Below are 57671 nucleotides of genomic sequence, written 5' to 3' on the forward strand. Positions count from 1 at the left end.
ATAGGATTTCTCCTCCCCGCAATAGTATTTTCTAATAACTGAAGAAACAATTGTGATTTATTTTTCAAGCGCTGATGTATTTTCGAGAAAAGACTCCACTCAAAATAATTACTGATTTACTGACTTGAAAGCTGTCTGAGAGAAGGTAGGCACAATTTGATCTAATACGTCCTCTAATGGTTGACCATAGGTTAGTAAAAGCTCTTGGAGGAAGTGATGCCCTTCATTAGATGAAGTAAGAATGGTCTGTACCATTTTGGGATTAAAGATAGTATCTGGGGAGATCGCCAATGAATTTACTGACCAATACAGTCCATATAGTTCGAAATTGCGCTCGGTTGTTGCATATTTAAGATATAAATCCATATATTTTTGGCCAAAAGAAATTCCTTTCAATTGTTGTGAACTTACATATTCGACACCTTTCCACTGCAAATCAGTAGCACAATTGAGCCACCAAGCTGGCTCGATTACATCTTGTATTTTTTTGAGAACTCTTTGTTCAAAATGGGGAGTAGGATTCTTTTGTTGTTCTTGCAAGCAGGATTCGAGTACTTCTACTTCAATTGCAGCAACGGTCATTCCCTGACCAAAAATTGGGTCGTAAATACAGAATGCGTCTCCCAAAACTAATAATCCAGCTGGCCATCGGTGCATTTGTTCAAAGTGATGACGAAACAATTCTGGAACGCGATAACTTCGAGGAGAGGATATTGGTTCAAACCCTTGCAAGATTTCGCCGATTATCGGACTTGGGAGCTGAGTAATAGCCTGTTCAAAGTCTTCGGCATTTTTAGGAGGATAATGTCCACCTGGACGATAAAGTAATACCTCAGCTACATTATTTTCAATAAAGGAAAATACTCCTGTAAAAGTTTCGTTAGTGGGCTGCCCTGCAATGTTAATTGTATCCCATTTTTTTATGAGATGTGATAGATGGGAAGGAACCTTATAACGGCGGGTACTATATCCAAGAGAGACTTTCAAACGTTCTGAATCTGGTACATCATAGCCGTAATCTTGAAGCCAATTTACTAACCTAGAGGAACGACCACTGATATCAAATATCAAATCAGCATTCAGTATTCGTACTTGCTCGGATTTTCCACGTTCCCGGACTTGAATTCCTGTAACAGTTGTCTGATCTATCGTCATTAACAAGCCAATTACATTATGATTTGTCAGAAAACTAACATTAGGAATTTTTTGTACACGTTTACGAAGGGCCCACTCAAGCAATGCCCTACTAAACTTGATATCATTTCGTGGGTATTGCATTTCTATAGTGCCATATTGATTCATGTTATGGACTATTTTATTCAGTACTGAAGGCGCCCCTTGTGCTACTAAATCATTTTCATAGCCTGGAAAGAGTCGTTCTGTAATTAACTTACCACGCTGGGTAAAACGATGTGGATGAAAAGCTTGTGGAGTGCCAGATCGGTTGTCTGGTTTTTCTGGAAAATCATCTTTATCAACTATAAGCACCTCTTTATAATAAGCAGAAAGTACTTTTGCAGTTAGTAATCCTCCAATACCGCCTCCAATGATAATAGCTCGCTCTGTTTTCCCCTCTGTAAGTGCATACTTGGTATTAGTCATAATCGTAATCCTCCATTCATAAAGTGAAATTTTAATCAGTATTTTTTCATTCTACACTGATTATTAGTTGATCAAATTCGGCTTTTACTGCCCGTTCATACGGGATAAATGGTTTAACTAATGAGTAAATGAATCATTCATTACTAAGTTATGTTAATTTTTTGAAGTGTGAACTGGAAAATCAAAAATAATTGTGAAGTGACTCTTTATATCTGCATGAAAAATAAAATATTCTGCACCAATATAAGTGGAGAAAGCTAAGTTTGGAAGTTGAAAGGCAGTTGAAGTTTTTAAAAGAAAAAATTATACAAAAAGGCGCTATCCTTTCCTAATATGTCTACAGAAAGAACAACGCATTTTTGAATTTAATATATTTGTTTTGTAAGTTTGAAAATGGTGAGACTGTGTGAATCATAAAATGTATTTTGTGATGTATCTAATTTAATTGCTTGAAGGTGTATGATTGTTGTAACTACTTGTTAACATCACTTCTAATTCTTCATGTCGATAAGGTAGTTCAATCTCACGTAAGGTGGTACCTGATCCCTTGCTGTTTTTAAAAGTATTTTTACATATACGATCCTACTAATTTTTCTAATGAAATTGTTTCGAATGTTTTTCCTTCATTGATCATATGTAGAGGTACGTCAATATGTGTACCGCTATGAACATCTAACTCTATTCGGAGCGTTTGTTACTTTCGAAAATTTTGGTTGTTTTTCAAGCTTATTTTTGTAAAAAGTTATTCCTTCAAAAACAGGTGCTGTTATATCATATATTTTCATCATCGTTCTCTTCTTTAAAACGAGTTGTTATAGTTGGCCACCAATGAAAATCATCTTTTTCTAATAAAGCATCAGATTCTTTAGGACCCATTGATCCAGACTCATAGTTAGGGAAGTTTTCAGCTTTTTTGTTTGTCCAAACATTTGAGATAACATCAACAAATTTCCAGGAAAGGGCCACTTCCTCCCAATGCGCAAAATTGGTTGAGTCACCACGCATGCAATCATATAGGAGAACCTCATATGCCTCTGGTGTGTTCATTTTATCTGCACAGTTATTACAATAACTTAATCTAATTGGTGTTGATGTAACGCTGCTATTTGTTTTTTGGGCATTTAAATGCAGTGTAATTCCTTCATCGGGTTGGATATGAATAATTAGTAAGTTAGGGTGAGTCTTTTTTTCTTTATTAAAATATAGATTCATTGGTAAGTCCTTAAATTGTATGACAATTTCAGTCGACTTCTCTTGCATACGTTTACCTGTTCGAATATAAATAGGAATCCCTGACCATCTAAAGTTTTCAATCATGAGCTTACCGGAGACAAATGTTTCTGTATTTGATGCTGGATCTACCGCATTTTCTTCTTTGTAGCTAATCACATTTTCTTCGTTTACGATGCCGGGTCCGTACTGTCCGCGAACAAAATATTGTTCGACTTGTTCTTCAGTAAGTGATCTTAAAGCACGAAAAATTTTTATTTTCTCGCTTCGAATCTCATCTGCTGTTAATTTAATGGGCGGTTCCATTGCAAGGAGAGCAACCATTTGTAACATATGATTTTGAACCATATCACGGAGAGCACCTGAGGACTCGTAATAACGTCCACGATCCTCAACTCCTAATGTTTCACTTGAAGTAATTTGAACGTTAGCAATATATTGATTGTTCCAAAGTGGTTCGAAAATAGCGTTAGCAAAGCGAATTACTTTAATATTTTGAACCATTTCTTTTCCTAAGTAATGGTCAATTCGATAAATTTGCTCTTCTGTAAACGCCTGGCGAAGCTGGTTGTTTAGCTCTTCGGCTGATTCGTAGTCATGGCCAAACGGCTTTTCAATAACTAAACGAATCCATCCTTCCGTAGAAGTTAATCCTTCTGACTTTAAATTTGTGGCAATTGTACCAAAAAAATCAGGTGCCATCGCTAAATAAAAAATGCGGTTTCCATTCGTATTATAATTGTCATCAAGAGTGCTTAACAAACTTTTAAGCTCTTGATAAGAAGATACGTTTGTTACATCAAAAGGATGGTAATAGAAATGGGAAGCAAATGTCTCCTGATTTCCATCATCATCTGGAAAGTGGTTAACAGATTGTTTGACATTTTCACGAAATGTTTCATTAGACCAAGGTCTTCTTGCAACACCAACAACAGCGAAATCTTCAGAAATTTCTCCATTACGATACAATCTATAAATAGAAGGAAACAATTTACGCTTTGCTAAATCACCTGTTGCGCCAAAAATAACAATAATAGCTTTAGGAGTTTTTATCATATAATGGTCCTCACTTTATTCAAACTAAATTTACACTTAGTATGCGGTTTGTTTGGAAATATATGTAAAATTATTGTTAAATAATTTGTTTTAGCTGATAGGGTACATATAGTACATTTGAAAAAAGAAGGAGAATTTTAAACAGTAGAGAAATGTAGGACTAAATTAAAGGTGGAGGAATAAGATGAAAGTGCAATTGGGAGCAGTGACGAGAGAGAATTGGCAAGAGGCTCTAAAATTAAAAGTAAAAGATGTTCAAAATCATTTTGTACCTACTGTAGCAGTATCACTGGCTAAGGTGTATATTAAACCAGATGGTGATAATGTGAATTATCTGCCCTTTACAATTTATGAAGAAGAGCGGGGAATGATTGGTTTTGTGATGCATGCTTATGTAGAGAATACTAATGATATGTATTGGATCAATAGCTTTATCATTGATGAGAAACATCAAGGTAAAGGATACGGTCGAGCGGCGCTATGTGAGATGGTGAATTGGATTATAAAGCAATATAAACAGTGCAAAGAAATTCGCTTAACAGTTCATAAAGAAAACCATGCTGCTCGTCAATTATATAAAAGTTTTGGTTTTGTTGAAGCAGGGGAATTTGATCAAGAAGAAGATGTATTCCGCCTCATAATTAGCAGGGAAGAATAGATGATATATGGATTTAGTATAAAAGGTATATTAGTTGGAGCTAATATACCTTTTATATTTTTACATTTGGTTGTTATCTAATTTTTTTACGAATCTATCGTATTGTAAACGAAAAAGATGAATGAGCAAAGGAAGGTCATCTTCACTTTTCATGTGATAACTAATCCAACCAGAATTAGGTAAAATATGATGTGGTTGAGCTAAACCTTGTTTTAATATCTCATCTCTTATTGATTTTGGAAATGGCAAATCAGCTAATGTGTCTCCATGAACATGACCTAATTCTTTATTTTTATAATTAAATTCAACCCCGCCGTATCGATGTGGCTTTTCAGTCACACCTTCCCAGCTAAGAATCTCTTTTTTTAATATATTGCTAAGTGACATAATAGATCACTCCTTATAAGTTGTTTCCTTTTTTTTGCGTTGCGATATAATCAGTGTTAGATAAATGAAAGGCTTGTTATATTAATGAAATTAGATTAATCATTCAGTGTTCCGGTTGTATTATCATCTTGTTTTGATTGTGAAATATCGTAGAAAATTGATTGATGGTATCATATCTAACTATACGGAAGATGTGCTTGTTCGATTGGGTGAAAATTACAATATTTCCTTAGTCGAATGGAATCACGATTTTGACCATGTACATATTTTGTTTGAGATACATACGAATACTGAAATTTCAAAGTTTATTAATGTTTATAAAAGAGAACTTTGGAAAGAGTATTTTTGGTCAAGAGATATTTGCTTACTTATAACGGGTGGTTCGCCCATTGAAGTGATAAAGAAGTATATAGAAAATCAAGGTATGAAATGAGGTGATTCGATATGGCAAACAAAGCGTACAAGTTCCGTCTGTATCCAACACAAGAACAAGAGCAACTTTTCGCAAAAACCTTTGGTTGTGTTCGTTTCGTCTACAACAAAATGTTGGTTGAACGAAACGAAACATATGAGCAATTCAAAGACGACAAAGAAACCTTAAAGAAGCAAAAATTCCCTACTCCTGCCAAGTACAAAAAGGAGTTTGCATGGCTCAAAGAAGTAGATAGCCTTGCATTGGCAAACGCAGGGCTTAATTTGCAAAAAGCATATAAAAACTTCTTTTCTGGTCGTGCTGAATTTCCGAAGTTCAAAACTCGTAAAGCGAGACAATCCTATACAACCAATGTGGTCAATGGAAACATTATACTTTTGGATGGCTATATCAAATTACCAAAATTGAAACTAGTGAAAATGAAACAACATCGAAACATCCCCTCCCATCATATCATCAAGTCTTGTACGATTTCTCGAACAAAAACAGGGAAATATTACATTTCTATTCTCACTGAATATGAACATCAACCTATACAAAAAGAAATACAAGCTGTTGTTGGCTTAGATTTTTCTATGAACGGCTTATTTGTCGATAGTGAAGAAGGTAAGACAGCCAATTACCCTCGATTTTATCGACAAGCCTTGAAAAAGTTAGCAAAGGAACAGCGTGTTTTATCACGCAGAAAGAAAGGTTCTAATCGTTGGCACAAACAGCGTGTGAAAGTAGCGAAGATACATGAGAAAATTGCAAATCAACGAAAAGACTTTCTACATAAGGAATCGCAAAAATTAGCGAAATTGTATGATTGCGTGGTTATCGAAGATCTCAACATGAAAGGAATGTCACAAGCCCTTCATTTTGGCAAAAGCGTTGCTGATAACGCATGGGGCATGTTCACGATATTTCTTCAATACAAGTTAGAGGAGCAAGGGAAAAAGCTTATCAAAATAGATAAGTGGTTTCCGTCATCCAAAACTTGTTCATGTTGTGGTCAAGTAAAGGAGTCTCTTCCTCTTTCTGAACGCACATTCCACTGTGATTGTGGTTTTGTGGCAGACAGGGATTGGAATGCTGCTATCAATATCAAACGTGAAGGATTACGATTGTTAGTATAATCATATACAGAGCATGGAACAGGCTCGGTAGCTAAGTAAATTTCGTATCATTAGGTATGATTACCTTAGAAGCTCCTACTCTAAGCAAAGCGTAGGTGGAGGGTAGTTCACTAGTATAATATGTTTTTTCTTTGCTGTTTATATCGTTCAAAAGTATGAATGTATGTACGAAAATGGTTTCAGATATGCAGTTTAGAGAATCGATTTAAGTTTGGATTCTGACAGTATCTTTGAACATTCTTGGAATAGACATGGTATAATTTGGGAGGTAGAACCGGTATGAAAAAGTTAGGAGGGAGAACATGGGAAGAGAAGTACACTTTGATGATGAAGGTGTAGTTTTGAAGTTGAATGGAGTAACTGGTTTTTTTGCGTTGAAACTATCCTTAAAAATGCCATTTCATACTATTAAAAGTGTATATGTTGATTATTTTGATGCTCCGCAATGGATGCTTCGGATGCCTGGAACATCTGTTTCTTCTCTTAATATCTTTGAAGGAAGTTTTAAATATGCAGATGAATGGTATTTTCTTTCCTATGAAAATAGAGTACCTCTCGTAATGATCGAATTAGAGGGTCATGAAAAATACAAGTATGTTGCTTTTGAAATTGATGATCCTACTAAGGTGGCAGCAGATGTTAGGAAACGTATGAGAGATTAATGTCGGATACTTGTTTCTATATGAGTGACGAGTAAAGGGTGATCTAATTACTGAAATTGGATCACCTTTTGTCTATCTTGTATTTAATATAATAATAGTTCGCCTTCATACAGGAAAAAGCCTTTCTAATGGCATATAATTGTAAGTAGACCTACATTTCATTTTCAGTATCATCCATGTGCAGCAAATATAAGGGGGATTATGTATGAGAATAGAAGTAGAAAAGTTACTGCAAAACCTTGAAGTATTCGGATTAGAACATGATTGTACAAAAGAAACGAGGGAAGAAAAGCTGCGCAACGTGTCTAAAGAGATGGGGCAGTTTTTATCTATTTTGGTGAAAATGTGTGAAGCGAAATATATTCTAGAAATTGGAACGTCGAATGGATTTTCTACGTTATGGCTTGCCAATGCCGCAGAGGAAACAAGAGGAACTGTCACAACAGTTGAACTCTCATCGAAACGAGTTGCACAAGCAATTGAAAACTTCCAAAAAGCAAACCTCACAAACTATATTCATATCCATAATCAAGAAGCTGGGGCATTTTTATCAGAACAGATAGACAAGTCGTATGATTTTATTTTTTTAGATGCAGAACGAACACAATATATGTGGTGGTGGGAAGATTTAAAACGTATTTTAATGCCTAAAGGAATCATCGTCATCGATAATGCGACTTCGCATGCGGAAGAATTACAGAAGTTTTTTGAGTTAGTCGAAGAAGCGGAGAACTTTGAAACAGTGTTATTGCCTTTTAAGATGGGTGCCTATGTAATGCGGAAAAATAGCTGAAAAGAATATACAAGAGGAAGTGTTAGCCTCTAAACTAAAGAATCCGACTTAAGAATGGATGTTTCTCAGCCTTAGGTCTGAGGACAATCAAAAATACAAAAGGTATACTTATAATATAAAACAGGGAATGAATGTAATATAAATTGTTTAGAGATATGGTACCCTAACCATAATTATAAGTGTATGCATATAAAGGAGCGATTTTGTTGACGGAATTGCAAAAGAAAGAAACCTTATCAGTAGATTCACAAAATAATATGGAGGTAATCGTAGATACAGTAATTAAAGAGGATGAATTAGTTGCACTAAATAAAGAGGCAGATTTGTATGTACAAAAGTTAAATAGTGAGCATAATGCAGATCTTTCAAAAGTATTGTCACAACTGGCTGATTTAGGAGATAAAGAACAACGCGATGCAGGACAAACATTAACGGCATTAAAACGTCCAGTAACAGCAATGATGAATGGGAAAAATGAGGATATTCCTAACACGTTGCTTGATTTACGTAAAGTTGTATCGGAATTAGATCCGAATTCATTACAAGCAACTGGTATGAAACGAATTATGTTTAAAGTATTTAAGAAAAATCCAATGGAAACGTATGTTCACAAATATCAATCCATTGATAAACAAATCGAAGAAATTATAAAGTCACTATTAGTTGGTCGTGATAATTTAAAAGAAGATAGTGTTGGTTTAGAAATGTTAAAAGAACAGTCTCAAGCAAAGATTTATGCGCTTGATAAACAAGTATATTTAGGTAAGAAACTTGCGGATATGTTGGAAGTGGAGAAACAAAATCCAGAGAGATATAAAGATGTTCCGTTAATTAATGATGCGCTAGAAAAAATTCTTGTACGTACGCGTAACATGCAGCAAGCAAAGAGTGTCTTACTGCAATCTATTGCCTCTGTTGATATTATTAAGAAGAACAATGAAAAATTAACAGAAGCGATTCGAAATGCAATCACAATGACACAAAACGTTGTAACCGTATCTGCCGCTATTCAATTGGCATTAACGAACCAAAGGAAAACAATTGACGCAGTGAATGCAACAAACGAAGCAATTGAATCTATGGTATTAAGTAACTCACAAGCGTTGAAACAAAATACAGAAGAAACGACAAAATTATTAGAAAATCCAGCAATCAGCATGGAGAAACTTCGTGAATCATTCCAAAACGTCTTTGCAGCGATTGAAGCGTCTGAAAAATCATCAGAGCGAATTATCGAATCAAGTAAAATGTTTGTAAAAGAACTAGATTCGTTCAATGATGAAATGAAAAAGAAGCTCATTCAACGTCCAACTAAATAAGCTGCAATAGAGGAGGTGAAATCATGGATTTCTTTCAATTTATTTTGACACTGATAGGTATTGTTCTTTTGTTAGGACTTACTGCAGTAATTTTACTTGTTTACTTTGGAAGAAAGTTTTATTTATCATGGACAAAGCCGTATAAACGAGCGACAGACTCAATAGCACGCTTATCACACAGCACAGTACCATTCTTACGAGAATTTACACAGAATCCGTTGTTTTACCGCTGGATTCGTACAGAAGGAAGCAGTAGCCAAAAAGCATTTACAATTCTTTTTTGCACAGCTAATCAACGCACAAAGCAGCAGGTTTTTTCAATGTTGCCGAGGGAAAAGCAGAAAAAACTACATTACAATGTAAAAACAACAAAGCAAATTACAAGTGAAGATATGGAAATGACAACGATGAAAGTAAAAGAATTTTTGAAACAGGAATCACAACAATTATCGAAACCGAAAGATTTCTCGTTTTACAAGTTATACTTTTATGATCGTTATCCAGACGCATTAAAACATATTGAAATGTACAAACGTTCAGTGAATCCATCATTGCAAAGAAGTATTGATGATGTGACAATCTCTGTTTTACATGCTATTCCGTTTTATCAAGAAAATCGTATGTTTGAACAGCAACATAAACTTGAGACTTTCTTAATGAAAGACTTAGTAGATATGTTGTCACTCATTGCACAAATTCCATCAGCGCAGCGTTCTGAGAAAGAAGAAGAGCTTACTGTTTATCTAAAAGGATTCCAAAAAGAAATGGAAGCAGTAGAACGTAATATTCGTAACGCTGTCGATTATGATTTACAAGTGAAGATGCGTGCAGCGAAAGAGAAATTTAAGAATTAAACAAGCGAGCATTGGTATATCAATGCTCGCTTGTTTAATTTGGGATGGAGATAATAGTTAGTAATTTCACGTACCATAATAATAATTATAATTACAATTAAAAGAAAAAAGAAAGTAAACAAACCTAAATGTGGGAAGGGGTTACAGTTTGCTCGCTACCGATAATAGTATGTTAACTTCATATGAATAAAGTATACAAAGATGAAAATCAAGATGAAGGAAAAACATACCAAGGATATTTTGTTACTACAAACGAATTATTCATACATATGTTACACAATAAAAGAAATGTAGGGAGTGTCTTTATGCCATTAGTAAAAATCTATTTAAAAAAAAGAAATGGAATAGATAAAAAATTGATTGCTTTTACTGTAAGAGAGATACTTAAAGATGTTTTTAAAGTGCCTGCTAATGATGGACCTGTAAAGTTTTTTGAAATAGATGAAAGTGATTGGTTTATGCCCGATGGATGGGAAGAAGAAAAGGTCTTTATTGAGCTTCTAATCTTGCCGGGACGCAAGAAAGAAACAAAAGCTAAATTGCTAAAAGAAATAACAGAACAAGTGTCAAATATATTGAAAATCGACAAGAGTGCCATAATTATAACGCTACACGAACCATCTCTTGATAATTGGGGATTTAAAGGAGGACAGCAAGCTTCTCAAATAGGTGTTACCTTTAAGCTGGATGTTTAATTTCGATACTAAGGCAACTTATTTATTAATTAAGCAGTGATAACTTAAAGAAATCTTGATTACAATGGAAAGTAACCTTTCTACGGAAAAGTAGGATTTTTTTATAATCTTGAGGTGGGAGTTTTACTGCCCGCGAACAGTGAGATAAATTTGCAATGCTTTACCCCTTTAGATTTGATTTTCTAAAGGGGTGTTTTTATACCCCAAAAACTCAGCTATTAAAAGTTAATAAAATATAAATTTGTTTAATTAATAGTAGTTTCAAATTATTTGGGATAATTCCGAATAGACGGTAAATTCGAATGGGATTTGGTATAATTATCTTATAAGCATAATTTGTAAGAGGTGAAATTCGATTATGAGAAATGAAACTTTACATACTATGGATGATATTGTTACTATGTTAGATTCTCTATTAAGATCCCCTAAACCATTTTGGAATAATTTCTATTCCGATCGCGATAAAGAAGTACCTTTCTTTGTTAATGTGCCGGATGAAAATTTAGTTTGCTATTTTGATAGAAATATGATTCATAAAGGAAAAGTGTTGGAATTAGGCTGCGGTCCTGGTCGAAATGCTTTGTATTTAGCAAAAACGGGCTGTGAAGTAGATGCAGTTGATTTATCAGAAGAAGGGATTAAATGGGGAGAAGAAAGAGCGGCTGAGCAAGGGGCATCAGTGCGTTTTATCTGTAAGTCTATCTTTGATTTACAGGTCGAGAACCAATATGATTTCGTATATGATTCTGGCTGTTTACATCATATCCCACCTCACCGGAGAATCCATTATGTCGAGTTAGTGAAGCGAGCATTAAAGCCAAACGGATTTTTCGGTTTAACATGCTTTGCCACGGGAGAATTAGATGAAAAAAATGGTTCGGAAATATCAGATTGGGATGTATATCGAGGGTGGAGTTTGCAGGGAGGAATTGCATATTCAGAAGAAAAACTACGCGATATTTTTCAAGATTTTGAGATCATTGAACTGCGCAAAATGAAAGAAATTAGGCAACCTAATGAAGTATTTGGAGAATCATTTCTTTGGACAGCTCTTTTTAGGAAGAAAGGGTAATTACGATGGAGAGAACAATTTTACTTTTCTTGAGTAATAATGATTTAGAAGAAATTGAAGCGATAAGAAGGAAACATGACCCTTTATTTGGTTTGATTTCACCTCATATTACGCTAGTATTTCCTTTTGTGAGTGAAGTTCCAAATGAGTGTTTAAAAAAACATATAGAAACAATTGTAGGCAACATGAATTCTTTTCATATTACGTTAAATCCAGTTGTAACTTATTCAGAAGAGTATTTATTTTTACTTATAGAGGAAGGAAAAGAAGATATAATTGAGTTGCATAATAAGTTGTATACAGACTTTCTGCAACCGTTTCTTCACAAAGAAATTCCTTTTCTTCCTCATGTTACTGTAGGAAGAAAAGGTGATAAAGAACAAGCTTTTGACGTTATAAAAAATCTTCATCCACTTCGAGATACCATGCGATTCACTATTGATAAAATTACAGTAGAAAGCATAGGTGAAAACGAGGAATCTATTATAGAGTTTGAAGTACAACTTACAATAAAATAAGGAAATTGTTTTTCGAAATGAGAACCTTCATGGAAGCAGATTTGCTTTATAGGTGATATTATGTATCTTTACTTGATTTTGTACATATAGTATAATAATTCCATAATTTAGATTTCAATGAGAATAAAAAATAAATTAGACGAGGTGCTTTTTGTGAGTGGAGTAGTATCCAAATAGGAAAAATTTAATTAAATAAATCTAATGATGAAGGGTATTTTTTATATCAATTTATACCCTGTATTTGGTCATGGATTTATTTAAGTTACCTATGAAGATACCTACAACACTTTATAAAGCATGTAGCGGTATTTATTATTAAAGACCTAGACCTTTATTTGAAATAGGTCTGTTTAATGATAGATACTTGTTTTTACACTTGTCTTGTAAATGTATGTAAAGCTACGGTATCCCCGTAGCTTTTTTTATTTTCACTTTATAGAAACTCATTGAAATTTTATTATTAGGTATCTTCATACATGATTCAATTATTAAATCATAGTGAGGAGAACAGAAATGAATACAATGACATTTGAAAAATTACAGTATAACGAATTAAAGGAAATTGTAAAATCATATTGTGTAAGTGGATTAGGAAAACAATTATTAGATAAGCTACAACCAAGCTCTAATGTGAAAGTAGTTAAAAATCGATTAAATGAAACGACTGAAGCAAAAGCAATATTAAATACAGAAAGTCACGTTCCATTAGTAGGGATTTCTAATATAGAGAACATAATTGGAAAGCTTGAAAAAGGAATGATTTTGGAACCGGCAGAATTAGTTAACATATCAGATTTTTTAAGAGGATGTAGAAAAATTAAGGGGTTTATGTTAAGTAAAGCATTTTTTGCGCCTGTTTTAAGTTCTTACGCATATTCTATGGCAGAGTTCACAAATATTGAGGAGGAGATTCATTTTTCGATTAAAGGGAATAGCGTTGATTCTGCTGCAAGCAAAGAATTAAAACGAATTCGAAATCAAATTGAAACAACAGAAGGAAAGATTGGAGAGCGATTAAATAAATTTTTAAAAAGTAGTGCAAATAAGGAGTATATTCAAGAATTCTTTATTAGTAAAAAAGATGATCGATACACTGTTCCTATTAAGGCTTCTTATAAAAATCAAGTTGCAGGAACAATTGTAGAGGTTTCTTCTAAAGGTTCAACAGTATTTATGGAACCTGCTATTATTTCAAAATTAAGCGGGGAGTTAGCGAGTTTAAAAGCGGAAGAGGCGATAGAAGAGTATCAAATATTAGCGACTTTATCAGGAATGATTTTTGAGAATGTTAGTGATATAAAAATTAATATTGAGCTTATAAGTCAATATGATATGATTTTCGCGAAAGCTAAATTTAGTAAGAGTATTGATGGTATAGCACCGAAATTAAATAGTCATGGATATATAAAACTAGTTGAATGTAAACATCCTCTTTTACAAGGTGAGATTGTTCCATTAAATTTTGATATTGGAAAAGAATACCGCAGTTTAGTCATTACGGGACCAAATGCTGGAGGGAAAACAATTGTCTTGAAAACAATTGGATTATTAACTTTAGCAACAATGTCAGGGTTTCATATTCATGGTGATAAAGAGACTGAAATTGCCCTTTTTGATTCTATTTTTGTAGATATAGGTGATAATCAAAGTATTGAAAATGCTTTAAGTACTTTTTCTTCACATATGAAAAATATTTCAGAAATTATGAGAATATCTAACAATAATACATTGTTATTATTTGATGAAATTGGTAGTGGTACAGAACCGAATGAAGGTGCCGCACTTGCAATTGCCATTTTAGAAGAATTTTATCATATGGGATGTATGACAGTTGCTACGACTCATTATGGTGAAATTAAACGATTCTCAGAAATTCATGGTGACTTCATGAATGCGGCTATGCAATTTAATAATGAAACATTAGAGCCGATGTATAAGTTAATTATTGGAGAATCTGGAGATAGTAACGCACTTTGGATTTCTAGAAAGATGAATTTAGGGGAACATGTTTTGGAGCGAGCACAGTGTTATATGGAAAATAAAGATTATAGCTTAGAGCTAGTAAAAGAAAATAAAATAAAGAAGCCTGAAGTGAATGTGGTGAAAACGAAAGAAACTTATGAGTATAAGGTTGGAGACAAAATAAAGTTATTAGATCACAATGATTTTGGTATTGTATACAAGAAAAAAGATAGTTTCAATAATATTGTAGTACTATACAAAGAAGAGTTTATTGAGGTGAATTGTAAACGCGTTATTCTGGAATTGAAAGCAGCAGAGTTGTATCCAGAAGGCTATGATTTAAATACGTTGTTTGTAAGTTATAAAGAGAGAAAGCTACAACATGATATAGATCGAGGCTCTAAAAAAGCATTAAGAAACATACAAAAAGAAATGAGAAAAAAGTAAACGAAAATATAATCCAATTGCCAGCAATCCCTCATTTAAACGTTAACACGTTTTGAAGAGAGGGATTGTTTTACATACTAAAAATAGAGTAAATGTAATCTTATCTTGAATAAATACAATAACAGTGCGTTTTTGTTTTTCATATTTAGCTAAATAAATGGTACAATCAATATTTGATATGAAAAATAGTGAAAAGAAGTGATCGATTTGAAAGGTTTTTTAGAATTAGGAATTAGCACAACGTTAAATGATACATTAAGAGAAAACGGAATTGCAGAATCGACTCCGATTCAAGAAAAAGCAATCCCAGTAGTTCTAGCAGGAAAAGATATTATTGGACAAGCAAAAACAGGAACGGGAAAAACATTAGCATTTATTTTGCCGATAATAGAAAAAATAAATCCACAGTCCAGTCATGTACAAGCGTTAATTGTGGCTCCGACACGAGAATTAGCGCTGCAAATCACAAATGAAATTCAAAAAATGATTGTGCATGTAAAGGATATTCATGTGCTTGCTGTTTATGGTGGACAAGATGTTTCACAGCAAATGAAGAAATTAAAAGGAAATACACATATTGTTGTAGCGACACCTGGACGATTATTAGACCATTTACGCCGCGGGACAATGGAGTTATCGCATGTATCTATGCTTGTTTTAGATGAAGCGGATCAAATGTTGCATTTTGGTTTTTTACCAGAGGTAGAAGAAATTATTGAACAAACACCTGTAGAGAGACAAACAATGTTGTTTTCTGCAACGATGGCTAAGCAAATTCAATCTCTTGCAAAGCGCTATATGCGAAAGCCTGAAATTATAAAAATTCAAAGTGCAGAAGTTACAGTAAATAATATTAAACAGCGCGTTGTTGAAACAACAGACAGAGCAAAACAAGATACGCTGCGTCAATTAATGGAACGGGATCAACCATTTTTAGCAGTTATTTTCTGTCGTACGAAACGCAGAGTTACAAAACTGTACGAAGCGTTAAAGGGATACGGTTATAACTGTGATGAACTTCATGGTGATTTATCACAAGCAAAACGTGAACGTGTCATGAAACGTTTTCGAGATGCTGAAAGTCAATATTTAATCGCAACAGATGTAGCAGCAAGAGGACTTGATGTAGAAGGTGTTACTCATGTATTTAACTACGATATCCCAGAAGATGTAGAAAGTTACATTCACCGTATCGGTCGAACAGGTCGTGCTGGCGGAAGTGGACTTGCGATTACATTAGTTGCGCCGAAAGATAAGGTGTATTTACAACAAATTGAAAAAGGAATTAACGCATCATTACAACGACAAGTATTAGAGCAGCCTAACGAGCAAGAATCTGTGAAAAAAGAAATAAAATCACAAAAACCAAAAGAAAAGAAACAGTTTAAAGAGAAGAAACAATTTGGACAATCAGGACGTCGTGATAGAAAAGAAGGAACGAAAACAGAAAAATCGCGTTACGGTCAACCAAGCAAGAAGAAACGCAGTGCAAAGCCGGGACAGAAAAATCGCGGAAGATAAGTTGAAGCTATATAAATCATGAAACATGAGTATCCTTACTCTGTAAAACGATAATCTAGCCTTTAATTTTAATGACCCAAATGGAATGTTCCACATTGTATAAGTATTGGTACATCACTCACTATTAGTGGTGTATCTTTTTTTATTTATCGAAAAATGGGCAAGAAAACCCCACCTTCAAAACGTGCAGGGCATAGTCCAGTTTAAGATGGGGATGAATTGCCATTGTATTCGTAAAAAATTTTTTGACACTAATACGAATGTATGTTCTTTTTTGCTGTTTTGTAGTATCATGAAGGTAAGAAGAGAGGGAGGTGAAAATCATGACAAAAGAAAAAGAATATGCAACCTATCAAATTTGGATTAAGAAAGGTCACAAATTGTACGCCTACTTCATGGAAATGTGTCAAAACGAAAAAAATCTCTACAATACAACAAACTTCTATATTCGCTAAGTGTATACGGCCTTATGTACTAGTGAACCATTACAGCCACTTCAACAAGAAGTCCTCCATACATTACAAATGTACATTGAAACCATGAATGAAAATCAACTTCATGCGTATCAAAAACGCGTGCAAAAACAAAAAGAAGAACCTTTAGAAAAACGGAAAGAAATCAAATGTAGTTTGTTTACATTCCCTACAAAAGAGAAATCCTTCCTATCCTATAATTTTCTAGATTGTTTGTTTAAAACAATGAAGCAACAAGACTATATAAACCTACCATCACAAGTGAATCAAGCGGTTATGAAGAAGCTATATCAAAACTGGAAATCATTCTTTGCATCCATCAAGGCATACAAGAAATATCCTTCCACTTTTACGGTCAGACCTCGCATTCCCAAATATATCAAATCATCTACGAAAGAAATTGTATTCACGAATCAAGTATGTAAACTCCAAGAGAAGTACATTCGTTTTCCAAAAACAAGCATAAAATTAAATATCGGCAAATTGTTTGGGCATATCGAAAATCTGAAAGAGGTACGCGTTTCTTCTGCTTACGGAAAGTTTAAAGTAGAAATTGTGACAGAAAAATCTGAGTCAGCACATGATCATGTAGAGAACCATCGCTACATGAGTATTGATTTAGGGATTAATAACATTGCAACTATCACAACGAATACAGGGGCCACTCCTGTGTTAGTAAAGGGCAATGTCATCAAAAGCATCAGTCAATACTACAACAAACAAAAGGCTCATTTACTGTGGATTCTTTGTCATGGAAAAGAACCAAAAGAAGGACCACACACATCAAAGCGTTTAGAGAGGCTTCATGAAAAAAGATTGCTCAAAATAAAGGATCTCTTTCACAAAATGAGTTATCACATTGTCAATTTCGCAGTTCAACAAGAGATTTCTATAATTGTGATTGGGAAAAATACATCATGGAAAAAAAACAGTGAGATGGGAAAACGACAGAATCAATCCTTTTGCCATATCCCACACAATCTATTCATTGAAATGATTACCTATAAAGCAAAACGAAAAGGTATTCCTGTACAAGTCGTGGAAGAATCGTATACAAGCAAGGCATCCTTTCTAGACAATGATGTAATCTCCACTTACGGTGAGGAAGACATTCCTGCATTCAGTGGAAAACGTATCACGCGTGGCTTGTATCGTACGAAAAAAAATCTTCTACTAAACGCAGATGTGAATGGTTCNNACTCGTGTTAAGCATCTTTTTGAAGGTGATACACGAGAAACCCCCACTTCAAGATCCGAAGGAGATAAGTGGCGGGAGTTTTCATAAGACCTCTAAATGACCTCATCTTTTACCACAACAAGTAAAAAAAGTTATATTCTTTTCTCTGTATCATTTCTAAGCTTCTTCAACTAACGGGGCAGGTTAGTGCAAGAAGGATTTTACAAAAGATTGTAGAGTTTTTCCACGATATTTAATTGAACCACTGAATTTAGGAGGGCATTTATGGAGGTTTGGGATATCTACGATAAAAATAGAAATAAAACAAATAAAACACATGTACGTGGTACTCCGTTAGCGGTTGGTGATTATCATATAGTTGTCCATGTCTGGATAAGGAATAAAAAAGATGACATTCTTCTAACGAAAAGACATCCTGATAAACCTCATCCTAATCTATGGGAATGTTCAGGTGGCTCTATATTAGCAGGCGAAAATAGTCTCGATGGTGCTGTACGAGAGGTGAAAGAAGAAATCGGAATTAACTTGTCTCGTTCTAATGGAAAACTGATAAAGAGCGAACGTAGGGATGTTTACAATGACTTTTATGATGTATGGCTTTTTAACCAAAGCTTTGAAATTACAGAAACCATACTTCAAAAAGATGAAGTGAGCGATATTAAATGGGTAACAAAATCAGAGCTTGAAAGCATGTATAATTCAAATTGTATAGTACCAACTCTTAGTTATTTTAAATTAATCTTTTAGCAAGTCTTTCTTTAACAAATGGGTGCTTTTGTTAAAGATGACCTACTGTTGATCTGAAATAAAGTGTGAGAAAAAACACCTTATAAACCCATACATTACGATAAATAAAAAGAATCCATTAAAAAAAGATTGATTAAAATGGATTCTTTTCTAGCAGATTTAAGTTTCGTTTTTATAAAAAAGTTTGATTGTTTTCTATCTTTAATCTTCCACAATAGCGCCCGATTGTGGAAAATCACCAAGCTTCTATTAGCTGGTTAGTTGAAGAAGAATTTGTTCCACAACTCTTAAGTTATGATACTTAAAAGTTAAATTCACCTCCTACAATCCCTTCAAAGCCGTCAATCTCCATCTTTTGAATTCCCTGACCATTGCTGATCCTAAGCCAAACAACTATACCACCTTTAGCAAAATAATTAACATATCATATTCAGGAAAGGTTAGTTAGCTAATAGCATATGTTTTATTGAAAGGGTGTGATTGAATTATGGATCGGCAGAAATGGGGCGTTGGAGGATTAGTATTCGTAGGCTGCATGTTTCTTGGTGGAGGAGTGGGATCTTTGTTAGGAAGTTCCCAAATTGGATGGCTGATAGGAATGGGTGTTGGATTTCTTGGGATGGCTTTAACGAGACTGATTAGAAAATAGTAGAACGAGGGTTCTTCTTCCAGTAAATAAGGCAATATGCATTTAAGTAATTACTTACATACTAGCCCTGTAACATGTAGTAATCGTACTCATACAAAGTCACTCTCTAACAGAAAGTGGCTTTTTTTGTTTTCGGCTCTGTTAAATTTCATTGTTGATTTTTAGTCAAATAAAAAGCCGATGTTTTACATAACGGGTTCTCTTTTGGAGTACAAAATTAGAAATCACACAACTTTTGACAACACAAATCACAACATAATAGACCATCAATTGACACAAAGATTCGCTTGAAAGCGGGATTTTTTGCTTACTCAATTTGTAGCTTTGAAATAAAATTTGATCAAAAATACCTCGCAATCCCAAATTTTACGATAAATAAAAAGAATCCATTTTGAAAAAAGATTGATCAAAATAGATTATTCTCTAGCAGATTTAGGTTTGGTTTTTATAAAAAAGTTTAATCCTTTCTACCTATGTTGTTTCACAATCGCGCCCGATACTTGAATAAGCATTTTACTTATTTTAGCTGGAACATGCTTATTTTCTAATTTATACTTTATCTTTACTATTAATATAAGAATGTCTAAAAAACAAAAATAAAGGTAGAGCTAAAGATAACCCAACTGTAAACAGAGATAAAAGACAAATCCATTTTTCTTTAATGTTATACTTTCGTGATTCATTGAACATAAATATCAAGAAAACAACACATGAGATTAAAAAATCAACTGCAAAAAAGGCTGATATCGTGTTAGTAAATAATAATTCTATTAATAAACCTAAATCAAGTCCATTATCCCTGAGGAACTGAATAAAAAAATAATACGGAAAAACAGTACCAATTAGCCCTAAAATTAAATATAATTTTTTCACTGGATAATTTCCCCTTTTTTAACAAAGTTACTATTAGATTACCATAACTAATTCTAAGATCGTTCAAAATATATATTATTGAAGATTCCTTTACTAAACAATCTGGCCCGATTGCGGAACAAAAAAGTCCTGCATATCATACAGGACTTTTAATCAAACTTTATTTTAAATCAATACCTACAACATGTTGTAGTAAAATCTCCTATTGTTGTAGTAGTAAATGAGGTTATATGTAGTAATAGAAAATGATAGATANNTATCTATCATTTTCTATTACGTCATATAATGTGGAACATTCTATCGGAAGTCAGTAATCTAAAATCTCGATAACACCTTTCGGTATTTTTAACAAAATTGAATAAAGGACTCATGTTTTTTATGTGCATAAAAAGTTCAGGACATACTAACAGGTGAGGTTCAACTAATGAATTACAAGCATCGCAATCTTTCTGACACCGAATTATCTAAATTGAAACTAAGATAGCACTTACATTGCTATTATGTAAAACAATAAAAATAACGGTGTGAGAGTAGTGCCTTATAGGAGTAATGAAAAGAAACAGCATGATTACAATTGTAAGTTTAAAAATTGTTATTGTTAGGAGGAAAATCGTCATGATTAAGCTTGTACTTCTTCGTCACGGTCAAAGTGTATGGAATTTGGAAAATAGGTTTACTGGATGGATGGACGTTGATATGTCTGCAAAAGGATTACAGGAAGCAAGAGAAGCAGCACAAATTTTAAAGGCGAATGATTATACGTTTGATGTGGCATACACTTCCGTGTTAAAACGAGCAATTAGAACGTTATGGATTATTCTTCATGAGATGGATCTCGCTTGGGTACCTATTTATAAAACATGGCATTTAAATGAAAGGCATTACGGTGCACTGCAAGGTTTAAATAAGGATGAAACGACTAAAAAATATGGGGAAGAACAAGTAAATATATGGCGCAGAAGTACAAATGTAAGACCGCCAGCACTTACGGAAAATGATCCGCGTTATGAAGTTTCAGATCCCAGATATAAATATCTCAAAGAAGGAGAATTTCCTCTTACAGAGTGTCTAGAAGATACAGAAAAACGAGTGCTTAAGTATTGGTATGAAGAAATTGCGCCAGTATTAAAAAGTGGTGAGAAAGTAATTATTTCCTCGCACGGTAATACAATTCGTTCACTTGTAAAATATTTAGATCACTTATCTGATGATGGAGTTGTAACGTTAAATATCCCTACAAGCATTCCGCTTGTGTATGAATTAGATGATAATTTACAACCGATTCGACATTATTATTTGAGCATGGATGGAGAAGTGCCAGAAGGAGAAATTCCGAAGCATATATCACTCTAATATGGACATGCAATAGAAGTTGGTGATTTATATATACGCAAGGAAAAAAGAAAGAGGGTGTGTAGACACATCCTCTTTCTTTATGGGCGAAATCGTGAAATATGCTGAAACGCTTCTTTGTAATTTGTTATTTCTATTAGTGCTTTCTCTTCTTCACGAATTCGGATTGATAGAACAGCTAAGTTGAGGAAACTAAAAACAACAGCAGTGATATATGCTTGAAATAAAAGTGGAATAAGTAAAATTTCCAAGATTACAATCATATAGTTGGGGTGCCGGATAAATTTATAAGGACCTTTTGTTGTTACAGAAGCGTTTGGTAAAATAATAATCTTGGTGTTCCAATACGAACCGAGAGAAACAATCGTCCAAACGCGAAGGAATTGAGCTAAAAGCAAAAAAGTAAGAAGTATGTACCAAATAGGTGAAAGTTGACGATGAAAGATTGTAACCTCTAAAAAAATTGAAATGAGAAAGAAAGCGTGAAGAAATACAATATATTTATAATGCGCTTTTCCGAACTCTAGTGCTCCTTTTTCTTTCATATATCTTTCATTTCGTTTTGCAATTGCTAACTCTATGAGGCGTTGCATTACAATCAGACTGAAAATAATAAAAAAAATCATTGAATATTCTCCCAGCGTAGAAGAACTAACTCTGAACTAAAACCCGGTCCAAGTGCTCCAATTAACCCCAGTTCATCGCTTTTGTTAACAGTCTGTACATATTTTTGTAACACATACAATACAGTAGCAGACGACATATTTCCATATTCACGTAGTATATCAAAAGAAATCTGCATTTTCCGTGCGTCTATTCCTAGCGCATATTCATAAGCTTCTAGTACTTTTTTTCCGCCAGGATGTACAATGAAATGAGAAAGATCACTAAGCTGAGTATGATTTTTCATTAAAAATTCTTTTACGTTCGGATGAAACCATGTACTAATAATACTTGGGATATCTTTGGAAAAGATAACGTACAATCCTTCATTTCTTACGTCCCATCCCATTACATCTTCACTATCTTTCATAAGAGTAGATTGTGAATCAATATAAGAAGGAAGAATAGAAAGAGAAGACATAGCTGAAATATCCACTTCATCACCTGCTATTAAAACACATGCTGCACCGTCAGCAAAAAGAGATGTTCCAATTAAGTTGCTTTTGGACAAATCATTGCGCTGAAATGTGAGACTGCATAATTCAACAGCAAGAACAAGGACTTTTGCTTTTGGAAAAGCTTTGCAATATTCAAAAGCTCTTGCTAACCCTGCTGCTCCGCCTGCACACCCAAGTCCCCAAAGAGGAATCCGTTTCGTATGTGAAGAAAAAGGTAAGACATTCATAATTCTCGCATCGATAGTTGGGGTTGCGAGTCCTGTAGAAGAAATATAAAACATTGCTTCAATCTCTTCTAGTTTCATATTTTGCTTCAAAAACGTTTTATTGGTTACGCAGTTTTCGATTGCTTGAGCACCGAGTTTAATGGAGCACTCTATATACGCATTATTTTTTTCCTCAAATGTATGATCATTTTCAAACCAAGATAGCTCTTTTGCGATATGGCGTTTTTCTATTTGTCCGTTTTCAAATACTTGTAATAAACGTTTTATATCTTTAAAAGCATCTCCAAATAAATCTTTTGCAAAGTGGACGATTGTTTTTTGATTGATTATGTGAGAAGGTGGACAAATTCCAACTGATATAATTTTAGGCATAGCATCTACTCCATTTTTTCATCATATAGATTATACGGTGCACAATTTTATGTGGAAGTATTCAAGTAATGAAAATAGATGATATATCAATTGAAAGTGGTACAATACTTATATAGAACTGTTTATTGTTTCAAAGTAAGAAGAAGCAGGCAAAATAAGAATTTTATTTTACTATGAGTAGAAAGAGGCGAAGCATATGTATACGAATTTAGAAGAATTAATAAAGCATCCTGTATTCCATCATTTTGCAGAAATTTCAAATATTCCAAGAGGATCTGGTAACGAGAAAGAGATTAGTGATTATTTAGTAAAGTTTGCACAAGATAGAAATTTAGAAGTTGTGCAGGACAATGCGTTAAATGTCATTATGAAAAAACCGGCAACACCTGGATATGAGAATGTGCCAACAATTATTATTCAAGGTCACATGGATATGGTATGTGAGAAGAATCAATCGACTGTTCATGATTTTGAGAAAGATCCAATTCAATTACGAATTGTCGAGGATATGCTGTATGCGAATCATACAACGTTAGGGGCAGATAATGGGATTGCTGTTGCATATGCTTTAGCTTTATTAGATGCAACAGATATTCCGCATCCTGCTCTTGAAGTAGTCATTACGACAGAAGAAGAAACAACGATGGGCGGCGCTTTTGCGGTTGATCCTAAGCATTTTAGCGGTAAAATCTTTATTAACCTTGATTCAGAAGAAGATCATAAATTGTTAGTAAGTAGTGCGGGCGGTGCAAAAGCAGTTGAAACAATCCCTGTTGTTTGGGAAGAAATTCCAGATAACGTATTACCGTATCGTCTTTTTGTTGGAGGATTAAAAGGTGGACATTCTGGTATGGAAATTGATAAAGAAAGAGGAAATGCAAATAAAATTTTAGGTAGAGTCCTTCATGATTTATCGAATGAAGTTTCATTTTTTATAAATGAAGTTCATGGCGGATTAAAAATGAATGCGATTCCGCGCGAAAGTGCAGCGACGATTTTACTTTATGCAAGTGATGCGCAAAAAGTAGAGGGAAAAGTGGAAGAGTGGACAGGCATTTTGCAAGAAGAACTACGTGCTGTAGACCCAGATGTGTATGTTTCACTTACGAAATTAGAAGAAACAGTTGAGAAGGTATTCGCACAAAAAACGCAAAAACAGCTTATTTCTTCATTATTTTTAATCCCTAATGGTATTCAAAGTATGAGTATGGATATAAAAGGACTAGTGGAAAGTTCTACAAACTTAGGTGTTGTTGAAACGTTACATAATGAAATTAAATTAAGAAACGAAGTAAGAAGTTCTGTAAAAAGCTTAAAACAACATATTGTAAATGAAATTAAGCATATTGCAGAATTAGTAGGAGCTCAGTTTGAAAAAGAATCTGAGTACCCAGAGTGGCCATATAATCCAAATTCTTCAATTCGCAGTTTATTTGAAAAAGTGCATAAAGAAAAGTATGGTACAGATGCAGAGATCTTTGCGGTTCATGCAGGAATTGAGTGCGGGGTATTTATGGAGAAAATTCCAGGACTAGATGCGATTTCACTTGGACCAGATATGTTTCATGTTCATACGCCAGATGAGCATGTAAGTATTCCTTCTGTTTTGAATAACTGGGAGTATTTTATTGAAGTATTGCGGGAGACGAAGTCTTTGGTTTAAATATGTTTGAGATGAAAAGAGATGCTTATATCTTTAGAGCATCTCTTTTTGTTTAGTTTATTAAGTCAGTTGATGCCAATATTTAAATTACTACTAAAGTTGGAGGGAATTTAGTCAATATGTAGCAAGTATCTATAATTGAAAAAATGTAAAATGAATTTAAGAATCAAAATGTTAGAAGGGAGAGAGAAACTAATTGAGTAGAGAAAATAATAAAAAGCTTGTGGTAATCACTGGAGTAACGCAAGGTTTAGGTCGGTCATTAATTGACCGTTTTTCTGAACTAGGTTGGTTGATTGTTGGATGTGGCCGTTCTCAAAGCAAGATAGAACAAATTAGGAGTCAATTTGACGACAAACATGATTTTCAATCCGTTGATGTTTCGGACGATAAGGCTGTTAGAGCTTGGGGAGAATATATTCTTCAGCGATATGGTGCACCAGATTTACTTATTAATAATGCTTCTATCGTTAATAAAAATGCAACGCTTTGGACTATTTCTTCGGAAGAATTTGCAAATGTTATGAATATCAATGTGAATGGTGTAGTCAATGTGATACGGTCGTTCGTTCCAGCTATGATTCATAATAAACGAGGTGTCATTATCAACATTAGCTCTAGTTGGGGAAGGTCTGGCGAAGCTAAACTTGCACCGTACTGTGCTTCCAAGTTTGCTATTGAGGGTTTGACTCAATCAATGGCATTAGAATTACCAAAAGAAATGGCAGTAGTTTCAATGGATCCAGGTGGTAGCATCGATACTCCGATGCTGCATTCGTGTGCGCCAGAATATATATCAAATTCCCCAACACCTGAAGCTTGGTCACATGTCGCTGTACCATACATGCTTAGTATCACATCCAAAGACAATGGAAAATCACTTACTTGTCCAAAGGTTTCCTAAAGTATCATACCTGATAGATACGAATATACACTTTGGTTTGGTGGTGAAATTTTTGTAAAAGGAGGTTCCATGTAAAATGGGAGACTGCTGCGGTGCTTCGAAAAATGCAACTAACGATGTTGTTTGTCCTTTATCCAAAACGAAAGGAAAACAAGTCAAACTGATTACATTAAAAAGCTTGCTGAATGCTAATGCCTTGGCTCGATTGGAGTCAGATAAAACATACTATTTTTGTTCAGAGCAAGAATGTAATGTAGTGTACTTTAATGAAGAACAGCAAGTATTTATTAAAAACGATCTTAAAGTTCCTGTTTTTCAAAAAGATATAGAGGAAGACGTGCCTGCTTGTTACTGTTTTAATTGGACACGAGCGCGTATTCGTGAAGAAATAAAACAAACCGGAAAAAGCCAAGCGGTACAAGAGATATCGATGCATATTAAAGCAAACCGTTGTGGATGCGAGGTAAATAATCCTCAAGGTTCTTGTTGTTTAGGAAACGTATCTGCGTTTATAAAGCAAGTTCAAAAATAATATTATAAACTTTCGCTAACATCAATTATGTGAACGGAGCAAAAAATAGCTAGAGCTCATAGCAGTTATCTACCTGAACTCTAGCTATTTTTGTTTATTTAGAATCAATAAGATTAACAGCTCTAATTTTCATGTCGGGTTGTTGAGCTAATATTTGTTGTTTTGCTTCTTCTATATCACTCGCTTGCACTTTTCTGTAATACACAACTCCTTTAGGACATTGATATTCAACATTATAGTCTTTCTGTTTAGAGTCCATGTTTATTCCTCCTCACATTATGTGAATCTTTAAGGAGATATTTATGATGCATATTTCCTTTTTTCGTGTTTTAGACATATTCGTTAAAATATCCTCTTATAATATTTCTACTTATGAAAAGTTAAAAATGAATATTATTTCTTTGATCCACTCATTGCGTACAAATAAAAAATATAATCAGTTGAAGTTCCTGTATAACCTAACTGCCTTAACATAGCTGTTATATTTCCGCGATGATATGTTCCATGATTCACAACATGCTGTATCAATTCAAAAACATTCGTTTCCAGTTGCCCAAACTGAGGGTGTTTAGGAGAAACGGTTTTATCTAAGTTTTCTTGACGAGCAAAGAATGCTTGATAGTCTTCAGAGGAATTCAAAAATAACTGCTCCATTTCTTCCATGCTGGTTCCTTTTATTTTTTCTGAAAGATGTATTGCTGATGCCTTTACTTCATCAAAAGGTTTACCGGATAAAGTATGTAGCCAGATTGTATCAGTGATATACATATGCACAAATGTTTGTGAAATAGAGGGAAATACACTTTGTACTTCTGTAGACCAAACGTCCGCTGGTAATGTTTTTAAGTGTTCAAATAACCTTTTGTTTGCCCATACGTGATAGTCATACGCTTGTAATGCTGGATGTTTCATTAAAAATTCCTCCGGTTTCAGTGGATTTCAAATTTTTAAGGGATTAATTACTTTATATATACAACCAGCGTTTATGACTTTCCTGTTTGAAACTAATAAAAAGTGGTTTATTAAAAGGGAAGGGAGTTTTTTACTTTGTCCTGCATAGTTTCTAACATCTAAGCAAAAAGTAACGTTGGAGGTGAGCAAAGTGGGTCGAAAAACGAAACAGGATCCTTCCAGAGCGGGCCTTGGTTCTTCACAAGTCGAAGGTCAAGGAACGACTACGCAAGAAACAGGTTCCATGAAAGTTCCTTCATCAAATAAGAGACAAAAACGTAGTTAATCATAATTTTTCATGAGTTTACTCTGTAACGTAGTAAAGTGAAAAAGCCATTGGAATTATGTTTACTAATTCCAATGGCTTTTTTAGATGTTAAAATTAGCGTTCCGTTAGTTGAACTGTAAAACCTGAAAAGTTGGCTTGTTTGTAGAAGTTAAAAAGACTGGGCAAGACGGAATCCTAGGTCGTCTATGCAAAATGACGGATGGCTACGACGACGACACGAAGCCCCGCAACCCCTGTCCTCTTCAGCCCAGCTACCTCCTCGAAAAATTCGGTAGGATCCGTACACTTGTTCATCATATAAATCCCAACACCACTCCCAAACATTCCCTAACATATCATACAGACCCCATGCATTCGGTTCCTTTCTTCCTACTTCATGGATTTTGCCTCCTGAATTCTCATTATACCAGGCAATTTTATTAAGCTCTCCGTATCTATAACCAGTAGTCCCTGCTTTACATGCATATTGCCACTCTGCTTCTGAAGGAAGCCGATAACCGTCTGATTCCCAATCACAAATTATGTTTTCACCATCATTACTTATAGAATAGCACTCTTTCAATCCAGCTTTCTGTGAAAGTAAATTACAAAAAGAAATTGCATCATTCCAAGAAATATTCACAACCGGTTTTAGATCTCCGTCAAAAGAATTAGGTGATTTATTTGTAATAGCATAGTATAAATCCCTAGTTACAGGATACCGGGCAAGAAGAAACGGTCTTATTTCAGCTTTCCATTTGCTTTTTATTCTATCGTCTCTTAATTCTATTTCTCCCCCAGGAATTTTTACCATTGGATAGTCAAGGTAACTCTTTATTTCATTTACCACTCTACCTTCCTCCTAATGATCTTTGTTTTACAAATTTTACCTCTTGTAGAGCCATTAAATCAATACAAAAATTACGTTGTTTTTTGCAGATAACTGCCTGTTAGCGATCGGTGAAGCGCAAGCGCTGCGCCACAGAGGATGAAAATGTTTTCATGGCTGGGAGAGGAAGGTCAATCAACTATGGTGCCTTAGAGCCTATTCCTAAGTTGAAGAAAGAATAGTGTATATCGCGAAAATCTTATATAAATTAAGTAGCTGTCACTATAAAGTGAGAATTGAATGCGTTTTATGCCAAAATATGGTTGACAATACTGGACTACGTTTGTAATATAATCTATAAGATTACAAGTGTAATATCAAGAAGGAGAAGGTGTAAAATATGAAAAAAATACCTAAAATATCCGAAGCTGAGTTGGAAATAATGAAGGTTCTTTGGTCAAAAGCACCTCAAACAGCTAATGAAATTATTAAAAATCTTGAAGGGGAAATGGATTGGAGTCCAAAAACAATTCGAACATTAATTAACAGATTAGTGCAAAAAGAAGCAATTTCTGCTCATCAAGAAACTGGAAAAATGTATACTTATCATCCATTAGTTTCTCAAGATTACTACTTGCAAGTGGAAACAAAATCTTTTCTTAAACGTTTCTATGGTGCGGCGTTGAAGCCATTACTTGTGAATTTCTTAAAGGAAGAAAAATTGTCCCAAGAGGAAATTAATGAATTAAAACGTATTCTTGATGATAAAAGTGAAGCTGAGAGAAGAAAAGAATGATGAGTATAGGGAATATAAGTAATCGGCTTATATAGATTTTTATTTGGATAAATGTATTTTGGATAAGAGAATCCTAGGAAGGATAGGTAAAAATGATAGATATGTTTATAAACATCTACCTACCACGCTTTTTTGACTGGGTAATAGAAACGTCGATGATGGCAAGTATATTAGTGGTAGTTATCTTATGTGTCAAAGTTTTACTGAGAAACAAGCTAACTCCAAGGTGGAATTATCTACTATGGATGGTGTTGATTGTAAGACTACTACTACCATGGTCACCAGAGAGTTCCTATAGTATTTATTCAGTTCTTTCATATAGTTATGAAACAGCGTTTTCAGTTCAAAATCACTCTGTTGTTTCCTCTGAAAATAAACGCACTCAAGAAACAATGGATATGTCTGACTCAAAGGAAGTGGCAGTAGAAGAGCGTAACGCTTTTCAGAAGTCACAAACAACTAAGGAAAGTCAGGGAGACGCAATTCATAGTGAGAAGAAAAAGGATAAGCCAATTTCTTTTTATACGATCTCTTTATACATTTGGTTAACAGGTGTTATCGTATTAAGTTTCACAACTTATTTTATAAATAGACGATTACACCACTATATACAAAAACAACTTGCGATTACAGATGAAAAGGTTAATAAAATTTTCGAGAACTGTAAGAAATGCATGTCTGTGCAGCGGGGTATACCACTACTTTTAGCTGGGAAAATAGTAAGTCCGACCGTTTTGGGATTTTTCCGACCTAGATTATTACTGTCAAGTGTACATATCAATCAACTTCATGAGCAACAACTCCGTCATATTTTTCATCACGAATTAGCCCACATCAAACGAAGAGACGTTGGTTTCAACTGGCTTATGTATAGTTTACTAATTTTAAATTGGTTCAATCCGATTCTTTGGTATGCCTACTTCTGTATGCGAGAAGATCAAGAACTCGCTTGTGATGCACTTGCCCTTAAGTCTTTAGGGGAAGGCGAACAAATCGCATATGGCCATACTATTATTAGTCTTTTAGAACGCTTCTCACATTATTATCCAGTGCCCAGTTTGGCGAATTTAAGTAGAAATAAGAAAATTTTAAAGAGGAGGATTTTTATGATTAAGAAATTCCAAAAAAAATCATATGGCTGGTCTGCACTCGGGATTGCTGCTGTAGTAACTCTTTCCGCAATCTCATTAGTAAATGCTGATGAGACTGCTCATAAAGAGAAGGATTTAAAGGGTGATGCAAATGTTGAAAATGTAAAGCAGGTAGACAAGCAAGAGGCAGCTAAAAAAGAAGAAGACACACAGTATACTGATCGGGACAAACAAAACAGAGCTAGCAATGGGTACATTGTTTTAAATGAATTTTATTATGTAAAAACAGGTGAAATTGCTCCAAAGGAACAACTCGAACGACAAATTGGTAAGGTAGAAAGAATCGGAGAATGGGAAATTAAGAAAACGGGAGATTCAAATGAAGTACCACCAGGACCTATCTTTTCTATAAAAGGAAAGGATCCAGAACAATTCATTGCCGCAAAAGGTGTTACATATGAAAATGGTGAAAGTAAAGCAGCCTATCTTGTATTTGAAAAGAAAGAACCTGTTACAAATGAAATAGACGAAACATCTATTTTAAGCGCAAAAAATGATGAAACAGAAGTAAATATAGCATATAAAAATGTGAAGAAACTATTACCATCTATGTATGAATATCGAGATAACACAGGAACGACAACATTAACTCAAGTATCATATGCTAAGGATTTAGGACCTGGTGTAGTGTTGTATTATCGTGTTCCTTCTAAAGATACTAGAGATGAACATGGGAATGAAGTACAAGGTTTTATTATGGCATATCAGTATGATAAGTCAAAGAAGTTAGAGCAATCTTGGTTTCGAACAGAACCTGTCTTAGAGCCTAAGAAATTCAGTGATGGGGCGATTCGAATGGAGAAAGTCGGAGAGCAACCTGCTCCAGAATTAATTGAATCTTTTGTGAAAAATGATACGAATTGGGGGTTATATAAAAAATACACTGGGCAATATTTTCTAAAAGGTGAGCATGGTAATATGATATATGAGTTGCAGTTACAGGGAGATTTTAAGCCTTCTAATGCCCAAATAACTGCAAATAACTTTAAGTTATATCAATAACTAGGAGAAAATAAAATCATTTTAAAGATGATTTTCATAAAATTAATTGTTCATTTTAGGCTCTGTGTAAATAGAGCCTTTTTTTGCGTGACTTTTCTAGATTGAAGCAAGCATTTAGCAAGAGTTTTATAATTGAAATTTTGGAGTGAAAAATATGTATGCAATCAACAATAAAAAGAAACGTTTGACATATATTAATATTAGCTTAAAATAAAAGTGAGTACTCACTCATTTTTTATTATGAAGAGGAGGAAAGTATATGTCTCCAATAAATGAGGCAGTAACGCTTAAACATGTATCCAAGTACTTTGGAAAGAAACAAGTAATTCAAGAGATTTCATTTTCTGTCGGAGAAGCTGAGATTTTTGGTTTAGTAGGCCCCTCTGGTTCAGGGAAAACAACACTTATTAAAATGATTGCTGGTATTAGTGAAGCAACATCCGGAGAAGTAACGGCACTGCAAACAGTTATGCCGAATTTGAATGGAATGAAACAAATTGGCTATATGGCTCAAGCTGATGCATTATATGATGAACTATCGGCTTATGAAAATGCTGATTTTATCGCGACAATGTACGGATTAAAAGGAAAGCAAAAGAAGGAGCGCATTTCTGAAGTTTTTGAGCTTGTTCAGTTATCTGAGGATGCAAAAAAGCAAGTGCAGCATTTTTCAGGTGGAATGAAGAAGCGTTTATCGCTTGCCATGTCACTTTTGCATGAACCAAAGCTTCTTATTTTAGATGAACCAACTGTTGGGATTGATCCCGTTCTTCGAAAATCAATTTGGGATAAGTTTTATGAGCTGAAAAAACAAGGAACGACGATTATTGTTACAACGCATATTATGGATGAAGCAGAGTTTTGTGAACGCCTTGGTTTAATTCGTGAAGGGAAGTTAATCGCAACGGGTTCTCCAGTTGAATTAAAAGAACGAACAACATCGGGACGTATTGAGGATGTCTTTTTACTGGAAGGAGTGATGGAGTGATGAGAGTATTTGGAGTTGTTATCCGTATTATTCGTCAGTTTTTCCGAGATAAAAGGTCGCTTGCGCTTATGTTCGGAGCACCGATGTTACTTCTTTGGCTTCTTTCACTTGTATTCACACAAAAAGATTACAAGCCTCATATTGCTTTAGTTGATGTACCAGCACCAATTGTAGAATCAATGAAAAAGCAAGATGCTTCTTTTTATGAGTATGATAAGGAGAAAGCGCGTAGTGAATTAGAAAATCAAGCAATTGATGCGATAGTTACTGTAGATCATGGAAAGATGAAAATAACGTTAGAAGGTAGCGATTCATCGAAAAATCGTGCTGTCATGCAAGTTTTGCAAAAGAGTATGGAGAAAAAAGAACCGACGACTATGAAGCCTGATGTTTCTTATTTACATGGATCAGCTGATTTTACTATGTTTGATGGATTAGGTCCGGTATTAATTGGCTTCTTTACATTCTTCTTTGTCTTTATTTTATCAGGAGTTTCATTCGTTCGAGAGCGTTTAAGCGGTACTTTGGAACGATTATTATCGACCCCAATTCGGCGTTGGGAGATTGTTGCAGGTTATATTATTGGATTCGGTATCTTTGCATTTTTACAATCCGTACTGATTGTTAGTTTTTCTGTGTATGTTCTTGATTTATATGTTGCAGGTTCACCTTGGCTCACGTTACTTATTACATGTATGCTTTCATTAACAGCACTAACACTTGGAACATTTTTATCAGCGTATGCAAACAATGAATTTCAAATGATTCAATTTATTCCATTGGTCATCGTACCGCAAATTTTCTTTTCGGGTTTATTTCCGATTGAGTCTATGAATAAGTGGTTACAACTATTAGGAAAGTTATTTCCTTTAACATACGGTGCAGATGCGATGCGGCAAGTTATGATTCGAAATCAAGGATTTAGTGAAATTGCTGTTGATCTTGGAGTTTTATTATTATTTGCGATTGTGTTTGCAGTAGGTAACGTATTTGCTTTGAAGAAGCATAGAAGAATATAATGGAAATAAAAGGAGTTTATCATGAAAGAGGATTGGTTAGAAGAATTAATTGCTGCCACAGGGACGGATAAGCGCAATGAACGGCAAATGCGCATTTTAGAAGCAGCAGTGGACATGTTTAGTGAAAAAGGGTATTCGGCAACGTCAACGAGTGAAATTGCTAAGCGTGCGGGTGTAGCGGAAGGAACGATCTTTCGCTATTATAAAACGAAAAAAGATTTGTTGTTTGCCGTTGTGATGCCAACTTTAACGAAATTTGCCGCACCGTTTTTTGTGCAAACTTTTGCAAAAGAAATATTTGAAAATACGTATGATTCATATGAAAATTTTTTACGTGCTGTCATTCGCAATCGCTTTGAATTTACAAGAAAACACTTTCCGATGCTGAAAATTTTAATTCAGGAAGTACCATTTCATCCTGAATTAAAAGATGAAATTCAACAATTACTAGCAAAAGAAATTTACTCTCGCTTTGAAAAAATCGTTGATCATTTTCAGAAGCAGGGACAAATTATTGAACTTCCCAAGCCGGCAGTATTACGGTTTACATTATCACCTGTTATTGGTTTAATTTTAACCCGTTTTTTATTACTACCAGAAGAAAAATGGGATGATGATGCTGAGATCGAGTCTACAGTTCAATTCATTTTATACGGGCTAACACCTCGGAGGTAATAATATGAGGCAATTTGTAAAACCAACAGTTGTCGTAAGTAAATGTTTAGAATTTGAAGCATGCCGTTATAATGGTGACAAGATTTCTGATGCAACAGTGCGTAATTTACAGCCGTTTGTAGAATTCATTCCAATTTGTCCAGAAGTGGAGATTGGACTTAGCATTCCAAGAGAAACGATTCGTATTGTTGAACAAGATGGGATACAAAAATTAGTGCAGCCATCAACAGGAGATGATTTAACGGAGAAAATGCAGCAGTTTTCAGATGTATTTTTATCTTCTCTACCGGATATAGATGGTTTTATTTTGAAAAATAGGTCTCCAAGTTGCGGAACTCGTGATGTGAAAATATATGCTGGGGTAGGAAAAGCACCAACAAAAGGAAAGGGTGCGGGTTTATTTGGTAGTGCAGTATTAGCTACCTTTTCACATTTAGCAATTGAGGAAGAAGGAAGATTGTCGAATTTTATCATACGTGAACATTTCTTTACGCAGTTATTTACGATTGCTCATTTTAAAACGTTAAAGAAAAAGAAAAACATGAAGGCTTTAGTTGAATTTCAATCTGATTATAAATACTTATTTATGGCGTACAATCAGACGAAGCAAAAAGAATTAGGGCGTATCATTGCTAATCAGGAAAAATGTCCGATTGATGAAGTATTTGCAAGCTATGAAAAAACATTGTATGAGTTGTTAAAACGTACACCGCGGTATACATCAAATATAAACGTATGTCAGCATATTTTTGGCTATTTTAAAAATAAATTGAAGAAAGAAGAGAAAGATCATTTTCTTTCTTTACTTAGTAAGTATGCAGAAAAGAAAATACCATTAAGCAGTATTCTCACTATTTTAAAATCGTGGGCACTTCGGTTTGAGGAAACATATTTACTGAGACAAACATATTTTGAACCGTATCCAGAAGTTTTAGTGGAAATCACAGATTCTGGAAAAGGAAGAGATTATTAAACAAAAAACTACATAATTCGACCTTTTAATTCCTATGTTGTTGTAGAACAATGTAGGAATTTTTTCGTGCATTAGTACAGATTCTGTTTTACAATTGAATTATGACAGAATTATAGCAATTATCTCACTACTGTTCGTTCTTTTTTCGAGGCAAGATTTGTACTATATACGCGCACGCTGTCGAAATAACGAATTCGATAAGGGGTGTGACAAATGGAATTTACTCTTACTAGAGAAAAACAAATGATCAAAGAAATGGTGCGCGACTTTGCTGAAAAGGAAATCGCTCCAAAAGCGGTGTATTACGACAAAACGGCAGAATTCCCATATGAAACGTTTCAAAAGATGGGCGAACTTGGTTTGTTAGGAATCCCATTCCCTGAAGAATACGGTGGTTCTGGCGGCGATACGTTATCGTATGCATTAGCAGTTGAAGAAATTGGCCGCGCTTGTGGTGGTACAGGATTAAGTTATGCTGCAACAATCTCACTGGGCGCTTCTCCTATCTATTATTTTGGTACAGAAGAACAAAAACAAAAATATTTAGTTCCAATGGCATCTGGTAAGACACTTGGTGCATTTGGATTAACAGAGCCAAATGCTGGATCTGATGCTGGTGGAACACAAACGAAAGCGGTATTAGATGGCGATGAGTATGTAATTAGCGGCGAGAAGTGCTGGATTACAAATGCTGAGTATGCGAATACGATTATTGTAACCGCTATCAATGGTGTTGAGGAAAGTGGTAAGAAGCGAATTTCTGCTTTTATCGTACCGACAAATAGCGAAGGATTAACAATTTCTAGTCCGTACGACAAAATGGGTGTTCGTGCTTCGAATACATGTGAGATTGTTTTAGATGGCGTTCGTGTACCAAAGGAAAATATCCTTGGGGATGTAAATAAAGGATTTAAACAATTTTTATATACGTTAGATGGTGGCCGCATTTCCATTGCTTCATTAGCAGTAGGGATTGCTCAATCTGCATTTGAGCGTGCATTGCAATACGCAAAGGAGCGTAAACAATTTGGTCGTTCTCTATCAAACTTCCAAGCAATTCAATTTAAATTGGCAGATATGGCAACAGAAATTGAATTAGCACGCAATATGGTACATAAAGCTGCTTGGTTAAAAGACAATGATAAGCCATTTGGGAAAGAAGCTGCGATGGCAAAACTTTTTGCCTCTGAAACAGCAAGCCGTGTATCAAATCAAGCGGTTCAAATTCATGGTGGTTACGGATATATGCGTGAGTATGAAGTAGAGCGTCATATTCGTGATGCAAAGTTATTAGAAATTGGTGAAGGTACTTCTGAAATTCAGCGTCTCGTTATTTCAAGACATTTAGGATGTCGTTAATAGGAGGGTTCACTATGTTTCGAAAAATATTAATTGCGAACCGCGGTGAAATTGCTGTTCGTATTATAAAGACGTGTCAAAAACTTGGGATTCGTACAGTTGCGATTTATTCAGAAGCTGATGAGTTTGCACTTCATGTGAAAATGGCAAATGAAGCATATCTTGTTGGTGGTCCACGCGTACAAGAAAGTTATTTAAATCTTGAAAAGATTATTGAAATTGCAAAAGAAACAAATGTAGAAGCAATTCATCCAGGTTATGGATTGTTGTCAGAAAATCCAACATTTGCAGCGCGCTGCGAAGAAGAAGGAATTGTCTTCATTGGTCCTTCTAAAGATGTTATTGCGAAGATGGGAAGCAAAATTGAGTCCCGAAAAGCAATGCTAGAAGCTGAAGTTCCAATTGTACCTGGTATTTCAACTAGCATTCCAACAGTAGAAGAAGCGAAAGAAATTGCAAGTCAAATTGGTTATCCACTTATGTTAAAAGCATCTGCTGGCGGCGGAGGCATTGGTATGCAAGTGATTGAAACTGAACAAGCGCTCACTCAAGCGTTTGAAAGTAATCAAACTCGTGCAAAAAATTTCTTCGGAAACGGAGAAATGTATATGGAACGATTGATTACAAATGCGCATCATATTGAGATTCAAGTGCTTGCTGATAAACAAGGGAATACAGTGTATTTGTGGGAACGTGAATGCTCTGTGCAGCGCCGCAATCAAAAAGTAATTGAAGAAGCGCCATCACCATTTTTAGATGAAGAAACACGCAAGGCGATGGGAGAAGTTGCAGTAAAAGCTGCGAAAGCACTTGGTTATGCGAATGCAGGGACAATTGAATTTCTCGTTGATGATGAGAAAAACTTCTATTTCTTAGAAATGAATACGAGATTACAAGTAGAGCATCCAGTAACAGAAGAAATTACAGGTCTTGATTTAGTAGAGCAACAACTGCGCATCGCATCAGGCGAAACACTTTCGTTTACGCAGGACGAAGTAAAACGCAGTGGTCATGCCATTGAAGCTCGTATTTATGCGGAAGATCCAAAAACATTTTTCCCATCACCAGGGAAGATCAAGTCTCTTTCTCTTCCAACATCAGTTCGCGTCGATCATTTCTTAGAAGATGGTGTAACAATTACACCGTTTTATGATCCAATGATTGCAAAAATCATTGCACATGGAGAAACGCGTGCAGATGCAATTCAAAAATTGCAAGTGGCATTAGAAGAATTGCAAGTGGAAGGTATTAAAACCAATACGCCGATGCTTCTGCAAGTGTTAGAAGATGAAGTATTCCAAAGTGGTATTTACACAACAAGCTTTGTCACGAAACAGCTTGTGAAAAAATAAAGGTTACGAAATTTAAAGGAGGAAATAATGATGACAAAAGTGTATGCATCGATGGCAGGAAATGTTTGGAAAATTGTGGTAGGTGTAGGAGATACAGTAGAGGAAGATCAAGACGTCGTCATTTTAGAATCTATGAAAATGGAAATTCCGATCGCTGTAGAAGAATCTGGCACAGTTATGAAGATTCTTGTGCAAGAGGGCGATTTTGTTAATGAGGGAGATGTATTAGTAGAAATTGAATAATTAGAAACGGGGTGTAATCGATTGAAACTACCTTCTTTTGCTTCTATTAAAGAAGTTGGACCGCGTGATGGTTTGCAAAATGAAAAGAAAATTGTTGGCTCAAAAGATAAAGTGAAATGGATTCATATGTTAGCAGACGCAGGTCTTTCTTATATTGAAGTTTCATCTTTCGTTCACCCTAAATGGATTCCTGCTTTAGCAGATGCACAAGATGTGTTTACAATGCTTGAGCGGAAACCACATGTTACATATGCAGCTCTCGTTCCAAATCAAAATGGTTTGGAACGGGCGCTTTTGCAAGATGTAGATGAGGTGAACGTCTTTTTATCTGCTAGTGAAACGCATAATAAGAAAAATATTAATAAATCAATTGATGAAGCACTTTCTGTTATTGAGGATATAACGAAACAATCGCTATTTGCTGGGAAAACGGTACGTGGTTACGTATCTACTGTGTTTGGTTGTCCGTATGAGGGCGAAATAAGCGTTCAAGCCGTTGATGAACTTTGTGACAAATTGTTTTCGTACGGTATTTATGAAGTATCGCTTGGAGATACGATTGGGGTAGCAAATCCAGCACAAGTAGAACGTGTGCTAGAGCATTTACTCAAAAAATATGATTCTTCTAAATTTGCGATGCACTTTCATAACACGTACGGCATGGCACTTGCCAATGTTGTAAAGTCATTAGAATGCGGTGTTACAACATTTGATAGTTCGTGCGGTGGTCTTGGCGGATGCCCGTATGCACCAGGTGCGTCTGGAAACGTCGCAACAAATGATTTAGTTCATATGCTTCATAAAATGGGCGTGCAGACAAATGTAAATGAAGAAAAGTTATTACAGGCAACGAAATTTATTCAAAGCAAGCTCGATATGCAGATTCCAAGCCATGTATACCGTGCCTTGCAACATAAAACAGTGAGTAGGTGATCCCATGTTACAGCTGCAAAATATTTCAGTTGAATTCGTAACTCCTCATATTGTGAAAGTGATGTTAAATCGTGAACGACAAGCAAATGCTTTATCACTTGCTCTTTTAGAAGAATTACAAGAGACACTTAGTCGTATTAACGAAAAAAATGATGTCCGTGTCGTAATGATTACGGGTGCAGGTGCAAAAGCATTTTGTGCAGGTGCAGATTTAAAAGAACGCGCGAATATGAACGAAGAACAAGTGCGCCATGCAGTTGGGATGATTCGCTCTACAATGGATATGGTAGAACAATTATCACAACCTGTTATTGCAGTTCTAAATGGAATTGCGCTTGGTGGCGGTACAGAATTAAGTCTTGCTTGTGATATTCGCATTGCTTCTGACACAGCAAGTCTTGGTTTAACAGAAACATCGCTTGCGATTATTCCAGGAGCCGGTGGTACGCAGCGTCTTCCGCGTTTAATTGGAATTGGACGTGCAAAAGAATTAATTTATACAGCAAGACGTATTTCAGCTGAAGAAGCAAAGGAATATGGACTTGTAGAATATGTTGTTCCTGCTGATGAACTAGAAGAAAAAGCAATTGAAATTGCAAAGCAAATTGCAGAGAATGGCCCAATTGCTGTTCGCCTTGCGAAAGAAGCGATTACAAATGGTATGCAAGTAGATTTAAAGACTGGTTTACAAATGGAAAAGCAAGCGTATGAAGGAGTGATTCATACGCAAGATCGCTTAGAAGGATTACAAGCATTTCGTGAAAAACGGAAGCCGATTTATAAGGGGGAATGAACATGCTAGATCAAAAACAACAATCTCGTACATTAGAAGAACGCATAGAAACGATAAAGCAAGGCGGCGCACCGAAATATCATGAGCAAAACACAGCAAAAGGGAAACTGTTTGTTCGTAATCGTTTGGCGCTTTTGTTTGATAACGGTGAGTATGTAGAAGATGCGTTATTTGCAAACTGCGAACAAGAAGGCTTACCTGCTGATGGAGTTGTTACCGCAACTGGTAAAGTAAATGGGCGTACTGTTTGTGTAATGGCAAACGATTCTACCGTAAAAGCAGGATCATGGGGATCTCGTACAGTAGAAAAGATTTTACGTATTCAAGAAACAGCTGAAAAATTACGTGTACCGCTCTTTTATCTTGTTGACTCCGCTGGCGCACGTATTACTGATCAAGTTGAAATGTTCCCAGGAAGACGCGGTGCAGGGCGCATTTTCTATAACCAAGTAAAACTATCCGGAAAAATACCACAAATTTGTTTACTATTTGGTCCATCGGCTGCTGGCGGTGCATATATTCCTGCTTTCTGTGACGTTGTTATGATGGTTGAAGGAAATGCATCCATGTATCTTGGTTCACCTCGTATGGCTGAGATGGTAATCGGTGAAAAAGTAACATTAGAAGAAATGGGCGGAGCACGTATGCATTGCTCTGTATCTGGTTGCGGAGATGTACTGTGCAAAACAGAAGAAGATGCAATTTCAAAAGCACGTCAATATATTTCTTACTTTCCAAGTAACTACTTAGAAAAAGCTCCAATGACAGAACCTCAAGAACCGAAAGAATTTGAAAAAACATTAGAACAAATTATCCCGGAAAATCAAAATGCACCTTTTAATATGCTTGATTTAATTAAACGTATTATTGATGAAGACTCTTTCTTCGAAGTGAAAAAATTATTTGCACAAGAACTTATCACTGGACTTGCACGTATTAACGGTATGCCAGTTGGAATTATTGCGAACCAGCCTCGTATGAAAGGCGGCGTATTATTCCACGATTCCGCTGATAAAGCAGCAAAATTTATTACATTATGCGATGCGTACCACATTCCACTTTTATTCTTAGCTGATGTACCAGGCTTTATGATTGGTACAAAAGTAGAGCGTGCTGGTATTATCCGTCACGGTGCAAAAATGATTTCTGCTATGAGTGAAGCAACTGTACCGAAAATTTCTATCGTTGTACGAAAAGCATACGGTGCTGGTTTATATGCGATGGCAGGTCCTGCATTTGAACCTGATTGCTGCCTTGCACTTCCGACAGCTTCAATTGCAGTAATGGGTCCAGAAGCAGCGGTAAACGCAGTGTATGCAAATAAAATTGCAGCACTTCCAGAAGAAGAGCGTCCAAGCTTTATCGCTCAAAAACGTGAAGAGTACAAGCAAGATATTGATATTTATCGCCTTGCATCAGAAATGGTGATTGATGGTATTGTTCATCCGAATCAATTGCGCGCAGAATTGAAGCAACGTTTTGAAATGTATATGAGTAAATATCAAGTATTTACGGATCGAAAACATCCAGTTTACCCAGTATAAAGTGAAACTTCCATCAGTGGAAGCCTTTGCTGGTAAGTAGAATGAATCAAGTTCGTAATAGGCAATGCTTTGTTTGTCTATGCGAGCGAGAGAAATAGCCCTTTTGAAGGGCTTTCTTTTCCAAAAAATAAGGGGGGAAAAATAGTGAAGCAAGCAGTTTGGTTTCCAACAGAAGAATATAAAGCAAAAACACGCTTATATCAATGGATGCAATCACTGGGCTATGATGATTATGAAACATTTTATAATAAGTCTATTGAAGATACGGCATGGTTTTGGGGAGAAGCAGAGCGAGCTGTAGGCTACCAATGGATGCGTCCGTATACAGAAGTGTTAGATTTGGCAAACGGTATTCCGTTTGCACAGTGGTATGTGGATGGAACGTGTAATATCGTAGAATCTGCACTGTCTCGCTGGATTGCAGAAGATGATACGAAAGCACAAAAGGCTCTCATTTGGGAAGGGGAAAATGGAACATCAAAGTCGTTTACATATGAAGAGTTAGATCATTGGGTGAGCTGCGTTGCAAATGGTCTTAAGCATTTAGGGATTGAAAAAGGAGATCGTGTAACAATTTACATGCCGATGATACCAGAGACAGTAGTTGCAATGTTGGCTGTAATGAAAATTGGTGCAATCATTTCTCCTATTTTCTCAGGATTTGCTTCAGATGCAGTTATGACGCGTGTGCAAGCAGCAGGATCCAAAATGATTATTACGGCAGATGGATTTGCACGCCGTGGTAAAACAGTTTCTTTAAAAGATGAAGTGGATAAAGCATGTGAGCATTGCCCAAGTGTTGAAAAAGTAGTAATTGTCCGTCATGCTGGGAACGAATTTACACAGCATGATTATGATATTTCATGGAGCGTTCTTGAAAAAGATAAGCCATTTACGCATGCAGAAGAGATGAAAAGCGACGACCCGCTTATGCTTATTTATACATCTGGTACAACAGGTAAACCGAAAGGAACTGTGCATACACATGCAGGATTCCCGCTAAAAGCAGCATTTGATGCTAGTTTTGGTATGAACGTAAAACAAGGTGACCGTATGCTATGGATTACTGATATGGGCTGGATGATGGGACCGTTTCTACTATTTGGTTCTCTTATTAACGGAGCAACAATGGTTATGTATGAAGGTGTGCCAGATTATCCAGAACCAGATCGTCTATGGGAAATGGTTGATCGTTATAAAGTAACGCATCTTGGTATTTCACCAACATTAATTCGCTCATTAATGGCAAAAGGTGACGCATGGGTGAACAAACATTCACTGCAAAGTTTAGAAGCAATCGGTTCAACAGGTGAACCATGGAATCCAGACCCTTGGATGTGGCTCTTTGAAACAGTTTGCAAGGGAAAAGTACCAATTTGCAACTATTCTGGTGGTACTGAAATTTCTGGTGGCATTTTTGGAAACGTCCTTATTAAACCGATTGCACCAATTAGTTTTAATGCCTCACTACCAGGAATGGCCGCTGTTGTGTTGGATGAAAAAGGTTCACCAGTTCAAAACGAGGTAGGGGAATTATGTTTAGAAAAGCCTTGGGTTGGTATGACGAAAAGTTTCTGGGAAGAAGATGATCGTTATATAAGCACATACTGGTCTCGTTTTGAAAACAAATGGGTGCATGGTGACTGGGTATTATATGATGGAGAACAATACATCATTACAGGTCGTTCTGACGATACGTTAAATATTGCTGGAAAACGTATCGGACCTGCGGAGTATGAATCTATTCTCGTAAAACACCATGATGTCGTAGAAGCCGGTGCAATTGGAGTTCCTGATGAAGTGAAAGGTGAAGTGTGTCATTGTTTTGTTGTGTTACGCGAGGGCACTTCGTTTACACCAGAATTGAAAAAAGAATTAATGAGTCTAGTAAACTCTCATATCGGGAAAGCATTGTGTCCGAAAGATATTCATGTGGTCGAAGATTTACCGAAAACACGTAACTCTAAAGTGATGCGCCGCGTTATTAAAGCAGCGTATTTAGGAAAAGAACTTGGAGATTTATCTTCACTTGTGAATCCTGAGGTTGTGACGTATATTCAAGGACTACAGTCTCAGAAACAAATGTAATTTTAAAAAGCAAACTCTTTGATGCAGAGAGTTTGCTTTTTAGTTTGTGTTTATGAACACTAATATAAATCGAAGTAGGAGCAAGAAATAATGTACTGTACAAAAAACAGAAAAGTTGATTGTATATAGAATATCAAAGAAAAAAATTCTTTCGTGCGTTACATATACTTCTATTTTGTAACAGTCTTTCTCGTTAGTTGAACAACTATATTTTTAAAATTAGCTCCTTGTTTACTTAATTATGAAATAACAAGAATATTTGAGGGGATTGAAGTCAATATTATAGTTGTTAAAAGAAAAAGGAGGTTATGATCATGAACAAACAACGTGCACAAGAAATTGCTGCTTCACCAGTTATGGCTAATGTAACCTATAACGGAGAGCAAATCTACATTCAAAATGTAGATGAAAATAATGAAACAGCTAGAATTTATCCTCTCAACCAACCAAATAATGAACAAGAGGTTCCTGTATCTAGCTTAACTGAGCATTAATTGCTTATATGTTTTCTTGATAAAAACAGCTGTCAAAAAAATCTCGATAGCTGTAGTTTTAGAATAAAGTCTGATCGTTAATAAAAAAGAGCGAAATCCTGTATTGATAATGCAGGATTTCGCTCTTTTTATTGTTACAAGGTATTAATTAGAGGTGTAGAACCTACTGTGTATATGTTTTAAAGAAGAGTAGACTTAGTAAATCAACTAAATTGAATTATCAAGCAGATTTAATTTTGGTTTTTAAAAAAAGTTTGATCACAATAGATTTTTAAAATTGATCTAATCCAACCATTTCCTCATTCATTTCAATTGGGGGATATTCAAACTCAGACTATATTGTGTCACAAAATAGTAATGAAAAGTGTGCTTTATATTATATATTTTTTTCGATTTTTGTAAAAGAAAATATAGTCCCATTTTTATTTGATTGTAAAGTATATTTTATATCGAGCATTCTAGATATATCCTTAATTATTTTTAATCCTAGTCCTGCACTTTTACTATTAATATCGAAACCAATTCCATTATCCTTAATAGAAACAACACTATTTTCAATGGTTACCTCAAGTTTTTTAGCTTTTGAATGTTTTAACGTATTTTGGAAAATATTATCAAACAACCTTTGAATCCATAAATCATTACTAGTCCATATCAAATCTTTATTTAGTGGATTATATATTAATTCAATATCATGAATACTATACAAATAATCCCACTTTTTAACCATGGTTTCTAATAAATCATGTATATTCACTTCATCATTTAAAATATAAGAACTCTCTAACGTATCAGTGGATTGTAAATTAAATTCATTGGTTAATTCAGCAATATATTGTATTTGTTGATATAAAGATTCTAGTATGGGTGCTTGATCATTATATTGACCTTCTAAGTAAAATAATTGTAATCTCACAGCTGTTAAAGGTGTATTAATATCATGTCTTAATTTATTTAAAAGTTCTTTTTTCATTTCCTCTTGCTGCTTAAGTTCTAATTCTCGATATGTAGTTCTTTCAATTAATAAATTTACTGATCTAATTAGTTCTCCTATTTCATCATCGCTTTTAACGTCTAATTTATTTGGGATCTTTTTATCACTAGCTAAATTTCGAATAGTTTTATTCAATATATTTATTTTATTTAATAGTGAGTTAATCGATTTCGAAAATAAAAAGGCTAATAACAAAAGTGATAAAAAAAATACGACTAGCATTGTAGGATGTGCAAAAGATTCATGAAAAGGAATGCCATTATTTTTTACTTTAAAGGCCATATCATAAATTACGGACATAAGGATACTAATCAATAGTAATAAAAACGGTACGCTTATAACAGCGGAAAATAACAATAACTGGTATTTGTTCTTCAATTTCATTTCTTCATATAGGTATTCAATCTATACCCTTCTCCATATATATTTTGAATAATCTCACCCATTTTATCATTAATTTTTGTTCTAATTTTTTTTATGTGTACATTCATGATATTTGGATTTCTGTCTTCAAGTTGCCATAAATAGTCAAAGAAATGTTCTTTCGTTAAAATTCTATCCCTATTTTCGTATAAATAGAAGAATATTTTACGCTCAATCGCAGTAAAAACAACTTCATTATGTAAGCTATTATCGAAAACCTTTTTATGTTCTGCATCAATATATAAATGTTTGATTTGTGTAAAAGTACCATATTGATTATCTAGCATTTTCTGCATTCTTAGTAACAGCTCTCTAGGATCAAATGGCTTTATCATATAATCCTCCCCGATCGTCAAACCTTGGAGTTTGCTATCCATATCATTTCGAGCGGATAGAAAAATAACTGGAATATTTAATCCGAGATTTTTTATTTTCTTAGTAATTTGATAGCCATCTTCACCTGGCAACATAATATCCATTATGACTAAATCTATCTCACGGATTATGTCAATAATATCTTTTCCTTCTTTCCTCCAGCATACATTGTACCCTTCGCGTTGCAAAATTTTTTGCAATAAATCACCAATCATCAAATCATCTTCAACAATTAAAATGTTATATCCTTTCATCACTTAGGCCTTTCATTTTTAAAATAAAAATCTCTTAATTTTTCTCTACTTTTTTATTGATAAAATCCATAGCAAGATTATATATCTCATCGGGAGCGTATAAATAAATACTGTGCGTACCTTTAAGTGTTATTACATTTGCTATCAATAGCTGGTCTGCAAACTCCTTATAATCTTTATTATTTTGTTTTGTATATTTTGAATTTTTATATTGATCAGCAACCGCATCTAAAAATAAAATAGGTGTTTCTTTTGGTATCGGTAGGTTAATTGATTTTTTACCGTTATTGTAACTCTGTAACAGCTCTTGCTCCATATCATCATTAAAAGCTTGTTTATATGATAGTGCTTTATAAATTTCTTTTTCATGTTCAGTTAAAAAAGATTGCTGAATCACTTTGGGGTTATAAGTAGCGGAAGGAACGAGTCGCTGAAAACCAATTTTCGTTAAAATATTCATTCCTTTTATTTTTAATGAATCAACTAGGCTCATTTTATAAGTTACGTACTGTTGAGGTAAACCAATATCTAAAGCAATAATTGCCTTTACTTCACCTGGGTATTTTTGCGCCCAGTAAATAGCTTCTAAACCTGATAAGGAGTGTGGAACTAATATATACGGAGGTTTATTTCCACTTTTAATTAGCGCTTCTCTAGTTTGTTCTAATATTGTATCAATATCTCTATCGTCGTGAAAAACATCACTGTACCCATAACCTGCTCTTTCTATTACAGCAATCTTGTTTTCTTTTGAAAACTTGCTGTATAGTCCTTTCAATTCATAAACAGGGGCAGCAATTCCAGAGCCGGACATAAATACATATGTATCCTCGCCACTTCCTTCATTATATACATTAATTTTTTTATTATTAAAATTAATTAATGTTCCTTCATTTTTAATTAATGCAGCTTCTTTGCTTAATTGATAGTTATGATAAATAAAAACAGATACTGATACGAGTAAGATAACGGCAATTAATATAACAAATATATGCTTTAATACTTTAAATAATTTTCTCATAGGATTCTCCTTTCAAGTTATATTGAAAGGATACGATATAAAAATAAATTTCTAATTAATTTTATAGAAATTAAATTTTTCTTTGTGTTTTTAAATACAAGCTACTTTTCAACTTCAGATAATCTCCTTCTTTTGGACATAAACGTCTTCCATTGGTAATCATAACCAAAGGGGAGGGAACAACGCAACTTTTTTACCAATGTCGTGACTTTATTCAAAACACCCTGACTTAAGTTCAAAGCCACAGCTATGATTAGATGTATGGAGTTAGTATAGTCATATGAGTATAGTAGTTTAGTCCTTACAACGGATTTTAAGGATGAAGTGTCCGTGTGATAGCGCTTGTATCGAGTAATTTTATGATATTTTTAATATATCGTACACAATAGAAAGTCTAGCACTATTTCAATATACCGAGGGATGATATAATTGTAAGAGAATACATAGTAGAGTTAGTTATAAAACTCCTCAAGCAATAGAGGATTTGGCAGCTTAGGTTTACCTTTTTGTGTCCATTAAATTCAGTAATTAAAACAGATAGATAATATTCTAAAGGGGAGAAATTAATGAGTGATATGGAAAAATATAGTGATGAATTAGATAGAAATAAAGATAATATAGTTACGTTATATATTACTAGACACGGTAAAACAATGTTAAATGCTAGTGAGCGTGTGCAAGGTTGGGCAGATTCTCCACTAGTAGAAAAAGGTGTTGAAGTAGCTAAAGATTTAGGAAATGGATTAAAAGGTATTCATTTTGATGATGCTTACAGTAGTGATAGTGGCCGCGCAATTGAAACTGCTAACTTAGTATTAAAATATAGCGGGCAATCAAAGTTAAAACTTGAACAAAGGAAAGATTTACGGGAATTGAATTTCGGGATTTTTGAAGGCGAGAAGAATGAAATTATGTGGAAAGTTATTGGAGATGCTGCTGGAGTTACATTAGTAGATGAACTAATGGAGTTATCTATTGAGAAAATTGTTAATTTCATTGCAGCAGCAGACCATACGAAGCAAGCTGAAGATTGGAAAACCTTTTCAACTCGTATAAAAAAAGAAATTGATAAAATTAGTGAAGAGACTGCCAAAAATGGTGGAGGTAACGTTTTAGTTATATCTCATGGAATTGCGATCATGGTATTAGTAGACATGCTTGATAGTAGTAAAACAAAACTTGGATTAGAAAATGCAAGTGTAACTAAAATTCTCTATAAGGATGGAGAATATAAAGTCGAATCTGTTGGTGATATGAGTTATGCTGAAAAAGGCAAAGAAAGTGTAAGAGTATAAAAGGATGTCGAAAGTAATAGAATGAGAAAAAAGGCGGATTTCTTACGAGAGTAAGAGACCGCCTTTTTTTCTTGGAATCTTAAACACTTTAAAAATGTGAAAAAGTGCTAAAAATTCCCCTGATAACTTTCTTAAGTGATTTTAAATAAAAATTGAAGGGATTTTTACCATTTATATCGAATTTATGTGGTGAAAAATGGAAGTGGAGGGATTTTTATGAAAAGTTTTGTAAAACAGACTGCAAAATGGGTAACAGCTTCGACATTTGTAGGTGGAATATTATTTTCTCCTGGACTTACTATAAGTGCTGCAGAAACGGATTCCCCTGTAAAAGGAGCATACAATCCGGCAGTTACATCTCCTGTTCAGCTGAAGACACCATTTCAGTCGCAATTCATGAACAAGCACGGACAAGATATATTTGGTCCAGCCAATCCAGACTATAAAATGAACGTTAACTATGATTCTACCAATCATACTATTCAAGGGGAAATGACTGTCACTTTTAAGAACAATACTCGTACGCAGCTAAACGAACTTTATTTTAACTTGTGGGGAAACGCAGAAACATTTAAAGAAAATGGCGGAAGTATGTCTGTTTCTAATGTAAAAGTAAATGGGAAAACAGCAAAATATACTGTTGATAGTACTGCAATGCATATTTCATCTGTTCAAATTCCCGATAATCAAAAATCTACTGTATCGATGGATTTTGTAGTTCATGTACCGGAACAACAAGATCGTTTTGGTTGGAATAAAAACACTGTTTCGCTTGGAAACTGGTTTCCCATTCTGGCAGTTTACGATAAAGAGGGCTGGAATGTAGATGCTTATTTTCCATATGGAGAATCTTTTTATTCTTTAACTGGAGATTTTGATGTAACACTTACGACTGATAAAGCCCAGGTCATTGCAACGACAGGAACGGAAGTGGGGCAACCAGGTATTTCAGGAAATTTAGCAACGCATCATTATAAAGCTAAACAAGTTCGCGATTTTGCAATAGAAATGGATACGACTTACAAAGTAAAACAAACAAAAGTAAATAATGTAAATATTAATGTGTATTATACAGATGAACAGGCAAAATACGCTGATTCTATGGTTGAGGCAGGGGTTGAGAGCATCAAGTTGTACAGTGACCGCTTTGGAGAGTATCCATGGCCAGAACTAGATATCGTTGGCATGGAAGGCTGGTTTGGCGGAATGGAATATCCGCAATTAACGATGATTAGTATCGCTGGTAATCCTTCTCAAGAATGGGTCAAATATGTTACTGCGCATGAAATTGGGCATCAATGGTTTTACGGCATTATTGGAAATAACGAGAACGATGAACCGTGGCTTGATGAATCATTTGCTAGTTTTGCAGCAGCGCTCTACAGCAAAGAACTTGATCAACTAAAAGCGGAACCTGTCGGAGACTATCATCTTTCATATCCTGTTTCAACATTTGCTGAACGTGCTGCAGAAGGTGGGATTGGAGCATATTATGGTATGATTTATGGTTACGGTTCAAGAACAGTTAATGATCTACGTCTTGAACTTGGCGATGAAGTCTTTTACAAAGCGATGAAAGATTACTTTAACGAAAAGAAATTTGGTGTGAGTACGACAAAAGATTTTATTCAAATAATGGAGAAATCAACCGGAAGAGATTTGACAAATTTCTTTGCGTCTCATAGGGTATTTGTTTCCGACCAAGAATAAACAGAAAAACCTGCCACGAATCGAATGCGGCAGGTTTTTCTGTTTAACGATAAAGTGAAACCAGTCTATATATTTTATTGATATTTTTACACTCTCATCAAAGAAGATTTTTTCTGATTTCGTCATCAGATATCTACTCTCTTCTATTATTTATGAATTCTGAAGGTGAAAAAATGCTCAGATACAAAGAAAATAATTAACAAGCTGTATAATCAACTGCTCCAGTAGAGAAAGAAATACAACCATGGCAATATACGACATTAGTTTCCACTAGTATAAAAAACAGAATAATATTGACAATATCTAACATCAACATGCTATAATTCATTTAGGAATAAATAAATCGTAATCATTACGATTTATTTAATGTGAAGAAAAATAAAAATATAAGTGTAAAGGGTAGTTATGATGAAACAGGAAATAGATTTTATAAAATTTAATCCAACACAAAATATGACAATTCTTGTTAAAACTAATTTTCCAGTTGAGGAGTATAAGAACATTGCTTCAAAAATTATGTCATATGACAGCGTGCATGCTGAACAAGTAGGTTTTATAGAAAAACCGATAAATAATAAAGCTGCTGCACATCTACAGATGGCTGGAGGTGAGTTTTGTGGTAATGCTTGTATGGCATTGGCAGCTTTTATTGCATCTGAAAAAGAACTAAAGAAAAATGAAATGACGGAAATTTTATTAGAAGTTTCAGGTACAGATCAATTAATAATGTGTCAAGTGAAAAGGATTTTAGATGAATATTACTGCCAAGTAACTATGCCTACTCCTAAAAAGATAGAACAGAGAACAGTAAAGTATGATGGCAGCGATTTAAATATAATCATAGTGAGATATCAAGAGTTCATACATATTGTGATAGAAGTGGAGGAATTTAGTAAGTCAATAAGGGGAAAAGCACAATCATTAGCAAAGTTGCTTGGAGTAACTTTAGGCGCTAACTTGATCGGCATTTTATTGTATAAAACAAAATCTGATGAATTGGCTCCCCTCATTTATGTCCCCCATCTAGATAGTATGATTTGGGAAAGGGGGTGTGGTTCAGGTACAGCCTCCTTAGGAGCCTATCTAGCATGGAAGAATAAAGGGGAGATTGTTGCGAAGATAAGGCAGCCCGGTGGCACTATTAATGTAGTTGCTAGCTATTATAACGAAGAGTTAGAAAGTCTTAAAATTGAAGGGTTTGTTGAAATAGTAGCACAAGGCAAAGCTTTTATAGATGTTTAACTATTACATAGTATTGGAGAGGAATAAATGAATGTGTTAAAAACAAACACTTTTCAAGAATATTTAAGTGAATTTTTAGAAAAATTTGAAGAGTTAGAAGTAAAATATGATCATACCATCAATCATTGTTCGGAGTTAGAGGTATTAATAGATGACTATTCAAAATTCATAATAAACGAGAGGAATAAAGATGCTTGGGAACAACTAGAACTACAAGAATCTAGTGATTTTAATCAACTAGTCGAGGATTTAAGAAAGAAATCAGCACTTTGTGTGGCTATTATGGAGAAATATCGTGCATTGAAGTTGCTCAACAGAAATACTGAGAGGACCGATTATTTTAGAAATATAGAATCATGTATTGAAAAGGAATTTGGCCAGTTTCAAATTACTTCCGAGTCAAAAGTATTAATAATAGGATCAGGTTCATTTCCGATGACACCATTATTAATTGCTAAGCGAACGGGAGCAGGGGTTCTTGGCATAGATATTGATGATGAGGCAATTAAATTTGGACGAAACGTTGTAGAGAAATTAGGTAGAGATTTAAATATTCGATTAGAAAAAATAGCAGTGGAAAATCTTGAATATGCTAACGAATTAACCCATATCATTTTTAGTTCAACTGTAGAAAATAAATATGACATACTGGATCAATTATATCCATTGACAAATGAAAATGTAGTTGTGGCTATGAGATATGGCAATCAACTGAAATCCTTATTTAATTATCCTATGAGAGAGGTGAATGTGGAAAAGTGGAGGATGGTTGAAAATATATTACGCCAAGATCATGTGTTTGATATTGCATTGTATAAAAAAGCATAGCTTACTTGTTAGTGAGAAAGGAAGGGTTTTATGAGCGATTTTAAGCGAGTCTTAATTTTAGGTACCGGTCCTACATCAATCCAACTTGCCGTAAATATAAAAAAGCATTTAAATTGCTACGTGGGGGTTGCTGGCAGAGATTCTGTTCGTTCAGAGACGTTTTTTGAGGCACTTAAGCAAAGGGATCATCTAATACGTGTAAGCGTTCAAAATGAAAAGCATCGAAGTATGGAAGGTGAATGCTTCGTTGATCAAGTTTTTAATGGGTATGAAACAATTAAGGGTGAATGGGATACTATCATATTTTCTGTAACAACGGATGCCTATATTGAAGTAATAAAACAGATCAGTGATAAGCTTTTAAAACGAGTAAAATGTATTGTTTTAATTTCTCCGACTTTCGGTTCAAACAGCTTAATAAGTAATTATATGAATAAACTTAATGTAAATGCGGAAATTATTAGCTTTTCTACATATCATGGTGATACACGATGGCTGCACGATAGGCCGTCTAATCATGTTTTAACAACAGCAGTCAAGAAAAAAATTTATATAGGATCGACGCACTTTCCATCTAAAAATGTTGACAAACTATGTAAGGTATATGAACAACTAGGAATTGCTCTAGAGATTATGGAGACGCCTTTTGAGGCAGAGACGAGGAATATTTCTTTATATGTTCACCCACCGTTATTTATGAATGATTTTTCATTAAGTGCAATATTTGGAGATATAGAAACGAAAAAATATGTTTATAAAATTTATCCTGAGGGGCCCATTACGCAATATTTAATTTGTGATATGTTGTCCCAATGGAAAGAAATTATGAATATTTTAGAAAAAATAAATATAAAAAGTTTAAATTTACTTCAATTTATGACAGATGATAATTACCCGGTGAGATTAGAAAGTGTATCGCGTCAAGATATAGAAAATTTCAATCATTTAGAGACTATTCATCAAGAATATTTATTGTATATACGTTATAGCTCTTTGTTGATCGACCCTTTTTCAGAACCAGATGAGGATGGAAGATATTTTGATTTTTCTGCTGTTCCAATTAGAAAAATGTTTGTCAACAGAGAAGGGTATTTTGATATCCCAAGGATGCCTAAGGAAGACTATTATCGTATCAAAATCATACAGGGAATTGCAAAATATTTAGAGTTGAATTGTCCAACAATAGATAAATTTATTAAAACATATGAGAGTAAAATTGAAGAAGTTGCTCAATCTCGTAGAGGCGAATTGTTGTCTCGTGCATTTGTCATTCAAAGTTTTGAAGAAGATTTGAATATGATATGCGGTGAAATAGGGAAAATTATAGCAGCAAAGACGTTGGAATAGTACTTGTAATAAAACAATAGAAGTAATATACCGTTTAAATCGTAATCGTTACGATTTATAGGAGGGGTTGTTTAATATATGGTTGGAGTGTAGATTAGATCCAACAAAAAAGAGTTGTATTAATATTAAGAAAGACTTAAAGGGAGAGGAATACCATGTTTAGTAAAAGATTTAAATTAGCGGCACTAGTTTTTTTTGTTTTATCTATTCTGGTTGCTTGCTCTGCAAATTCGGCAAACTCTGATAATCAGAAAAAGGAAGATACTGATAACAAACAGAAAGCAGAAATAGTCTATGCATCAGCCAAAGACATTAATGATATGAATCCTCATCTTTACACAGGTTCAATGCCAGCTCAAGGGATGGTATATGAATCATTAGTTGAGAATACTGAAGATGGAATCAAGCCATTACTTGCTGAGTCCTGGGAGGTTTCAGAAGATGAAAAAGTATACACGTTTCATTTAAAAAAAGATGTGAAATTCCATGATGGGGAACCATTTAACGCAGAGGCAGTGAAGAAAAATATTGATGCGGTACAAAAAAATGCAGAAAAGCATTCCTGGATTAAACTATCAACAAAAATAGTGAGTTGTAATGTAGTAGATAAGTATACAGTTGAATTAGTACTGTCAGAAGCCTATTATCCAGCTTTGGTTGAATTATCTATGACAAGACCTTATGTATTCATATCACCCAAAGATTTTATGAATGGAGAAACAAAAAATGGTGTCAATGGTTATAACGGTACAGGACCATATATTCTGACTGAGCATAAAACCGATGAGTACGCAACGTTTAGAGCAAATGAAGACTACTGGGGTGGCTCACCTAAGATCAAGAAAATTACGTCTAAAGTTCTTCCAGCAGGGGAAACGACCTTTTTAGCCTTACAAAAAGGAGAAGTAAACTTTGTTTTCACAGATGATCGAGGTGCAGACAGTCTTGATGTCGAAGCAATGAATCAATTAGTTGATTCAGGTGATTACCAACTTGTTAGAAGTGAACCAATGAATACGAAAATGATCGTAGCTAATAGTAGTAAATCGGATAATCCTGTTAGTGAAACAGCTGTTCGTGAAGCCATTTGGTACTCGATTGATCGGGAAACAATTACAGAGGATATTTTAAATGGCACTGAAACAGTAGCCCATACACTATTTTCACCGAACGTCAATTATGCCGATGTCGATTTGAAGAAACGAGGATACGATTTAGAAAAAGCGAAAGGGATTTTAGAAGAAGCAGGCTGGACATTAGAGGGTGGTGCTAAGGTTAGAACGAAAGACGGTAACAAATTAGCCATGAAACTTTATTATGATAGTAATTCTTCCTCGCAAAAAAACCAGGCCGAATTTATCCAAGCTTCATTAAAAGAGATCGGTATTCAGCTAGAAATTATCGGTGAAGAGTCAACTTCAATCGCTAATAGAAGATCTACGGGTGACTATGATTTATTATTCAATCAAACTTGGGGACTAGCGTATGATCCACAAAGTACAATTGCTGCTTTTGCTTCTGAGGCTTCTTATCTACATACGACAAGTGGCATTGCGAAAGCAGATGAACTGTATAAGAAAATTGAACAAGTTATGGTGTCCACTGATGAGGAAACTCGAAAATCGTTGTATGCTGATATTTTGAAAATTGTACATGATGAAGCAGTCTTTATTCCAATTTCAAATGGCAGTGTCAATGTAGTTGCTCCAAAAAATTTAAAAGACATATCCTTTAAGCAAACACAATTTGAGTTGCCATTTGAGCGAATGTACTTTGAATAGAAATATAAATAAAAAGGGGATTTTCCCCTTTTTATTTATAAGAAAGTACAAGCGTTTATGTATTGATATTCAATTGAAAGGAGGTTTTTTATGGGAAGATACATCATTACGAGAATATTCATATCCATCCCACTACTTTTGATCATATCGTTTTTAACGTTTGTCTTAATTAATCTTTCTCCTTTAGATCCAGCCGAAGTGGTATTACAAGCGCAGGGTGTTCCAGAAATAACAGATGAATTAATTACTCAAACGAAAGAAGAGTTGGGGATGGATCAACCATTTATCATACGATACTTTGATTGGCTCATTGCTTCTTTACAGTTGGACTTTGGAGATTCATACGTTACAGGAAAACCTGTTTGGTCATTAATAGGTCCAGCTTTTCTAAATACGTTCAAGTTAACGTTCGTTTCATCTGTTGTCATTATTGTTATGTCCATACTATTAGGTGTTATTTGCGCATTGAAGGAAGGAAAGATAATGGATAAATCGGTAAGAGGGATTTCATTTTTCCTAACAGCAATGCCGTCCTACTGGCTGGCGTCCATTATGATTTGGTATGTCTCTGTTAAATTCGATTTATTGCCAACTAGCGGAATGGATTCATATAAAAGTTATATTCTACCCGTTATTGTCATCACGATAAGTTATGCAGGCATTTATTTTAGGAATGTTAGAGCTTCGATGATAAGCAATTTAAATGAAGACTATGTACTATATGGAAGGGCATGCGGCTTATCAGAAAAGAAAATCACCGTGCACATTTTAAGAAATTCATTGCAAGTAGCCATTTCCATATTTGGTATGGCTATTCCCATCATATTAGGAAGTACAGTTGTTATAGAAAACGTTTTTGCATGGCCGGGTTTAGGGAGTCTGAGTGTTAAAGCAATTCTAAGCAGAGATTTCCCAATTATTCAGGCATACGTTCTTATATTAGCAGCAGCCTTTGTATTGTTTAATACGGTTTCCGACATTATAAATGCGGTGATGAATCCTAAGATAAGGAATGATCTCTAAATGAGAATATTGAAAAATTTAATTAAAGATAAGTTAGTTATTATATCTTTAATTGTCATTGTTGTAACCATTATTGTTGGACTATTTGCTCCATTTTTTGCGCCACATGACCCTAATGAAGTAAATATGAGCCTTCGATATGCATCGCCATCGTGGGAACACCTATTAGGTAATGATCACCTAGGGAGATGTATTTTGTCCAGAATAATATATGGAATTCGTCCCAGCGTTTTATGGGTTTTAGTTGCATTGTTCATATCTGTTTTGATTGGGGCTGTTTTAGGTTTTCTAGCAGGATATTTTAGAGGAAAAGTAGATGCTTTTCTTATGAGGATTTGTGACATTATGCTTTCTTTCCCAGGGTACGTTATGACATTGGCGATTGTTGGTATTTTGGGCGTGGGTCTTGAGAATATTTTGATTGCGTTTATTTTGGTGAAATGGGCATGGTTCGCTCGAGTAATCAGAACGTCTGTTATGCAGTATTCTGAATTAGACTATGTAAAGTTTTCCAAAGCGTCTGGAATTAGTAATCTACAAATAATCTATAAGCACCTAGTTCCTGTTACATTTTCGGATATCGCGGTTATTTCAAGCAGCTCTATGGGCGCGATGATTTTGCAAATTTCAGGGGTTTCATTCCTTGGTTTAGGAATTCAAGCTCCAAACGCTGAATGGGGGATGATGTTAAATGAAGCGAGGGAAGTTATGTTTACGAGACCAGAGTTAATGTTAGCACCTGGTTTAGCCATTGTTATTGTTGTATCGGCGTTTAATTTTTTATCTGATGCACTTCAAGTTGCTATAGATCCTAAATTAATTACCTCTAAAAATAAGCTCGAGGGAAAATTAGAAATCTCTAAGATCAAGCTTCAAGAACAAGAGGTGACAAATAAGTTATGAATATATTAGAAGTTAAAAATTTGAACATATGGGATATCAAAACCGGTAATGAGATTATCTACAATAGTTCATTCAACCTAAAGCAAGGAAGCTGTCTGGCGATTATAGGAGAAAGCGGAAGTGGGAAGTCTGTGACTTGCAGGTCAATTATGAGTTTGAATAAATCCTGGCTTCGCCAATCAGGAGACATTCTATTTAAAGGAGAAAATTTAAACCATCTATCTGAAAAAGAGATGAGAAAGAAAAGGGGAAGAAACCTTTGTATGATTCTACAAAATGGTATGAGTGCATTTGATCCTTCGTGTGTGATTGGTGTTCATTTAAAGGAAACACTTGCTCATCATTTTGACTGGAATCATAACGAAATAGAGAGAAAAATGAAAAATGCTATGGAAAGTGTCATACTGAAAAATCCGATAGAGATTATGAATAAGTATCCACACCAGATATCGGGTGGGATGTTGCAGCGAATTATGATTGCATTGGCATTAGTATTAGAGCCCGATATTATTATCGCCGATGAACCGACAACAGCGTTAGATACAATCTCACAATTTGAGGTTGTTGAACAATTTATT

Annotated in this window: 56 protein-coding genes and 3 pseudogenes (2 of these 59 cut by a window edge); 45 read left to right on the plus strand and 14 right to left on the minus strand. The window is 34.7% G+C overall.

Annotation, left to right across the window (positions count from 1 at the left end):
- The 4 genes and pseudogenes from CN326_RS06405 to zwf form a co-directional block, all read right to left on the minus strand.
- A protein-coding gene (locus CN326_RS06405) for a TetR/AcrR family transcriptional regulator (RefSeq protein WP_098307368.1) crosses the window boundary here: on the minus strand, window position 1 shows a 1-nt sliver of it. It extends 593 nt beyond the left edge of the window; a 1-nt sliver of its 594-nt coding sequence is all that appears in the window; the start codon is cut by the window's left edge — 1 of its three bases falls inside, at window position 1; its stop codon lies beyond the left edge, outside the window.
- Window positions 2-108: 107 nt separating this feature from the next.
- A complete protein-coding gene (locus CN326_RS06410) occupies window positions 109-1602 on the minus strand; it encodes an NAD(P)/FAD-dependent oxidoreductase (protein ID WP_098307370.1) in 1494 nt (497 codons plus the stop codon).
- Between the two features lie 580 nt (window positions 1603-2182).
- A pseudogene (locus CN326_RS06415) lies at window positions 2183-2387 on the minus strand (cyclase family protein); the annotation flags it as partial.
- Complete coding sequence (gene zwf / locus CN326_RS06420; RefSeq protein ID WP_098307372.1) at window positions 2374-3888, minus strand: glucose-6-phosphate dehydrogenase; 1515 nt, start codon at window positions 3886-3888, stop codon at window positions 2374-2376. The gene zwf and the pseudogene CN326_RS06415, both read right to left, overlap by 14 nt.
- Before the next feature lie 184 nt (window positions 3889-4072).
- On the opposite strand from zwf, the gene CN326_RS06425 reads away from it, so the two are divergent.
- Window positions 4073-4546 carry a GNAT family N-acetyltransferase gene (locus tag CN326_RS06425; RefSeq protein ID WP_098307374.1) on the plus strand — a complete coding sequence of 158 codons (474 nt, stop codon included), beginning with the start codon at window positions 4073-4075 and terminating at the stop codon, window positions 4544-4546.
- Between the two features lie 60 nt (window positions 4547-4606).
- On the opposite strand, the gene CN326_RS06430 is transcribed toward CN326_RS06425, so the two are convergent.
- Window positions 4607-4933, minus strand: coding sequence for a luciferase domain-containing protein (locus CN326_RS06430; protein WP_098307376.1), 327 nt, complete (start codon window positions 4931-4933; stop codon window positions 4607-4609).
- A 94-nt stretch (window positions 4934-5027) separates the two neighbouring features.
- Between CN326_RS06430 and tnpA the strand changes: the two genes are divergently transcribed.
- From tnpA to CN326_RS24540, 15 genes are all read left to right on the plus strand, one after another.
- Window positions 5028-5366: an IS200/IS605 family transposase gene (gene tnpA, locus CN326_RS06435; RefSeq protein WP_141524985.1), complete on the plus strand. Its 339-nt coding sequence runs from the start codon at window positions 5028-5030 to the stop codon at window positions 5364-5366.
- An 11-nt stretch (window positions 5367-5377) separates the two neighbouring features.
- Window positions 5378-6484: an RNA-guided endonuclease TnpB family protein gene (locus CN326_RS06440; RefSeq protein ID WP_098307378.1), complete on the plus strand. Its 1107-nt coding sequence runs from the start codon at window positions 5378-5380 to the stop codon at window positions 6482-6484.
- A gap of 302 nt (window positions 6485-6786) precedes the next feature.
- Complete coding sequence (locus tag CN326_RS06445) at window positions 6787-7146, plus strand: hypothetical protein (protein ID WP_098307380.1); 360 nt, start codon at window positions 6787-6789, stop codon at window positions 7144-7146.
- Window positions 7147-7351: 205 nt separating this feature from the next.
- Entirely contained in the window at window positions 7352-7939 is a 588-nt protein-coding gene (locus CN326_RS06450) for an O-methyltransferase (protein WP_098307382.1), read from the plus strand.
- A gap of 206 nt (window positions 7940-8145) precedes the next feature.
- A complete protein-coding gene (locus CN326_RS06455; RefSeq protein WP_098307384.1) occupies window positions 8146-9258 on the plus strand; it encodes a toxic anion resistance protein in 1113 nt (370 codons plus the stop codon).
- Between the two features lie 23 nt (window positions 9259-9281).
- Window positions 9282-10112, plus strand: coding sequence for a DUF3974 domain-containing protein (locus CN326_RS06460; RefSeq protein ID WP_098307386.1), 831 nt, complete (start codon window positions 9282-9284; stop codon window positions 10110-10112).
- A 182-nt stretch (window positions 10113-10294) separates the two neighbouring features.
- The gene (locus CN326_RS06465; RefSeq protein WP_098307388.1) at window positions 10295-10807 is read left to right on the plus strand and encodes a tautomerase family protein; all 513 of its coding nucleotides are present in this window, start codon (window positions 10295-10297) and stop codon (window positions 10805-10807) included.
- Window positions 10808-11165: 358 nt separating this feature from the next.
- Entirely contained in the window at window positions 11166-11879 is a 714-nt protein-coding gene (locus CN326_RS06470; RefSeq protein WP_098307390.1) for a class I SAM-dependent methyltransferase, read from the plus strand.
- A gap of 5 nt (window positions 11880-11884) precedes the next feature.
- Window positions 11885-12397 (plus strand): 2'-5' RNA ligase family protein, encoded by a 513-nt coding sequence (locus CN326_RS06475; RefSeq protein ID WP_098307392.1) that lies wholly within the window; start codon window positions 11885-11887, stop codon window positions 12395-12397.
- A 513-nt stretch (window positions 12398-12910) separates the two neighbouring features.
- A complete protein-coding gene (locus CN326_RS06480) occupies window positions 12911-14806 on the plus strand; it encodes an endonuclease MutS2 (protein WP_098307394.1) in 1896 nt (631 codons plus the stop codon).
- Window positions 14807-15004: 198 nt separating this feature from the next.
- Window positions 15005-16327, plus strand: coding sequence for a DEAD/DEAH box helicase (locus CN326_RS06485; RefSeq protein ID WP_141524983.1), 1323 nt, complete (start codon window positions 15005-15007; stop codon window positions 16325-16327).
- Between the two features lie 323 nt (window positions 16328-16650).
- Window positions 16651-16782 carry a hypothetical protein gene (locus CN326_RS24985; protein ID WP_255258104.1) on the plus strand — a complete coding sequence of 44 codons (132 nt, stop codon included), beginning with the start codon at window positions 16651-16653 and terminating at the stop codon, window positions 16780-16782.
- An 84-nt stretch (window positions 16783-16866) separates the two neighbouring features.
- A complete protein-coding gene (locus tag CN326_RS06490; RefSeq protein ID WP_176524539.1) occupies window positions 16867-18009 on the plus strand; it encodes an RNA-guided endonuclease InsQ/TnpB family protein in 1143 nt (380 codons plus the stop codon).
- Window positions 18010-18262: 253 nt separating this feature from the next.
- On the plus strand, window positions 18263-18745 hold the full coding sequence (locus tag CN326_RS06495) for an NUDIX hydrolase (RefSeq protein ID WP_098307400.1): 483 nt from the start codon (window positions 18263-18265) through the stop codon (window positions 18743-18745).
- A gap of 487 nt (window positions 18746-19232) precedes the next feature.
- Window positions 19233-19394: a hypothetical protein gene (locus CN326_RS24540; RefSeq protein ID WP_176524540.1), complete on the plus strand. Its 162-nt coding sequence runs from the start codon at window positions 19233-19235 to the stop codon at window positions 19392-19394.
- A gap of 549 nt (window positions 19395-19943) precedes the next feature.
- On the opposite strand, the gene CN326_RS06505 is transcribed toward CN326_RS24540, so the two are convergent.
- A complete protein-coding gene (locus CN326_RS06505; RefSeq protein WP_098307402.1) occupies window positions 19944-20267 on the minus strand; it encodes a DUF2834 domain-containing protein in 324 nt (107 codons plus the stop codon).
- A 615-nt stretch (window positions 20268-20882) separates the two neighbouring features.
- Here CN326_RS06505 and gpmA point away from each other — a divergent pair.
- The gene (gene gpmA, locus CN326_RS06510) at window positions 20883-21620 is read left to right on the plus strand and encodes a 2,3-diphosphoglycerate-dependent phosphoglycerate mutase (protein ID WP_098307404.1); all 738 of its coding nucleotides are present in this window, start codon (window positions 20883-20885) and stop codon (window positions 21618-21620) included.
- 80 nt (window positions 21621-21700) lie between these two features.
- Here gpmA and CN326_RS06515 read toward each other — a convergent pair whose 3' ends face one another.
- Window positions 21701-22246 carry an isoprenylcysteine carboxyl methyltransferase family protein gene (locus tag CN326_RS06515; protein ID WP_098307406.1) on the minus strand — a complete coding sequence of 182 codons (546 nt, stop codon included), beginning with the start codon at window positions 22244-22246 and terminating at the stop codon, window positions 21701-21703.
- Entirely contained in the window at window positions 22243-23340 is a 1098-nt protein-coding gene (locus CN326_RS06520) for a type III polyketide synthase (protein ID WP_098307409.1), read from the minus strand. The genes CN326_RS06515 and CN326_RS06520 overlap by 4 nt, the downstream gene beginning before the upstream one ends.
- 196 nt (window positions 23341-23536) lie before the next feature.
- On the opposite strand from CN326_RS06520, the gene CN326_RS06525 reads away from it, so the two are divergent.
- From CN326_RS06525 to CN326_RS06535, 3 genes are all read left to right on the plus strand, one after another.
- Window positions 23537-25003, plus strand: a complete 1467-nt coding sequence (locus tag CN326_RS06525; RefSeq protein WP_098307411.1) for an aminoacyl-histidine dipeptidase — start codon at window positions 23537-23539, stop codon at window positions 25001-25003.
- Window positions 25004-25199: 196 nt separating this feature from the next.
- The gene (locus CN326_RS06530; RefSeq protein WP_098307413.1) at window positions 25200-25907 is read left to right on the plus strand and encodes an SDR family oxidoreductase; all 708 of its coding nucleotides are present in this window, start codon (window positions 25200-25202) and stop codon (window positions 25905-25907) included.
- Window positions 25908-25983: 76 nt separating this feature from the next.
- Entirely contained in the window at window positions 25984-26439 is a 456-nt protein-coding gene (locus tag CN326_RS06535; protein WP_098307415.1) for a putative iron-sulfur cluster-binding metallochaperone, read from the plus strand.
- Window positions 26440-26533: 94 nt separating this feature from the next.
- On the opposite strand, the gene CN326_RS24545 is transcribed toward CN326_RS06535, so the two are convergent.
- The gene (locus tag CN326_RS24545; protein ID WP_176524541.1) at window positions 26534-26698 is read right to left on the minus strand and encodes a hypothetical protein; all 165 of its coding nucleotides are present in this window, start codon (window positions 26696-26698) and stop codon (window positions 26534-26536) included.
- 134 nt (window positions 26699-26832) lie between these two features.
- Complete coding sequence (locus CN326_RS06540; protein ID WP_098307417.1) at window positions 26833-27351, minus strand: DinB family protein; 519 nt, start codon at window positions 27349-27351, stop codon at window positions 26833-26835.
- A gap of 190 nt (window positions 27352-27541) precedes the next feature.
- Between CN326_RS06540 and CN326_RS06545 the strand changes: the two genes are divergently transcribed.
- Window positions 27542-27676, plus strand: coding sequence for a YuzL family protein (locus tag CN326_RS06545; protein WP_098307419.1), 135 nt, complete (start codon window positions 27542-27544; stop codon window positions 27674-27676).
- 151 nt (window positions 27677-27827) lie between these two features.
- Here CN326_RS06545 and CN326_RS06550 read toward each other — a convergent pair whose 3' ends face one another.
- The gene (locus CN326_RS06550; protein ID WP_176524545.1) at window positions 27828-28472 is read right to left on the minus strand and encodes a formylglycine-generating enzyme family protein; all 645 of its coding nucleotides are present in this window, start codon (window positions 28470-28472) and stop codon (window positions 27828-27830) included.
- Window positions 28473-28887: 415 nt separating this feature from the next.
- Here CN326_RS06550 and CN326_RS06555 point away from each other — a divergent pair, with 415 nt between their 5' ends.
- The 14 genes and pseudogenes from CN326_RS06555 to CN326_RS06620 all read left to right on the plus strand — a co-directional run bounded on the left by CN326_RS06555 (window position 28888) and on the right by CN326_RS06620 (window position 43897).
- Window positions 28888-29283 (plus strand): BlaI/MecI/CopY family transcriptional regulator, encoded by a 396-nt coding sequence (locus CN326_RS06555; protein ID WP_098307423.1) that lies wholly within the window; start codon window positions 28888-28890, stop codon window positions 29281-29283.
- Window positions 29284-29375: 92 nt separating this feature from the next.
- Window positions 29376-30407: pseudogene (locus CN326_RS25545) on the plus strand (M56 family metallopeptidase); the annotation flags it as partial.
- Between the two features lie 1288 nt (window positions 30408-31695).
- On the plus strand, window positions 31696-32424 hold the full coding sequence (locus CN326_RS06565; protein WP_098307427.1) for an ABC transporter ATP-binding protein: 729 nt from the start codon (window positions 31696-31698) through the stop codon (window positions 32422-32424).
- On the plus strand, window positions 32424-33443 hold the full coding sequence (locus tag CN326_RS06570) for an ABC transporter permease (RefSeq protein WP_098307429.1): 1020 nt from the start codon (window positions 32424-32426) through the stop codon (window positions 33441-33443). Before CN326_RS06565 ends, CN326_RS06570 begins: the two co-directional genes overlap by 1 nt.
- A 21-nt stretch (window positions 33444-33464) precedes the next feature.
- Window positions 33465-34118, plus strand: coding sequence for a TetR/AcrR family transcriptional regulator (locus tag CN326_RS06575; protein ID WP_098307431.1), 654 nt, complete (start codon window positions 33465-33467; stop codon window positions 34116-34118).
- A gap of 4 nt (window positions 34119-34122) precedes the next feature.
- Window positions 34123-35091, plus strand: a complete 969-nt coding sequence (locus tag CN326_RS06580) for a YbgA family protein (RefSeq protein ID WP_098307432.1) — start codon at window positions 34123-34125, stop codon at window positions 35089-35091.
- 213 nt (window positions 35092-35304) lie between these two features.
- Window positions 35305-36450, plus strand: a complete 1146-nt coding sequence (locus tag CN326_RS06585) for an acyl-CoA dehydrogenase (protein WP_098307434.1) — start codon at window positions 35305-35307, stop codon at window positions 36448-36450.
- A 14-nt stretch (window positions 36451-36464) separates the two neighbouring features.
- Window positions 36465-37802, plus strand: a complete 1338-nt coding sequence (locus CN326_RS06590; protein WP_098307436.1) for an acetyl-CoA carboxylase biotin carboxylase subunit — start codon at window positions 36465-36467, stop codon at window positions 37800-37802.
- Window positions 37803-37829: 27 nt separating this feature from the next.
- Window positions 37830-38045 (plus strand): acetyl-CoA carboxylase biotin carboxyl carrier protein subunit, encoded by a 216-nt coding sequence (locus CN326_RS06595; RefSeq protein ID WP_098307438.1) that lies wholly within the window; start codon window positions 37830-37832, stop codon window positions 38043-38045.
- Window positions 38046-38066: 21 nt separating this feature from the next.
- Window positions 38067-38978 (plus strand): hydroxymethylglutaryl-CoA lyase, encoded by a 912-nt coding sequence (locus CN326_RS06600; RefSeq protein WP_098307440.1) that lies wholly within the window; start codon window positions 38067-38069, stop codon window positions 38976-38978.
- Window positions 38979-38982: 4 nt separating this feature from the next.
- Window positions 38983-39771 (plus strand): enoyl-CoA hydratase, encoded by a 789-nt coding sequence (locus tag CN326_RS06605; protein WP_098307442.1) that lies wholly within the window; start codon window positions 38983-38985, stop codon window positions 39769-39771.
- Window positions 39772-39773: 2 nt separating this feature from the next.
- Window positions 39774-41315 (plus strand): acyl-CoA carboxylase subunit beta, encoded by a 1542-nt coding sequence (locus CN326_RS06610; RefSeq protein WP_098307444.1) that lies wholly within the window; start codon window positions 39774-39776, stop codon window positions 41313-41315.
- Window positions 41316-41459: 144 nt separating this feature from the next.
- A complete protein-coding gene (locus CN326_RS06615) occupies window positions 41460-43403 on the plus strand; it encodes an AMP-binding protein (RefSeq protein WP_098307446.1) in 1944 nt (647 codons plus the stop codon).
- 314 nt (window positions 43404-43717) lie between these two features.
- Entirely contained in the window at window positions 43718-43897 is a 180-nt protein-coding gene (locus tag CN326_RS06620) for a small acid-soluble spore protein H (protein ID WP_098307448.1), read from the plus strand.
- A gap of 376 nt (window positions 43898-44273) precedes the next feature.
- Here the strand turns inward: CN326_RS06620 and CN326_RS06625 are convergent, their stop codons facing one another.
- From CN326_RS06625 to CN326_RS06635, 3 genes are read right to left on the minus strand one after another with little or no spacing between them, the layout of a single operon-like run.
- Entirely contained in the window at window positions 44274-45275 is a 1002-nt protein-coding gene (locus tag CN326_RS06625; protein ID WP_098307450.1) for a sensor histidine kinase, read from the minus strand.
- The gene (ybdJ, locus tag CN326_RS06630; protein WP_098307452.1) at window positions 45272-45943 is read right to left on the minus strand and encodes a two-component system response regulator YbdJ; all 672 of its coding nucleotides are present in this window, start codon (window positions 45941-45943) and stop codon (window positions 45272-45274) included. Before ybdJ ends, CN326_RS06625 begins: the two co-directional genes overlap by 4 nt.
- Window positions 45944-45977: 34 nt before the next feature.
- The gene (locus CN326_RS06635) at window positions 45978-46964 is read right to left on the minus strand and encodes an alpha/beta fold hydrolase (RefSeq protein ID WP_098307454.1); all 987 of its coding nucleotides are present in this window, start codon (window positions 46962-46964) and stop codon (window positions 45978-45980) included.
- A 325-nt stretch (window positions 46965-47289) separates the two neighbouring features.
- Between CN326_RS06635 and CN326_RS24990 the strand changes: the two are divergent.
- The 10 genes and pseudogenes from CN326_RS24990 to cntD form a co-directional block, all read left to right on the plus strand.
- A pseudogene (locus tag CN326_RS24990) lies at window positions 47290-47460 on the plus strand (IS3-like element ISBce13 family transposase); the annotation flags it as partial.
- 70 nt (window positions 47461-47530) lie between these two features.
- Window positions 47531-48259 carry a histidine phosphatase family protein gene (locus CN326_RS06640; protein ID WP_098307456.1) on the plus strand — a complete coding sequence of 243 codons (729 nt, stop codon included), beginning with the start codon at window positions 47531-47533 and terminating at the stop codon, window positions 48257-48259.
- A gap of 216 nt (window positions 48260-48475) precedes the next feature.
- Window positions 48476-49969, plus strand: a complete 1494-nt coding sequence (locus CN326_RS06645; RefSeq protein ID WP_098307458.1) for a M1 family metallopeptidase — start codon at window positions 48476-48478, stop codon at window positions 49967-49969.
- 408 nt (window positions 49970-50377) lie between these two features.
- The gene (locus tag CN326_RS06650; protein ID WP_098307493.1) at window positions 50378-51211 is read left to right on the plus strand and encodes a histidine racemase CntK family protein; all 834 of its coding nucleotides are present in this window, start codon (window positions 50378-50380) and stop codon (window positions 51209-51211) included.
- A 27-nt stretch (window positions 51212-51238) separates the two neighbouring features.
- Window positions 51239-52039, plus strand: a complete 801-nt coding sequence (locus CN326_RS06655; RefSeq protein ID WP_098307495.1) for a methyltransferase domain-containing protein — start codon at window positions 51239-51241, stop codon at window positions 52037-52039.
- Between the two features lie 30 nt (window positions 52040-52069).
- On the plus strand, window positions 52070-53386 hold the full coding sequence (locus CN326_RS06660; protein WP_098307497.1) for an opine metallophore biosynthesis dehydrogenase: 1317 nt from the start codon (window positions 52070-52072) through the stop codon (window positions 53384-53386).
- A gap of 155 nt (window positions 53387-53541) precedes the next feature.
- Window positions 53542-55167: a staphylopine-dependent metal ABC transporter substrate-binding lipoprotein gene (gene cntA / locus CN326_RS06665; RefSeq protein WP_098307499.1), complete on the plus strand. Its 1626-nt coding sequence runs from the start codon at window positions 53542-53544 to the stop codon at window positions 55165-55167.
- Window positions 55168-55257: 90 nt separating this feature from the next.
- Window positions 55258-56190 (plus strand): nickel/cobalt ABC transporter permease, encoded by a 933-nt coding sequence (opp1B, locus tag CN326_RS06670; protein WP_098307501.1) that lies wholly within the window; start codon window positions 55258-55260, stop codon window positions 56188-56190.
- Window positions 56191-57093 (plus strand): staphylopine uptake ABC transporter permease subunit CntC, encoded by a 903-nt coding sequence (gene cntC / locus CN326_RS06675; RefSeq protein ID WP_098307503.1) that lies wholly within the window; start codon window positions 56191-56193, stop codon window positions 57091-57093.
- On the plus strand, window positions 57090-57671 hold the 5' portion of the coding sequence (gene cntD, locus CN326_RS06680; RefSeq protein ID WP_098307505.1) for a staphylopine uptake ABC transporter ATP-binding protein CntD. 240 nt of this gene lie beyond the right edge of the window; the window shows 582 of its 822 coding nt (coding positions 1-582); its start codon is at window positions 57090-57092; the stop codon falls past the right edge of the window. Before cntC ends, cntD begins: the two co-directional genes overlap by 4 nt.

Source organism: Bacillus sp. AFS018417 (assembly GCF_002560985.1).
GTDB lineage: Bacteria > Bacillota > Bacilli > Bacillales > Bacillaceae_G > Bacillus_A > Bacillus_A rhizoplanae.

Excerpts from the sequence above, each read along its gene's own strand:
- CN326_RS06410 (WP_098307370.1), bottom strand. The coding sequence starts at position 1,602 with ATGACTAATACCAAGTATGCACTTACAGAGGGGAAAACAGAGCGAGCT.
- zwf (WP_098307372.1), bottom strand. The coding sequence starts at position 3,888 with ATGATAAAAACTCCTAAAGCTATTATTGTTATTTTTGGCGCAACAGGT.
- CN326_RS06425 (WP_098307374.1), top strand. The coding sequence starts at position 4,073 with ATGAAAGTGCAATTGGGAGCAGTGACGAGAGAGAATTGGCAAGAGGCT.
- CN326_RS06430 (WP_098307376.1), bottom strand. The coding sequence starts at position 4,933 with ATGTCACTTAGCAATATATTAAAAAAAGAGATTCTTAGCTGGGAAGGT.
- CN326_RS06440 (WP_098307378.1), top strand. The coding sequence starts at position 5,378 with ATGGCAAACAAAGCGTACAAGTTCCGTCTGTATCCAACACAAGAACAA.
- CN326_RS06445 (WP_098307380.1), top strand. The coding sequence starts at position 6,787 with ATGGGAAGAGAAGTACACTTTGATGATGAAGGTGTAGTTTTGAAGTTG.
- CN326_RS06450 (WP_098307382.1), top strand. The coding sequence starts at position 7,352 with ATGAGAATAGAAGTAGAAAAGTTACTGCAAAACCTTGAAGTATTCGGA.
- CN326_RS06460 (WP_098307386.1), top strand. The coding sequence starts at position 9,282 with ATGGATTTCTTTCAATTTATTTTGACACTGATAGGTATTGTTCTTTTG.
- CN326_RS06465 (WP_098307388.1), top strand. The coding sequence starts at position 10,295 with ATGAATAAAGTATACAAAGATGAAAATCAAGATGAAGGAAAAACATAC.
- CN326_RS06470 (WP_098307390.1), top strand. The coding sequence starts at position 11,166 with ATGAGAAATGAAACTTTACATACTATGGATGATATTGTTACTATGTTA.
- CN326_RS06475 (WP_098307392.1), top strand. The coding sequence starts at position 11,885 with ATGGAGAGAACAATTTTACTTTTCTTGAGTAATAATGATTTAGAAGAA.
- CN326_RS06480 (WP_098307394.1), top strand. The coding sequence starts at position 12,911 with ATGAATACAATGACATTTGAAAAATTACAGTATAACGAATTAAAGGAA.
- CN326_RS24985 (WP_255258104.1), top strand. The coding sequence starts at position 16,651 with ATGACAAAAGAAAAAGAATATGCAACCTATCAAATTTGGATTAAGAAA.
- CN326_RS06495 (WP_098307400.1), top strand. The coding sequence starts at position 18,263 with ATGGAGGTTTGGGATATCTACGATAAAAATAGAAATAAAACAAATAAA.
- CN326_RS24540 (WP_176524540.1), top strand. The coding sequence starts at position 19,233 with ATGGATCGGCAGAAATGGGGCGTTGGAGGATTAGTATTCGTAGGCTGC.
- gpmA (WP_098307404.1), top strand. The coding sequence starts at position 20,883 with ATGATTAAGCTTGTACTTCTTCGTCACGGTCAAAGTGTATGGAATTTG.
- CN326_RS06515 (WP_098307406.1), bottom strand. The coding sequence starts at position 22,246 with ATGATTTTTTTTATTATTTTCAGTCTGATTGTAATGCAACGCCTCATA.
- CN326_RS06520 (WP_098307409.1), bottom strand. The coding sequence starts at position 23,340 with ATGCCTAAAATTATATCAGTTGGAATTTGTCCACCTTCTCACATAATC.
- CN326_RS06525 (WP_098307411.1), top strand. The coding sequence starts at position 23,537 with ATGTATACGAATTTAGAAGAATTAATAAAGCATCCTGTATTCCATCAT.
- CN326_RS06535 (WP_098307415.1), top strand. The coding sequence starts at position 25,984 with ATGGGAGACTGCTGCGGTGCTTCGAAAAATGCAACTAACGATGTTGTT.
- CN326_RS24545 (WP_176524541.1), bottom strand. The coding sequence starts at position 26,698 with ATGGACTCTAAACAGAAAGACTATAATGTTGAATATCAATGTCCTAAA.
- CN326_RS06540 (WP_098307417.1), bottom strand. The coding sequence starts at position 27,351 with ATGAAACATCCAGCATTACAAGCGTATGACTATCACGTATGGGCAAAC.
- CN326_RS06550 (WP_176524545.1), bottom strand. The coding sequence starts at position 28,472 with ATGGTAAAAATTCCTGGGGGAGAAATAGAATTAAGAGACGATAGAATA.
- CN326_RS06555 (WP_098307423.1), top strand. The coding sequence starts at position 28,888 with ATGAAAAAAATACCTAAAATATCCGAAGCTGAGTTGGAAATAATGAAG.
- CN326_RS06565 (WP_098307427.1), top strand. The coding sequence starts at position 31,696 with ATGTCTCCAATAAATGAGGCAGTAACGCTTAAACATGTATCCAAGTAC.
- CN326_RS06570 (WP_098307429.1), top strand. The coding sequence starts at position 32,424 with ATGAGAGTATTTGGAGTTGTTATCCGTATTATTCGTCAGTTTTTCCGA.
- CN326_RS06575 (WP_098307431.1), top strand. The coding sequence starts at position 33,465 with ATGAAAGAGGATTGGTTAGAAGAATTAATTGCTGCCACAGGGACGGAT.
- CN326_RS06580 (WP_098307432.1), top strand. The coding sequence starts at position 34,123 with ATGAGGCAATTTGTAAAACCAACAGTTGTCGTAAGTAAATGTTTAGAA.
- CN326_RS06585 (WP_098307434.1), top strand. The coding sequence starts at position 35,305 with ATGGAATTTACTCTTACTAGAGAAAAACAAATGATCAAAGAAATGGTG.
- CN326_RS06590 (WP_098307436.1), top strand. The coding sequence starts at position 36,465 with ATGTTTCGAAAAATATTAATTGCGAACCGCGGTGAAATTGCTGTTCGT.
- CN326_RS06595 (WP_098307438.1), top strand. The coding sequence starts at position 37,830 with ATGATGACAAAAGTGTATGCATCGATGGCAGGAAATGTTTGGAAAATT.
- CN326_RS06605 (WP_098307442.1), top strand. The coding sequence starts at position 38,983 with ATGTTACAGCTGCAAAATATTTCAGTTGAATTCGTAACTCCTCATATT.
- CN326_RS06610 (WP_098307444.1), top strand. The coding sequence starts at position 39,774 with ATGCTAGATCAAAAACAACAATCTCGTACATTAGAAGAACGCATAGAA.
- CN326_RS06620 (WP_098307448.1), top strand. The coding sequence starts at position 43,718 with ATGAACAAACAACGTGCACAAGAAATTGCTGCTTCACCAGTTATGGCT.
- CN326_RS06625 (WP_098307450.1), bottom strand. The coding sequence starts at position 45,275 with ATGAAATTGAAGAACAAATACCAGTTATTGTTATTTTCCGCTGTTATA.
- ybdJ (WP_098307452.1), bottom strand. The coding sequence starts at position 45,943 with ATGAAAGGATATAACATTTTAATTGTTGAAGATGATTTGATGATTGGT.
- CN326_RS06635 (WP_098307454.1), bottom strand. The coding sequence starts at position 46,964 with ATGAGAAAATTATTTAAAGTATTAAAGCATATATTTGTTATATTAATT.
- CN326_RS06640 (WP_098307456.1), top strand. The coding sequence starts at position 47,531 with ATGAGTGATATGGAAAAATATAGTGATGAATTAGATAGAAATAAAGAT.
- CN326_RS06645 (WP_098307458.1), top strand. The coding sequence starts at position 48,476 with ATGAAAAGTTTTGTAAAACAGACTGCAAAATGGGTAACAGCTTCGACA.
- CN326_RS06650 (WP_098307493.1), top strand. The coding sequence starts at position 50,378 with ATGAAACAGGAAATAGATTTTATAAAATTTAATCCAACACAAAATATG.
- CN326_RS06655 (WP_098307495.1), top strand. The coding sequence starts at position 51,239 with ATGAATGTGTTAAAAACAAACACTTTTCAAGAATATTTAAGTGAATTT.
- CN326_RS06660 (WP_098307497.1), top strand. The coding sequence starts at position 52,070 with ATGAGCGATTTTAAGCGAGTCTTAATTTTAGGTACCGGTCCTACATCA.
- cntA (WP_098307499.1), top strand. The coding sequence starts at position 53,542 with ATGTTTAGTAAAAGATTTAAATTAGCGGCACTAGTTTTTTTTGTTTTA.
- opp1B (WP_098307501.1), top strand. The coding sequence starts at position 55,258 with ATGGGAAGATACATCATTACGAGAATATTCATATCCATCCCACTACTT.
- cntC (WP_098307503.1), top strand. The coding sequence starts at position 56,191 with ATGAGAATATTGAAAAATTTAATTAAAGATAAGTTAGTTATTATATCT.